At 60.8% G+C, this 48,292-nt stretch carries 38 protein-coding genes; 7 read left to right on the top strand and 31 right to left on the bottom strand.

What is annotated here, in order from left to right:
• Nucleotides 1–90: 90 nt before the first annotated feature.
• On the bottom strand, nt 91–888 hold the full coding sequence (locus tag HMPREF3055_RS00850) for a hypothetical protein (protein ID WP_070737375.1): 798 nt from the start codon (nt 886–888) through the stop codon (nt 91–93).
• Between the two features lie 93 nt (nt 889–981).
• On the opposite strand from HMPREF3055_RS00850, the gene HMPREF3055_RS00845 reads away from it, so the two are divergent.
• On the top strand, nt 982–2,037 hold the full coding sequence (locus HMPREF3055_RS00845; RefSeq protein WP_070737373.1) for an HhH-GPD family protein: 1,056 nt from the start codon (nt 982–984) through the stop codon (nt 2,035–2,037).
• A 145-nt stretch (nt 2,038–2,182) separates the two neighbouring features.
• On the opposite strand, the gene HMPREF3055_RS00840 is transcribed toward HMPREF3055_RS00845, so the two are convergent.
• From HMPREF3055_RS00840 to folP, 11 genes are all read right to left on the bottom strand, one after another.
• Entirely contained in the window at nt 2,183–4,759 is a 2,577-nt protein-coding gene (locus HMPREF3055_RS00840) for an ATP-dependent Clp protease ATP-binding subunit (RefSeq protein WP_070737370.1), read from the bottom strand.
• Between the two features lie 1,092 nt (nt 4,760–5,851).
• Nucleotides 5,852–6,205 carry a histone-like nucleoid-structuring protein Lsr2 gene (locus HMPREF3055_RS00835; RefSeq protein WP_070604962.1) on the bottom strand — a complete coding sequence of 118 codons (354 nt, stop codon included), beginning with the start codon at nt 6,203–6,205 and terminating at the stop codon, nt 5,852–5,854.
• 690 nt (nt 6,206–6,895) lie between these two features.
• Nucleotides 6,896–8,479, bottom strand: coding sequence for a lysine--tRNA ligase (lysS, locus tag HMPREF3055_RS00830; RefSeq protein WP_080975590.1), 1,584 nt, complete (start codon nt 8,477–8,479; stop codon nt 6,896–6,898).
• A 52-nt stretch (nt 8,480–8,531) separates the two neighbouring features.
• A complete protein-coding gene (panC, locus tag HMPREF3055_RS00825; protein ID WP_049340443.1) occupies nt 8,532–9,479 on the bottom strand; it encodes a pantoate--beta-alanine ligase in 948 nt (315 codons plus the stop codon).
• Nucleotides 9,476–10,438, bottom strand: coding sequence for a Rossmann-like and DUF2520 domain-containing protein (locus tag HMPREF3055_RS00820; protein WP_012902776.1), 963 nt, complete (start codon nt 10,436–10,438; stop codon nt 9,476–9,478). Before HMPREF3055_RS00820 ends, panC begins: the two co-directional genes overlap by 4 nt.
• Nucleotides 10,439–10,566: 128 nt before the next feature.
• Nucleotides 10,567–12,372, bottom strand: coding sequence for a PH domain-containing protein (locus HMPREF3055_RS00815; protein ID WP_070737367.1), 1,806 nt, complete (start codon nt 12,370–12,372; stop codon nt 10,567–10,569).
• On the bottom strand, nt 12,372–13,154 hold the full coding sequence (locus HMPREF3055_RS00810) for a PH domain-containing protein (RefSeq protein ID WP_049347528.1): 783 nt from the start codon (nt 13,152–13,154) through the stop codon (nt 12,372–12,374). The genes HMPREF3055_RS00815 and HMPREF3055_RS00810 overlap by 1 nt, the downstream gene beginning before the upstream one ends.
• Nucleotides 13,141–13,659: a DUF3180 domain-containing protein gene (locus HMPREF3055_RS00805; protein WP_005507616.1), complete on the bottom strand. Its 519-nt coding sequence runs from the start codon at nt 13,657–13,659 to the stop codon at nt 13,141–13,143. Before HMPREF3055_RS00805 ends, HMPREF3055_RS00810 begins: the two co-directional genes overlap by 14 nt.
• A gap of 45 nt (nt 13,660–13,704) precedes the next feature.
• A complete protein-coding gene (folK, locus tag HMPREF3055_RS00800) occupies nt 13,705–14,325 on the bottom strand; it encodes a 2-amino-4-hydroxy-6-hydroxymethyldihydropteridine diphosphokinase (protein ID WP_049340449.1) in 621 nt (206 codons plus the stop codon).
• A complete protein-coding gene (gene folB, locus HMPREF3055_RS00795) occupies nt 14,325–14,738 on the bottom strand; it encodes a dihydroneopterin aldolase (protein WP_049340452.1) in 414 nt (137 codons plus the stop codon). Before folB ends, folK begins: the two co-directional genes overlap by 1 nt.
• Before the next feature lie 41 nt (nt 14,739–14,779).
• Nucleotides 14,780–15,730: a dihydropteroate synthase gene (gene folP, locus HMPREF3055_RS00790; RefSeq protein WP_049347524.1), complete on the bottom strand. Its 951-nt coding sequence runs from the start codon at nt 15,728–15,730 to the stop codon at nt 14,780–14,782.
• Nucleotides 15,731–15,887: 157 nt separating this feature from the next.
• On the opposite strand from folP, the gene HMPREF3055_RS00785 reads away from it, so the two are divergent.
• On the top strand, nt 15,888–16,079 hold the full coding sequence (locus tag HMPREF3055_RS00785; protein ID WP_005504350.1) for a hypothetical protein: 192 nt from the start codon (nt 15,888–15,890) through the stop codon (nt 16,077–16,079).
• A gap of 136 nt (nt 16,080–16,215) precedes the next feature.
• Here the strand turns inward: HMPREF3055_RS00785 and HMPREF3055_RS00780 are convergent, their stop codons facing one another.
• The 8 genes from HMPREF3055_RS00780 to ppa all read right to left on the bottom strand — a co-directional run bounded on the left by HMPREF3055_RS00780 (nt 16,216) and on the right by ppa (nt 24,666).
• Nucleotides 16,216–17,181, bottom strand: a complete 966-nt coding sequence (locus tag HMPREF3055_RS00780) for an Abi family protein (RefSeq protein ID WP_005504348.1) — start codon at nt 17,179–17,181, stop codon at nt 16,216–16,218.
• Nucleotides 17,182–17,624: 443 nt separating this feature from the next.
• A complete protein-coding gene (gene folE, locus HMPREF3055_RS00775; RefSeq protein WP_049340467.1) occupies nt 17,625–18,209 on the bottom strand; it encodes a GTP cyclohydrolase I FolE in 585 nt (194 codons plus the stop codon).
• Complete coding sequence (gene ftsH / locus HMPREF3055_RS00770) at nt 18,196–20,424, bottom strand: ATP-dependent zinc metalloprotease FtsH (RefSeq protein WP_070737364.1); 2,229 nt, start codon at nt 20,422–20,424, stop codon at nt 18,196–18,198. Before ftsH ends, folE begins: the two co-directional genes overlap by 14 nt.
• 296 nt (nt 20,425–20,720) lie before the next feature.
• Nucleotides 20,721–21,272, bottom strand: a complete 552-nt coding sequence (gene hpt / locus HMPREF3055_RS00765) for a hypoxanthine phosphoribosyltransferase (protein WP_005504342.1) — start codon at nt 21,270–21,272, stop codon at nt 20,721–20,723.
• 196 nt (nt 21,273–21,468) lie between these two features.
• Nucleotides 21,469–22,602 (bottom strand): tRNA lysidine(34) synthetase TilS, encoded by a 1,134-nt coding sequence (gene tilS, locus HMPREF3055_RS00760; RefSeq protein ID WP_070507317.1) that lies wholly within the window; start codon nt 22,600–22,602, stop codon nt 21,469–21,471.
• 32 nt (nt 22,603–22,634) lie between these two features.
• Nucleotides 22,635–22,859, bottom strand: a complete 225-nt coding sequence (locus tag HMPREF3055_RS00755; protein WP_005504337.1) for a helix-turn-helix domain-containing protein — start codon at nt 22,857–22,859, stop codon at nt 22,635–22,637.
• Nucleotides 22,860–23,119: 260 nt separating this feature from the next.
• The gene (locus HMPREF3055_RS00750) at nt 23,120–23,947 is read right to left on the bottom strand and encodes an S-layer homology domain-containing protein (protein ID WP_049346262.1); all 828 of its coding nucleotides are present in this window, start codon (nt 23,945–23,947) and stop codon (nt 23,120–23,122) included.
• A gap of 233 nt (nt 23,948–24,180) precedes the next feature.
• Complete coding sequence (gene ppa / locus HMPREF3055_RS00745; RefSeq protein ID WP_005504328.1) at nt 24,181–24,666, bottom strand: inorganic diphosphatase; 486 nt, start codon at nt 24,664–24,666, stop codon at nt 24,181–24,183.
• 331 nt (nt 24,667–24,997) lie between these two features.
• On the opposite strand from ppa, the gene dacB reads away from it, so the two are divergent.
• The 5 genes from dacB to HMPREF3055_RS00720 all read left to right on the top strand — a co-directional run bounded on the left by dacB (nt 24,998) and on the right by HMPREF3055_RS00720 (nt 33,374).
• The gene (dacB, locus tag HMPREF3055_RS00740) at nt 24,998–26,533 is read left to right on the top strand and encodes a D-alanyl-D-alanine carboxypeptidase/D-alanyl-D-alanine endopeptidase (protein ID WP_070737361.1); all 1,536 of its coding nucleotides are present in this window, start codon (nt 24,998–25,000) and stop codon (nt 26,531–26,533) included.
• Between the two features lie 175 nt (nt 26,534–26,708).
• A complete protein-coding gene (locus HMPREF3055_RS00735; RefSeq protein ID WP_070737358.1) occupies nt 26,709–29,855 on the top strand; it encodes a DEAD/DEAH box helicase in 3,147 nt (1,048 codons plus the stop codon).
• Nucleotides 29,856–30,320: 465 nt separating this feature from the next.
• Nucleotides 30,321–31,562 (top strand): MFS transporter, encoded by a 1,242-nt coding sequence (locus HMPREF3055_RS00730; RefSeq protein ID WP_070665589.1) that lies wholly within the window; start codon nt 30,321–30,323, stop codon nt 31,560–31,562.
• A 241-nt stretch (nt 31,563–31,803) separates the two neighbouring features.
• A complete protein-coding gene (locus HMPREF3055_RS00725) occupies nt 31,804–32,424 on the top strand; it encodes a hypothetical protein (RefSeq protein ID WP_005507641.1) in 621 nt (206 codons plus the stop codon).
• Between the two features lie 218 nt (nt 32,425–32,642).
• The gene (locus tag HMPREF3055_RS00720; protein ID WP_005504316.1) at nt 32,643–33,374 is read left to right on the top strand and encodes a metal-dependent transcriptional regulator; all 732 of its coding nucleotides are present in this window, start codon (nt 32,643–32,645) and stop codon (nt 33,372–33,374) included.
• A gap of 94 nt (nt 33,375–33,468) precedes the next feature.
• On the opposite strand, the gene HMPREF3055_RS00715 is transcribed toward HMPREF3055_RS00720, so the two are convergent.
• From HMPREF3055_RS00715 to HMPREF3055_RS00665, 11 genes are all read right to left on the bottom strand, one after another.
• On the bottom strand, nt 33,469–34,353 hold the full coding sequence (locus tag HMPREF3055_RS00715; protein ID WP_049346253.1) for a metal ABC transporter permease: 885 nt from the start codon (nt 34,351–34,353) through the stop codon (nt 33,469–33,471).
• Nucleotides 34,354–35,178, bottom strand: a complete 825-nt coding sequence (locus tag HMPREF3055_RS00710; protein WP_049346251.1) for a metal ABC transporter ATP-binding protein — start codon at nt 35,176–35,178, stop codon at nt 34,354–34,356.
• A gap of 222 nt (nt 35,179–35,400) precedes the next feature.
• The gene (locus HMPREF3055_RS00705) at nt 35,401–36,363 is read right to left on the bottom strand and encodes a metal ABC transporter substrate-binding protein (protein ID WP_005507646.1); all 963 of its coding nucleotides are present in this window, start codon (nt 36,361–36,363) and stop codon (nt 35,401–35,403) included.
• A 323-nt stretch (nt 36,364–36,686) separates the two neighbouring features.
• Nucleotides 36,687–37,487, bottom strand: a complete 801-nt coding sequence (locus tag HMPREF3055_RS00700) for an exodeoxyribonuclease III (RefSeq protein ID WP_070737356.1) — start codon at nt 37,485–37,487, stop codon at nt 36,687–36,689.
• Nucleotides 37,488–37,699: 212 nt separating this feature from the next.
• Nucleotides 37,700–38,512 carry an S-layer homology domain-containing protein gene (locus HMPREF3055_RS00695; protein ID WP_044150029.1) on the bottom strand — a complete coding sequence of 271 codons (813 nt, stop codon included), beginning with the start codon at nt 38,510–38,512 and terminating at the stop codon, nt 37,700–37,702.
• A 509-nt stretch (nt 38,513–39,021) separates the two neighbouring features.
• On the bottom strand, nt 39,022–40,335 hold the full coding sequence (locus HMPREF3055_RS00690) for a glycoside hydrolase family 55 protein (protein WP_246824578.1): 1,314 nt from the start codon (nt 40,333–40,335) through the stop codon (nt 39,022–39,024).
• 434 nt (nt 40,336–40,769) lie between these two features.
• Nucleotides 40,770–42,116 carry a glycosyl hydrolase family 28-related protein gene (locus tag HMPREF3055_RS00685; protein WP_049352715.1) on the bottom strand — a complete coding sequence of 449 codons (1,347 nt, stop codon included), beginning with the start codon at nt 42,114–42,116 and terminating at the stop codon, nt 40,770–40,772.
• A 645-nt stretch (nt 42,117–42,761) separates the two neighbouring features.
• A complete protein-coding gene (locus HMPREF3055_RS00680) occupies nt 42,762–43,760 on the bottom strand; it encodes a bile acid:sodium symporter family protein (RefSeq protein ID WP_371260003.1) in 999 nt (332 codons plus the stop codon).
• A gap of 191 nt (nt 43,761–43,951) precedes the next feature.
• Nucleotides 43,952–45,562 carry a M48 family metallopeptidase gene (locus tag HMPREF3055_RS00675; RefSeq protein ID WP_070737353.1) on the bottom strand — a complete coding sequence of 537 codons (1,611 nt, stop codon included), beginning with the start codon at nt 45,560–45,562 and terminating at the stop codon, nt 43,952–43,954.
• A 239-nt stretch (nt 45,563–45,801) separates the two neighbouring features.
• Nucleotides 45,802–46,938, bottom strand: a complete 1,137-nt coding sequence (locus tag HMPREF3055_RS00670; protein ID WP_005507659.1) for an acetate/propionate family kinase — start codon at nt 46,936–46,938, stop codon at nt 45,802–45,804.
• Nucleotides 46,939–47,578: 640 nt separating this feature from the next.
• The coding region (locus HMPREF3055_RS00665; protein ID WP_210399369.1) for a Fic family protein at nt 47,579–48,292 on the bottom strand (714 nt) is incomplete at its 5' end.

The following is a 48,292-nucleotide window of genomic DNA, read 5'->3' as shown; positions in this document are numbered from 1 at the left end:
TCGTTGTCCAAGAAACGGGAGGCAGTTCAGAGAATATCCAGCACGGGGGCTTTTGCGTGCCCATTCACGGGCGAAAACTATAGAAGTGAACTACTGAATCACAAAGTTCACCTGAGCCGAAGTCACACCATTCACCGTGGCAGTCGCCCAGTAAGAGCCCTTCTGAGCGGTCGAAGCGGAGGAGCAACCCAGCACGTTGATCTTACGGTCCCACGCCAGGTCGGTTGCACCCTCGGCACCTGCGGCTACCTCAGCCTTCTGAACGGCGGTCGCCGCGCACAGGCTGCGGGTGTACACCTGAGCCGCACCGGAGGTGATGTTCAGGTCCACGCCGGTGTTCGCACCCTCGCCGCCCACGGCGCAGGGGGTCTTCGAGGAGTTCGTGTAGGTCACGTGGAAGGACACCTGCTCACCGGCCGCGAAGGTACGCTTCGCGGGGGTGACGGTCACCTTCAGGTCGTTCGCGGTACATGCCGCAACAGCAGCCGCAGTGGTCACCGAGGGTGCCGGTGCGGGGGTAGTCGGGGTCGCCGCGGGAGTGGTTGCCGCAGGGGTTGCCGCGGCGGTGGTCACGCTTGCAGTGGGTGCCGCAGAAGCGGTCACCGAGGGGGTTGCCGAAGCAGTAGCCGCCGCGGTTGCAGAGGCAGTCGCGCTAGCGGACGGGGTGACCGAAGCAGTTTCGGAGGGGCGAGCACTGAAGCTCTGGAAGGGTGCACCGGAAGCCGTTGCGGTGGAGGCTACAGTGGCGTCCTTCTTGCCGTTAATCATGCCGACCATGGAGGTCACGCCGGCGACCAGCAACAGAATGACAGCGAGCAGAGCAATGACCGCCACGATACGACGACGACGGTACACTTCGGGAGGCAGAACGGGACCATTTTCAGACATACCCTTAAGGATACCGGGTTTAACCCTGAGAATCACAGTGAACCCCGTTCATGCGGTTTTGGGAATATATGCCCTGTGGCGTAGGCTTTTCGGATGACCTCAGAGCCCAAACGCACCGCACGCACACGCCCCGAACCCACCCTACCCGAAGGCACCAACATCGAGGCGCTTCACCACCGAATCAACGGGTGGTTCCTCGACCATGCACGCGATTTGCCGTGGCGTCGTGACGAGTGCACCCCCTGGGGTGTGATGGTCAGCGAGTTCATGCTGCAGCAAACCCCCGTCAAGCGCGTGCTGCCCGTGTGGGAGGAGTGGATGCGCCGCTGGCCCACCCCTGCCGACCTTGCCGCCGAGCCCGCTTCGGAGGCGGTACGCGCCTGGGGCCGACTGGGTTACCCGCGCCGCGCGCAGCGTCTGCACGGTGCCGCTGTGGCGATTGTGGAGCAGCACGGCGGTAAGGTTCCCGCCGATTACGAGGCACTGCTGGCTCTGCCGGGCGTGGGTTCCTACACGGCGGCTGCGATTAGCGTGTTCGCGTTCGGTCTGCGCGCCACGGTAATTGATACGAATATCCGCCGCGTGCATGCGCGTGCGGTCTCCGGCAAGGCCTTGCCCTCGCGTTCGTTGACGGCGGCTGAGACTCGCTTGGCGGAGGCGCTCATGCCCGCCGATACCCCCACCTCCTGCCTGTGGAACGCAGCGACCATGGAGCTCGGCGCGCTGGTCTGCACGGCAAAGTCCCCGACATGCGAGCTGTGCCCGGTGGAGGATCTGTGCGCCTGGGTTGCGGCAGGCAAGCCGGAGGCGGACTACACCCCCAAGGGTCAGAGCTGGCACGGCACGGACCGCCAGGTGCGCGGCGCGGTCATGGCGGTGCTGCGTGCGGCGCATGAGCCGGTAAATCGTGAGCTGATTTTGAGCGCGGGTGTATCTGCGGCTGGCGATACGACCTCTTCACCCGGTGCTACCTCTTCACCCGATTTAGCGTTCCCGGCAAATGCACCCGCCGCGGTGCACCGCCCGCTCAAGGCGCTGTACGACCTCTCCCCCGCTGCCGAGCAGCTGCAGCGCTGCTATGCGGGGCTGCTGGCGGACTCTCTCGCCCGCGAAGTCGCCCAGGGCGATACTGTGCTCATCTCGCTCTAGTACCCGCCTCAGAAAGGCTCCTGGGGGCTTCTAGAGCCTTTAGAAGCTGGAGCCTTTAGAAGAGAAAACGCCTGTGGGGCGGTACCGAAATGATCCGGTACCGCCCCACAGGCGTTTCGTGCGCTAAAACCTAGCTATCTAGGGCTTAGTCCCCACCCTGGCCCTCTCGAGCCTCGGAAGCAGGTGCCTCAGCTGCGGGAGCCTCTGCGGCATCCTCGTTCAGCTCCTGCACCGAATCCAGAGCCAGCTCCTTCATCGGCTGAGACGAGAAGACGAACTTCGCGGAGTCGCCCTCACCTTCAACGTCCACGGTAATCTTCTCACCGGGCTTGATGTCGCCGAAGAGGATCTTCTCGGACAGGGCGTCCTCGATGTTGCGCTGCATCTCGCGGCGCAGAGGACGGGCACCCATGGACGGGTCGTAACCCTTAGCCGCCATGAGAACCTTCGCAGCATTAGTCAGCTCAATGGACATATCCTGCTCCGCCAGGCGCTTAGCCAGGCGGCCCACGAACAGGTCCACAATCTGCAGAATCTCAGACTCGGAGAGCTGCGGGAAGACGATAATGTCGTCCACACGGTTCAGGAACTCGGGGCGGAAGTGCTCCTTGAGGTTCTCCATCACGCGTGCCTGCATGCGCTCGTAGTCGGCTGCGGTGTCATCCATCGCCTGGAAACCAACCGGGATGCGGCGGTTCACGTCACGCGAACCCAGGTTGGTGGTCATGATGATGACGGTGTTCTTGAAGTCCACCACGCGACCCTGCGAGTCGGTCAGGCGACCGTCTTCCAGAATCTGCAGCAGCGAGTTGAACAGGTCGGCGTGAGCCTTCTCCACCTCGTCGAACAGGACCACGGAGAAGGGCTTGCGGCGGACCTTCTCGGTCAGCTGGCCGCCCTCATCGTAGCCAACGTAGCCGGGAGGCGCACCGAACAGACGCGAGACGGTGTGCTTCTCCTGGTACTCGGACATATCCAGGGTGATGAGCGAATCCTCATCGCCGAACAGGAACTCCGCCAGAGCCTTGGCAAGCTCGGTCTTACCCACACCAGTCGGGCCGGCGAAGATGAACGAACCACCGGGACGGCGCGGATCCTTCAGGCCTGCACGAGTACGGCGGATAGCGCGGGACAGTGCCGCAATAGCGTGCTCCTGGCCGATGACGCGCTTGTGGAGCTCCTGCTCCATGGTCAGCAGGCGGGTCGACTCTTCCTCGGTGATCTTGTAGACCGGAACACCGGTGGAAGCAGCCAGAACCTCAGAAATAACCTCGGGGGTCACGGTGCCGAATGCGTCGCCGCCTTCGCGCCATGCCTTCTCGGCTTCTTCCTTCTCAGCCAGGACCTTCTGCTCCTGATCACGCAGGCCTGCGGCCTTCTCGTAATCCTGGGAGTTGATGGCGTCTTCCTTCTGCTGGCGCAGCTTGGCGGCCTTCTCGTCGAGCAGCTTGATTTCCGGGGGTGCGGTCATGCGCTTGATGCGCAGGCGTGCGCCCGCCTCGTCAATCAGGTCGACAGCCTTATCCGGCAGGAAGCGGTCAGAGATGTAGCGTGCCGCAAGGTTCACGGCAGTCTCGATAGCCTCGTCGGTAATGGTGACGCGGTGGTGTGCCTCGTACTTATCGCGCACGCCCTTGAGGATCTGCACGGCGAGCTCCTGAGAGGGCTCATCAACCTGAATCGGCTGGAAGCGGCGTTCCAGGGCGGCGTCCTTCTCAATGTGCTTGCGGTACTCGTCCAGGGTGGTTGCACCGATGGTCTGCAGTTCGCCTCGAGCCAGCATGGGCTTGAGGATGGAGGCAGCGTCAATTGCGCCCTCTGCGGCACCTGCACCAACGAGGGTGTGGATCTCGTCAATGAACAGGATGATGTCGCCGCGGGAGCGAATCTCCTTCAGAACCTTCTTCAGGCGCTCTTCGAAGTCACCGCGGTAGCGCGAACCTGCGACCAGGGAGCCCAGGTCCAGGGTGTACAGGTGCTTGTCCTTGAGGGTTTCGGGGACGTCACCGTGCACGATAGCCTGTGCCAGGCCCTCCACGACGGCGGTCTTACCGACACCGGGCTCACCAATCAGCACGGGGTTGTTCTTAGTACGGCGGGAGAGGACCTGCATGACGCGTTCCATCTCCTTGTGGCGGCCGATGACCGGGTCCAGCTCGCCCTCACGCGCTGCTGCGGTGAGGTTGCGGCCGAACTGATCCAGGATGGTCGAACCCGCGGGAGTGCCTTCGCGAGAGTTGCCTGCACCCACGCCGGCGGTTTCCTTTTCACCGGAGTTGTTGCCGGGGTAGCCGGAAATCAAGTCCATCACGGCCTGGCGCACGGCAGCGGGCTCAGCGCCCAGCTTGACCAGCACCTGGTTTGCCACGCCCTCGTTTGCACGAACCATGCCCAGCAGGATGTGTTCGGTGCCGATGTAGCCGTGGTTCAGCTGAATAGCCTCGCGCATGGACAGTTCGAGAACCTTCTTCGCGCGCGGGGTGAAGGGGATGTGGCCATTAGGCGCCTGGGGGCCGGGGCCGACGATGTCCTGAACCTGTTCACGTACTGCGTTCAGGGTAACGCCCAATGATTCCAGGGCGCGGGCACCGATGCCTTCGCCCTCGTGAATCAGACCGAGCAGAAGGTGTTCGGTACCGATGTAGTTGTGGTTGAGCATGCGTGCCTCTTCCTGGGCAAGCACCACAACGCGCCGAGCTCGATCGGTAAAGCGTTCAAACATTTACGCACTCCTTGCATTTTCCTATTGATACAAGAGTACGTTGAGCGCGGCTGAAAGGGCGGGCTGATGGGCGTCTGTTCGCCATCAAGAGAACAGATGAGCTGTTCCGGGCGTTCTAGGGGCGGTTTAGGCGCGGTTTCGGGGCTTCTGGCGGGGCTCGGGGGCGGTTTTGAGGGGTCTAGCTCACGCAGGTGAGCCTACCTGAAGGTGGATGGGTGCCGCCAGGTCGGTGCTAGCTGTTTTTGTCGGTGCTGACTGCTTCTCCCGAGGCCAGCTGTTTTTGCCGGGGCTGGCTGTTTTTGCGGAGGCAGTCTGTGCAGAGTGTGCGCATATTGCCGTCGGATGTACCGCGGACAGGTGCTACAAGTGGGTTCCGAGGGTCTACGGTGCCGATACGAGGGTTTGCGGGAGGGGCGAACACACAAGAACCCACATAGACCAACACCTAAACCGCTTGTTTCCTGCACGTGCATGAATATATTGCAGAAATTTTTAAAAATTTATATGTTTAAGTGAGAAATTTCAATAATTCGCAAAAAATATTTGCCGGATAACGCGGCGCTTATTTTCCGGATAATTCCCGCATCATTTCGGCGCCCCATCAAGAGATAATCCGTAAGTTCTGAAAGCCCCACCGAAGATGCAGGGCTCCCAATTATTCGAAAATTTCAGTCAGTACATTCCAGCCCCTTCGATGGAATACCCAACGCAACGATCGCATGAATATCACAGCGCATATCCCCCGCTTTGAAGAGATTAATGCAACATTACCTTTAGTGTTCCTGCCAATGCATGAAACCTAAATGGGGAACCCGCACTCGACACCAGATTGCGCATCCGATTCCCCACTCTTCCTCCTAATAATTCAGAAGCGGGCATCAGCAAAGGATCAATATATTTTACATGTAAATAGTTAATTGGGGTGGGTGATATAAAAACACCCCACCACCCCCAGCAGATATGTAACGCATATCAAGAAATACCGGGGCAAAACTAAAGGCGGACGGTGATAACACCGTCCGCCCTAAGCGCTCGGAGGTTTAGAGCCTTGAAGAACCAACCCCTCCGGTTACGCGTAATAACTTAGAACTTTTAGTCCTGAGCCTTCATTGCTTCGTAGTATGCGTCCTGAACATCCTGGTGGATACGACCGCGGTCAGAAACCTTGTGGCCGTTAGCCTTAGCCCACTCGCGAATTGCTGCGGTCTCGGGGTTGCGCTTAACCGGAGCAGCGGTACCACGGGGGGCACGGGTGCGCTGGGTAGCGGTGCCCTGCACGCGGCGGGACTTCGCTACGAAGGGGCGGATAGCGTCACGCAGGCGAGCTGCGTTTGCGGAGGACAAATCGATTTCGTAGTGAGCGCCGTCCAGACCAAAACGGATAGTTTCGTCTGCGGGGCCGCCATCGAGATCGTCTTCAAGGATGATGCGAACCTTCTGTGCCATTGAGGCACCTCCTCATCTGTTGCATATATCCTGTGGAGTAAACTCAAAAGCCTCTATCGGGATTGAGAAAATAGTGTGCCGGATATATTTATGTACTAATTTTCTTTCATATAGTATCAGAAATATATTAAAGATTCCGAAAATATTCTGAGCTTTGAAACAATACGCCAATCATCCGCAGCGATATATCGCTTCTGTGCATCCCCGTTAAATCTGCACTCGCTACAAGAACATTAAAGTGAAGTTTAGAGTGCAAATACTTTGGATTCTTCCAGGCAGCAGACACAGCCCCCAGAGACAAAGACACCTAATAATGTACCCCGGCGTCCCCGACAATCTGAGTGAAATATAGCGCCCGCACGAGCCTGCACATTAGACCATTCGCACCATACATTTCAGCTCTATTCAAAAGCGAAATTCTGCTATCTCCCAACCCCTCATTATTTTCTATGTAACGCGTTCATGCATAAGAGCAGAAACCCCCGCCAGAGTGAATAGAGCAGCATAAATCAGCACCAGAATAGAGCAAAAAAGCACCTTAAAACGTCCCTGACCTGTGCAAACAAACAGAAAACTCCACCTCAGAAGCTATACACCGTGCAAAAGAGTGCACAGAAAACGGCGGGTGCCGCAGATACAAGCGTATCCGCGGCACCCGCCGCATTATCACCTCATGCAGAAGTCAGAAGCTTAGGCTTCCGGCTTCATCAGGGGGAAGAGAATAGTCTCACGAATACCGGGCTGACGCACCACAGTACCCGGACGCTCCGGATCCTGATCGCCCGCCAGCAGCATAATCAGACGGTCAATACCCAGACCCAGGCCACCCATCGGGGGTGCACCGTGCTCCAGGGCGCGCAGGAAGTCCTCATCCAGCTCCATCGCCTCGTCATCACCGGCAGCAGCCAGCAGCGACTGAGCGGTCAGGCGCTCACGCTGAATAACCGGGTCAATCAGCTCGGAGAACGCAGTACCGCGCTCCATACCGCCAATAATCAGGTCCCACGCCTCAATCAGCGGCTCACCGGAACGGTGCGGACGCGCCAGCGGCTGAGCGCTCGGCGGGTAATCGTACACGAAAGTCGGGTTCACCAGGGTCGGCTCAACAATCTCACCGAAGAGCTCGGTCACCAGCTTCTCAGCGTCCCACTTCGGGTCGATGTCCACCTCATGCTTCTCAGCGATCTCACGCAGAACCGAAGCGTCAGTCTCGGGGGTGATCTCAACGCCCACAGCCTCAGACAGGCCCGGGTACACGCCAACCCACTTCCACTCACCGAACAGGTCAATGGTGCCGTTCTCAGTCTCAATACGCTCGGTACCGACAGCCTTCGCGCAGCTTTGGATAATCTCCTTCATGCGCTCAGCCATCACAAACTGGTCAGCATACGTCTCGTAGCACTCCAGGGTGGTGAACTCGGGGCTGTGGGTCGAGTCCACACCCTCGTTACGGAACACGCGACCAATCTCGTACACGCGGTCAATGCCACCAACCACTGCACGCTTGAGCGGCAGCTCGGTCGCAATACGCATGGTCATCGGCTGGTCAAAAGCGTTCAGGTGGGTGCGGAACGGGCGAGCCGTCGCGCCACCGTGCACCAGCTGCAGAACGGGGGTCTCAACCTCAATGTAGCCGTGATCCTCCAGCACGCGGCGGACGGTGCGGGTAATCAGGGCGCGCTTCTTCACCAGCTCGCGAGCCTCCTCGCGAACCATCAGGTCCAGGTAACGCTGGCGAACGCGGGTTTCCTCGTTCAGGTCCTTGTGCAGAACCGGCATGGGGCGCAGCGCCTTCGACGCCATCTTCCAGTCGGTCACCATAATGGACAGCTCACCGCGGCGAGAAACAATCACGCGACCGGTCACGAACACGTGGTCACCCAGGTCAACCAGGGACTTCCACTCAGACAGGGACTCCTCGCCCACCTCAGCCAGCGACAGCATCGCCTGGATGCGCTTACCCTCGGTACCACCCTGCAGGGTCGCAAAGCACAGCTTACCGGTGTTACGGACGAACACCACGCGGCCACCAACATGCACCACACGGTCAGTCTCGTCGCCAGCCTTCAGCTCCTCAGCAGCCAGCTTCGGATCGTACTCGGCGCGCAGACCCTCAATGTGGTTGGGCTCCACGCGGTTACCCTCAGAATCCAGCAGACCCACCGGGTATGCCTCGCGACCCGACTCGATCAGCTTCGCACGCTTCTCCAGGCGAATCTGCATCTGCTCGGACATATCAGCAATCGCCGGTGCGGCAGTGTGCTCAGTGCTCACAGTGATACCTATCTGTGTAGTGTGTTGGGGACTCTTCTAAACGAACGAACGCTTAGCGCAGGTCCATGTTGTCAATCAGGCGGGTCGGGCCAACGAACGCAGCAACCAGTGCCAGCACTCGCTCCGACTCCTCAGTCGGCTCACCGAAAGTCATCGGGTCGACCAGTTCCAGGTAGTCAAGGCGCACACCCGGAGTGGAGTTGATACGCTCACGCGCACCGTCCAAATCAATCTCGTGGAAGCCACGGTTCAGCGAATTCTCACGCAGCATCGCCAGGGTGCGGGACAGCACCAGGGCAGACTCGCGCTCCTCATCCGACAGGTAGCTATTACGCGAAGACAGCGCCAGGCCGTTATCTTCGCGAACAATCGCCACAGGGCGCATGGTCACGTCGTGGTTGAAATCGCGCACCATACGCTGAATCAGGATGTACTGCTGAGCGTCCTTCTGACCGAAGTACGCATTCACCGGGTGGTTACCGGCTGCGGGGCGAATAATGTTGAAGAACTTATTGACCACGGCCAGCACGCCATCAAAGTGGCCCGGACGGGTCGCACCCTCAAACTTGGTGCCCAGCTCGCCGCTCGAAATGCGGATGAGCGGGTCACCGTCGGGGTACATCTCTTCAACCTCGGGGGCAAAAATAATGTCAACACCGGCGGCACCAGCCAGGGCAGCGTCTGCCTCCAGGGTGCGCGGGTATGCTTCGTAATCCTCGCCGGGGCCAAACTGCAGCGGGTTCACGAAAATGGAGGCGACCACTACATCGTTCTGTTCAGCGGCGCGACGCAACAGGGTTGCGTGGCCGTCGTGCAGGGCGCCCATGGTGGGCACGTAGCCCAGGGATGCGTTCTTGTACTGAACTGCGGTGCCGTTCTGCTCCGCCTCCTGGCGGGCTGCCCGGTCCAGTTCTTCCTGCGCTGCGGCAAGGGATTCGGTGATTGCCGTGCGGAAATCCGCAATGGTGGTCACGACTCGGGGCATCGAAGTCTCAGTCATGACGAGAACTCCTTGTTTTCGGGGGCTGAATCATCAATATCGCCGGGGTGGTTGCGGTCCGAAGACTCACCCAGCAGATTCTCAATTCGTCCCAGTTGTTCATCGTTTAACAAACCTCTATTATGCGCTCTTTTTGCGGTTGCGTGTGCCAGAGCGGCATAAGAGTCTGTAATATCACCTGTTTTCTCATGCTCTGAGTACTCATTCAGAGCCTGAAGGTGAGCCTTCACGGTGCCGGCGTCTCCGCGTGCCACGGGCCCGGTGAGAGCACCCTCACCGCTGGCGAGCGCATTGTCCACGGCGGCTCGCACGAGCGGCCCCATGTAGCGTGCCGGGTCCTCAATACCGATGGAGGCGAGCATCTGCTGGGACTGACCCAGGATGGTCACGAGGTGGTTCGCGGCGTGCGCTAGAGCGGCGTGGTAGAGCGCTCGGTCGGCCTCGGCAACGTGCACGGGTTCACCGCCCATCTCCACCACGAGTGCCTGAGCAATCGGGATGAACGGTGCAGGCCCGGTCACGGCGAAGCAGGTGCCGTTCAGGCGCTGCAGGTCCACGGACATGCCGGTAAACGTCATGGCGGGGTGAATCGCCAAACCGATAGCGCCCAGCGCGGTCGCCGGTGCCAGAACCTCAGTGCCGTGACGGCCGGAGGTGTGCACCAGAATCTGACCGGCGGTAATACTTCCCGAGGACGCCAGGTAGGTGACGAGGCCCGGCAGCTCATCATCGGGAACCGCAAGAATCAGCAATTCGCTACGCTCAGCAATCTGCTCCACCGGCAGCAGCGGCACATCGGGAAGCAGCATCGCGGCGCGCTCCTGAGAAGCCTCAGACACCGCGTGAACGCCCACAATAGTGTGCTCACAGGCGCGCAAAGCCGCACCGAGGACGGATCCGACCCTCCCGGCGGAAATAATTCCAATGCCTAAACGCGCAGGTTTTGAATGCTGTATCACGGCTTTAAGTATATTCTCCCTTTTACGCAGCCCCTGCCGTCGGTGTCACGAAGAACACTGACGGCAGGGCGCGATCTGCAGTTTTGCTGCCCGCTAACCCGGCGGGGAAGCTCAACTGACGGACTGGCTTAGGGACGCCCACTCATCACCGGTACGCGGTAGTAAGGCTCAATACCCTCCAGCCGAACCGTCATCAACCACACCAGGTCCTCGCAGACACGCGGCGGCAAGTGCATCATGAGCGTGCGCACCGGGCCGGGCACCGTACCGAAATGCACACTCGCGCATCCGAAGGCACGCTGCAGCGGACCCTGACCTCGGCTCACGCTCAGCACACGGCTGACCGGAACAATCGACAGCGTGCGGATAAAGTAGCCGCCACGAATCAGCAGCAGGTCGCCCCGCGTATGCTCACCAACGCTCGAACGTGCCGCATCAGAATCAATGCGGGTGCTCGCCTGCACCGAACCGGCAGTGTAACCGACCGTGGTCACGCCGTTACGCTTCCAGGTGAGCAGGTCCATCCAGCGCGCCGAAGAGGGCGTCACAATCATTGCCGGAACCTGCGGCTTCTGACTCTTCAGCGAACCATCAGCGGTATCCAGCAGCACCTGCGCCTGCGCCTCATCCAGGGCGGGCAACAGCAGGCGCAACACCATCAGCGTCTCCTGCTTATTGCCAACCGGCAGGGCAACATTGCGGGTCACAACCTTCTGGTTGTCGTTCTTCTCAATACCAATACCGGCAATGGTCATCTTGATGCGGTACCAGCCGAACGCACGCCACAGGATGGACTGCTCCACGGCGAGTGCCTGAATACGCTCAACCATCACGTTCTGGGTGTGCGTGCCGGTGAAACCGTACCGCAGGGTCACGCCACCCTGACCGCTGGGGGTGATTTTGAAGTTCGCGGCGCCATCAAAACGCGTCCAGAGGGCAACCACGTAACCGACCATGGGCGCGAACATACCGGGCAGCATCGCCATGAAAATCAGGAACGGGCTCTCGCCGGCCATCATCGCGGCGAAGACGGCGGCACCGACCATGAGGGCCACGGCGGGCACCAGCCACACCAGGTGCTCCAGCATGATGGAGGCAATCAGACGCACATTCGAGATGCGGAAAATCGGCGGCTGCGAGGGGTCAGCCGTGACCGGCATCGGCATGCGAGCGCCGCGGCGGGATGCGACGGGCTGCTGAGTACCGGGGTGCTGGGGTGCAGACTGCTCGGGGGCGGGCTGCTGGGCGCCGTCCTGCAGAGGCGCACCATAGGACGCCTCGTAAGATGCCTCAAACGGCTGGTGCAGCTGATTCGCATCCGGCATGCGCTCCGCCGAAATCTGCATGCTATCGGGCAGCACGTCGACCGGGCGGCCAGTCGCCTCCGAACGCAGCAGGTTAATACTCGCCATCGCGGTGCGGCGCAGAACCTCCGCCTTGCGGGCAGAAACGTACTTGATGTGCAACGCCTCCGAAGAACCGTCAGCCACCTCAAAACGCAGCTCCGACAAACCCAGCAGACGTGCCACCAGAGGACGCGAAATGTCCACGCTCTGCACGCTCTCCAGACGGATCGTGCGGTTCTTCTTGAACAGAAAACCGCTACGGCGGTGAATCGCCAAATCGTCCAGGCTATAACGGGTAAACCACCAGTCAATCGAGCCAGCAACCAGAATCAGCACGAGCACGGCGAAGCCGATAAGCTGCGAGTACGTTGCGCTGAAGTAGCTGCTGTTCTCATCAAATGCCTGCGTCAGGCGCGCGCCCCACTCGTTCGGCGGGGTGGTCAAAATATTCAGGATAATGCTCTGGAAGAAACCAAACGCCAACAGAATAATGAACCAGAGGTTCATGATGAACGTGCGAATATCGGCACGCCACCACTTCTGCTCCTGAGAGTTCGGGGCGTTATTATTCGGAACCGGGGTACTCATTAGAGTGCCGCCATTCGCTCATCGGCGCGGCGCACCAGATCCGCGCGCAGCTCCTCCGCCACGTTCAGCGGAATACCGAACAGCACCATCGTGCCGGTGGTCGTACCCGCGGTGCGCACCGTCAGGCGGGCAACACCGCACATGCGCTCCAGAGGGCCCGAATCCACATCAACATACTGGATGCGGCCGTACGGCATGGAGCTCATCGAACGGAACACGATACCGCGGCGAGCCATCAGGTGATTCGACTCCAGCGCGTAGCCGAGCGCGCGAGTACGGCGCGGAGTGGTCAGAATCCACCACAGACCCCACAGACCAAACACCGCGACCACCACCAGGCCGACGATGCGTAGCGCCTCCGGGCCGCCGAAGAACGTGCCCGCACAATACATGGCAACACCCGCAAGGATCGGGAGCGCCAAGGCAGAAATAGTGTGAACAAAACGAACCGTCAGGTAGCCGGAGGCGGCGGGCACCCACTGCGGCTCCGGCACGGGCTGAGAGGCTACCGGCTGGGAGCTTACCGGCTGAGAAGGTGCCGGCTGCGCGGGAACCTGCTGAGGCGCGTTCGGGTACGCGGCAGCGGGCGGAACCTGCTGTCCATACTGCGTCTGCTGGTTATTCTGGGTCTGCTGTCCATACGGGGCACCAGGCTGACCGTAAGCCGCCTGCTGGTACTGCCCGTACTGGTTCTGCTGAACAGGCTGACCATACTGACCCTGCTGGACATCCTGCCCGTACCGACCATTCGGCGAATAACTATTCTGGTTAGGAGCCGACATAGGTTCCTCCCTCTCGCGGCTTTACAGCACCGGAAGAGGAGGCCGCATCCTCATCATCCTCCGGCGGAATACGACAACAATGCTGAGCCCACAGGCCAGCAATCAGCAGGGCAACACTGCCCACACAATTAACAAGAACCTCCCAAAAGACCACCGAAAAACCGCGCACAGACACCATCGCCACATGGTAACCAAGAATCGCAGCGCACCAGCCCGTCAACAGGGCACCGGTCATGATGGAACCCTGCGCATACGCCACCGCACGCGCAGCAAGAATCGGGCCCATATGCGGCACCTTCTCACGCGTCTGAATACGACGATAACGAGCCACCTGCACACCCAGCCACACGGCACCCGCCGCAACCAGCAGGCACACCGCGCCGAGCATCCACGAAAAATTCAGCTCACCAAAACCGGCGCCAATCATCACGGAATTCACCATAAGAGCGGCAGCGGCACCGCACACAGCCGCCACAATAATCGCCCGATAACTCAGGGGCTTCATGGTGTTTCCTTTCGGTAGGTTCCTCTACCTTCCAGAGTGCCACATTTAAGGCTGATCAGGTACCTGCATCTCACGCATATAGCTAATAGCGTCTTCATCCGCCCCAAGCAGCGTGCGGGACAGCTCCGCAACGTTCACGACCTCGCGACTCAGCGGTGTGGGAACCTCATCCGGCCGCTCCCCCGAAGGCTCCGCACGCCGGGTCACCGTCAGGTACGCCTGCGGGTCCATCTGCGCCCACGGCACCAGCACGAAAGCACGCTCCTGCGCCCGCGGATGCGGCAAAGTCAGCACCGGATCCTCAGAGATCACGCCGTCATAGTCAATCACGTCAATATCGAGGGTGCGCGGGCCCCAACGCACCAGGCGCTCACGGTGATGCGCCGCCTCCACCGCATTACACAGCTTCAGCAGCTCGTAGGCGCCCAGGTCAGTGGCCACCTCAATGACCGCGTTCACGAAATCCGGCTGACCCGCCGGGCCACCCACCGGGGCGGTACGGTACAGCCCGGAGGCGCGCACCAGCTGCACGCCGCCCGCCACCAGGTCGGCGACGGCACGTTCCAGGGTGTCTTCGCTTTCGCCCAAGTTCGAGCCCAACGCCAACACCGCGCGGTGTTTCAGGGTGTTGGGCTTCTGCGTATCGGTTGTCTGGGTGCCAGCCACTAGCGGCCGCCCTCTACGACACGCTCCGCGGCACGCTCACGGAACACGCTCACCGCAACGTTACCGAACGGCAACTCAATCGGCGCCTGCGGCTTCGATACGGTAATCTCCGCCGCCTCCACAAGCTCAAACATCGCGAGAATACCCTCGGCAATGTTCACCGCGAGGGTCTCAATCAGGTCCAGCGAACCGTTCGTCACGTGGCGGTGAATCAGGTCAACCACGAGCGCGTAGTTCGTGGTCTTCGTCAGGTCATCCGTGGCGGCTGCGGCGGAAAAATCGCTGTACAGGGTCGCGTCCACGACGAAGGGCTGGCCGTCGCGCTTCTCAAAGTCGAGCACGCCGTGGTAGCCCTTGGCGGTAATGCCGGTGAGGGTGATGCGGTCGTGGCGGGCGTAATCTGCCTGGGTCATTGGGGTCTCCTAAAAGTATTCGAGTAGTCGGCAAGCGAGGTTTAGCTGACAGAACGCAGCGCGGAGGCGACCGTCACCGCATCCACGCTGGCGGGCACGTCGTGCACGCGCACCGCCCACACGCCGCGCGCCGCCACCAGGGCGGTCACCGCCGCGGAGGCTGCCGCACGGTGCTCAGCCGGGCGCGGCTCCGACAGCGACTGCCACAGTTCGCGTTCCGCCTCGCCCGCATCGGTTGCGGTGAAGCCGCTCGCGTTCAGGCGCTCAGCCAGCGCCATATCCGCCGCCGTGAGGGCGTTCGCGATAAAACGCTTGCGGGAACCAGCAATGAGCAGGCGGTGGCCCAAGCCCTGTAGCTCGTCAAGGGCGGCGAGCAGCTCCCAGTCCTGCATGCCGCCCTTCGCAAAGCCCAGACCCGGGTCAAGAATCAGGTTCTGCGGCAGCACACCGGCGGCAAGGAAACGCTCACGCAGATCGGTCAGCTCCTCCACGACCTCGGTGACCACGCCGCACGGGTACTCCGCCAGGCTGTCCATGGTCTGGGAGGTGCCGCGCGCGTGCATGAGGATGTACGGCACCTGCAGCTCCGCGGCGGTCTCAATCATTTCATCGCTCACGTTCAGACCCGACACATCGTTGATGATGTGCGCACCGGCGGCAATGGCGGCGCGGGCGGTCTGCGGGTTCATGGTGTCAACGCTGATGGTGGTGCCCATCTGCGCGACTGCCTCGATGACGGGCAGGATGCGGCGCTGCTCCTCCTCCACGCTGATACGCACGGCACCGGGGCGGGTGGATTCGCCACCGATATCGATAATGGAGGCGCCCTCGGCAATCATGCGGGCGGCGCGGGCGATAGCGTCGGTCGCGGCGTAGTGCTTGCCGCCGTCGCTGAAGGAGTCGGGGGTGACGTTGAGGATGCCCATCACGAGGGTGCGTTCGGCGGCGAGCGCATCGCAGGGCAGGGGTGCTACACGGGTGGATTCGGTCATGGTTTTAATCGTACCGAATCTGCCGGATGACACAGCGCGCCATATTTGCATATGGCATACCGATTTAGGGGTATCCTGGGAGGGTATGCTCTGCCTGCGTCACAGCGGTGTGGGTTGGGCACCTCATACACATACATACTCTAGGAAGTGACTCATCGTGAATATGAAGACCGGCGCTTGGATCCTGTCCCTGGTGGCTCTTGCTGCGCTTGTGACCATTGTGCTTGCTGAAGGCGCCCCCGCGGTCCGCTGGATTGCTTTCGGCACCGCAACCGGTTGCGGCTTTATTGCTGTGGGCCTGATTGTGACTCTTGCGCTGGGTTGGGACGATAAGAATGAAGCCCACTAAGGGTCTTTGAGTCTTCTTCGGGGTCTGTGCGGCACCATTGCCGGTGCCGGCGGCTCCGAGGGACACAACCGCACAGCAAAAGGGGCGGAGGTGAAAACCTCCGCCCCTTTTAGTGTGCTTATAAACTGTGAAAACCTTAGCTCCACAAACGGGTTTCTTCCCACCCTTGCGGTATACCCATTGCCCGGGAGATATCAACTCCAGGAACGGAAATATTAGGACGCTCCTTCAGGATCCGCGTTAGAGATTCCGTGTCTCCGATTCCACCCTGATCCATCAGATATTTGAGGAGGGTGAGCATGCCGAAGGTTTTACACATCTTATGGTTCTCTTCAGCCTGTGGCACACCAAATAGGTCAACAACCTCACGGATTTCAGGGCTCTCAACTCTTCCACCTCTCAACACACGCGGCAAGCGAGGCTCTGGGTGCAGCTTATTGTAGAACCTACTTTGATGCGCACAAATATTGCGCATTACCCGCAGCGAGTTAATCCAGGTTTCCAGTTGGGGGTCAGTACACCCCAGAGCTTTCGCGATATCTCGCCGAATATTTGGCGGGGAGACCAAATACAGATTCTGCAGAGCCCCTAAATCTAGAACTTCCACCACTACCCACACAGGCAACTTCCCGCCGTATTGCTCACGGTGATGCTTCACGAATTCTTCCTCAGAAGTACGAATAAGTTGTTCGCTTTTTCTCGTGAATCTATTCCAAGCAGTGCGCCTTTTACTACCTTGAAGGTCACATCGGGCTTCATCCTCGTATATGAGTGGATCCACTTCCCCCAGTAAATTCCCTAGACGAGACCGCAAATACACCTCAAACTGCGAGAAGTACGAAAACGCAATAGACCGAAGATTACGGTCATATTCATACAGGGCCACAATATCTTCAAAGACCGTTCCGGGCACGAAAGTATCCAAGCGCTGCCCGCTTCCCGACGACCGCCGAAACGAATAGTAGTAACCACTCAGACGGTAGTAACTAACACGCTCGAGGACATGAACAGCACGTTCTTGCGAACCTACGAGCATACCTCGCTGCCGCAAGATTCCAACCTGCTGTTCATATGTTTTAAATGGTTTTACGATTGAAGGCATGCACTATCCATTACTTAATGTCGTTTCATCATTGGAACTCTTTAATAATATCAATATAAGGATATTAAGGGTGTACCTACACGACATGTAAGCCATCTGTATTGCTAAGGCAATCATTTAAAAACGATGACCGGTCCTGGACCCATGAGGGGAGGAACCGGTCGCGGTTGTTTCGTTTCAGATGAGGCGAGGAACAGCCATGCTTGCGCTAACAACGGTACGTAAAGAACGCGATATGTAGCGTTGTTAAAAAGAAGACCGGTCCTGTACTCCCGAAGGAGTGGTGCCGGTACTAGTGGTACTACTCTACAGCTGATGATGCTCTTCACGCAAGGGCTCTCGTCATACAGCCCAACAAATGCGGCTACACAGCGCAGGGGGCAGGATTCCTTAGAATCCTGCCCCCCCTGTCGCACGCATAGCTATATGCTCATTCCATGCGCTTAGCGCTGCGAGAAGATCAGGCTCATCGCCTCCGCACGGGTTGCGCCGTTCATCAGCGCACCGCGCACCGCGCTGGTCACGGTCTTCGCGCCCGGCTTACGCACACCGCGCATCGACATGCACATGTGCTCAGCCTCAATCACCACAATCGCACCGCGCGGGTTCAAGTGCTCCTCCAAAGCCTCCACCACCTGCGTGGTCAGACGCTCCTGCACCTGCGGGCGGCGAGCGTACAGGTCCACCACGCGGGCGAGCTTGCTCAGGCCGGTCACCTTACCGTCCGGGCCGGGAATGTAACCCACATGCGCCACGCCGTGGAACGGCACCAGGTGGTGCTCACAGGTCGAGTAGAAGGGAATGTCCTTCACCAGCACCATCTCAGAGTGGGCGATGTCGAAGGTCGTACCCAGAATCTCGCCGGCGTCCTGGTGCAGGCCCGAGAAGAACTCCGCGTAGGCGCGCGCCACACGTGCAGGGGTCTGCTGCAGACCGTCACGGTCCGGGTCCTCACCAATCGCGAGCAGAATCTCACGGACGGCAGCCTCAATACGCGGCTGGTCAACGGCGTTCTTAACCTCGCTCATTCTCTGCTCCATTCTGGTTCGGGGTGCCGTTCTCCGGGCGCTGCGCCGGAGGGGCGGGGTAGTTCGGGTACTGCTGGGTGGGCATTGCGACGGTCGGGTCGGCGTCCGGGTTGATGAGGGGCACCTGAGGCGGCAACGGCTGCGTAGGTGCTACCGGAACCTGCTGCGCGGGTGCAGCCGGTGCTACCGGAACAGTAGGTGCCGTAGCAGGAGCTGCCGGCGCCTCGGCAGGTGCTTCCTCAGCCTTCTGCGCCTCCTGAGCCAGCTCGCTCGGTGCCTTTACCGGCGGGATGTCGGTACGCTCGCGGGTCGGCTTGGAGTACCAGTGCTCACGCTCGGGGCGCTTGCGAACATCCTTGAAGATTTCGGCAATCTCGTTTTCGAGCAGGGTTTCCTTCTCGAGCAGGGCGAACGCCAGGCGGTCCAGAATATCGCGGTTTTCCAGCAGAATCTGGAACGCCTCATCGTGTGCCTGCTCCAGCAGGGCGCGGATCTCAGCGTCAACCTTTGCCGCGGTCGCGTCGGAGTAGTTGCGTGCCGAAGCGCCGCCGCCACCGAGGAACGGTTCGGTGTCTTCGCCGCCGAGCTTCACGGAACCAATCACAGCGCTCATGCCGTAGTCGGTAACCATCTTGCGGGCGGTGTCGGTTGCCTTCTGAATGTCGTTAGACGCACCGGTGGACGGGTCGTGGAAGACGATTTCCTCAGCCGCACGGCCACCCATCGCGTACGCCATCTGGTCAAGCAGTTCATGGCGGGTCGTGGAGTACTTATCGTCCTGCGGCATGACCATGGTGTAACCCAGGGCGCGACCACGCGGAAGAATCGTAATCTTGGTGACCGGCGCGGAGTTACGCAGTGCCGCCGCGACCAGGGCGTGACCGCCCTCGTGGTATGCGGTGACCTTACGCTCGTGCTCGTTCATGATGCGCGAGGAACGCTGCGGACCAGCCATGACGCGGTCGATTGCCTCGTCGATAGCGCGGTCGTCAATCACGTTGCCGTTATCGCGGGCGGTCAGCAGAGCCGCCTCGTTCATGACGTTCGCCAGGTCAGCACCGGTGAAGCCGGGGGTGCGCTTAGCAACCTGAGCAAGGTCAACGGTGTTAGCAATCGGCTTGCCTGCGGCGTGAACGCGCAGGATGTGTTCGCGGCCCTGCATGTCGGGGGCGTCCACACCAATCTGACGGTCAAAACGGCCGGGACGCAGCAGCGCCGGGTCCAGAACGTCGGGTCGGTTCGTTGCAGCAATGACGATGACGTTCGAGTTGCCGTCGAAGCCGTCCATCTCAACCAGCAGCTGGTTCAGGGTCTGCTCACGCTCGTCATTACCGCCGCCCATGCCGACGCCGCGGCGGCGGCCAACAGCGTCAATCTCGTCGACGAAGACGATGGCGGCGGGGTCGCTCTTCGCTTCCTTGAACAGGTCGCGCACGCGGGACGCACCCACACCCACGAACATTTCAACGAAGTCAGAGCCAGAAATCGAGTAGAACGGCACGCCAGCCTCGCCCGCCACAGCCTTGGCGAGCAGGGTCTTACCGGTGCCGGGAGGACCGTACAGCAGAACGCCCTTGGGGATCTTGGCACCCAGGCGGGTGAACTTTTCGGGTTCAGCCAGGAACTCGCGGACTTCTTCCAGCTCGGCGAGCGCCTCGTCCACACCGGCGACGTCGCTGAAGCGGACTTCTGGCTTGTCCTTGGTGAATTTCTTCGCACGGGACTTGGAGAAGCTCATGACGGAGGAGCCGCCTCCGACTCGTCCCATCAGGAACCAGAAGAGCGCACCAAAGATCAGAATCGGCAGGAGCAGGGACACCAGGGAGCCCAGGAAGCTGTGCTCAACCGGCTGGTCCGTGTAGCTTTCCAGCTCGGCGGATTCCATTGCCTTAGCAACTTCGTCGCCGCGGGGCTGCACGTAGTAGAAGCGCACCGACTTACCGTAGTTGTCGTTGCCCTTCTTGTAGTCGTCCTTAAGCTGCAGCTCGACGCGCTGGTCGCCGTCGTAGATCTTTGCGCTCTTGACCTGGTGGTCGTTGAGCAGCTGAAGACCCACGTTGGTGTCCACCTGACGCGAGGGCTGAGTGAAGAAGGAGGCCATGAGGAAAGCCAGCATGATTACGAGAGCTGCACCCGGCCAGAACCAGGGGCCGTTAATCAGCTTCTTCAGGAAGCCCTCCGAGCCTTTCTGCGGAGTATTGGGGGTTTGCGCCAATGCTTTGTCCTTACGTTGCGGCTGTAACCCGTCGGGGGTTGCGGCATGCCAGCCGGAACACCCAACGATGCAACCTTAAATGTACCCTACCCCGGCGGGCGGCTAGGTACCGGGCTTCTCTATTTCACCTGCGGGCTAAAGGGTTGTAGCACTCGGCGGGGGTGAAAGTGCATCTTCCGCGGCGGGTACATCCGCCTCCACGTACATCCACCGGCGGGTACAGCAACGCCCCGCTCCCCCACAAGCGTGAGGAGGCGGGGCGTAACCACCTACAGCAGGGTTGCTGAGGTGAAGGCTTAGGAGTAAACGTGCGGGTGCAGGGTTGCGACGCAGTCCAGGTTGCGGTACTTCTCAGCGAAGTCCAGGCCGTAACCAACAACGAACTCGGGCTCGATGTCCCAGCCGACGTACTTGACCTCAACGTCAGCCTTGACGACCTTGGGCTTGCGCAGCAGGGTGCAAATCTCAACGGAAGCTGCGCCGCGAGAAATCAGGTTCTGCTGCAGCCATGCGAGGGTCAGGCCGGAGTCAATGATGTCTTCAACGATTAGGACGTTGCGGCCCACCAGGTCGGTGTCCAGGTCCTTGAGGATACGCACAACGCCGGAGGACTTGGTGCCGGAACCGTACGAGGAAACAGCCATCCAGTCCATGGTGTAGTGGCCCTTGAGAGCGCGGGAAAGGTCAGCCATGATCATGATGGCGCCCTTGAGAACACCCACCAACAGCACGTCCTTACCGGCGTAGTCTTCGTCGATGCGCGCCGCCAGTTCGGCGACCTTCGCGTTAATCTCTTCCTTGCTGAAGAGAACGTTCTTGATATCGTCCTGCACGTCGATAGCCTGCACGATGTATTCCTTCGTATTCTTTTAGACGCTCTGCGCCTCCGCCGGGGGCCCCGGGTGCGGGGTTTCATGCCTTCCCACGGCGGATAATGTGGATGGTGTTCGCTTTAAGTATGGCTTAAAACGGCGCCGCGGCGCACCTCACCACGCAGATAGTGTGTGCTGAGGGGGCTCCACAGGCACCTAGCTGGGCACCTAGTTAGGGTCGGGTTGGCACTAATACGAGCACGTCCAGGCGTTCACCGGTTGCCGGATGCACAATTTTGCGGCGGCGGTACGCGCTCACATGGCCGGGCATCTGAACGGGCCCAGCCACCGCGTATTCGGCGGTGAAAGAGTCCAGCGCCTGCAGTCGCTCGAAGCCGGGGTTCTCTCCCCCGGCGGTCTTGCAGGCGGTCGCAAGCACACGCAGGCGCAGCGCCGGGTGTAGCGCCGCCACCTGCGCACGGTCCAGCAGCACGGCATCCTCACGTTCGATGCCGCGCACGGCGGTTCCGGCGGGTAGGAGTGCCTGCTCGTAGGCTACCTGTGCCTGCTCGTCGAGGTATTCGGCGTCGGGGCCAGCTACGGAGGCGGTGCGCGCCAGGGAGCGGGCGACGTCCCCGCCGAGGTGCTCCTCCAGGTAGGGCAGCACGCTGTGGCGGATGCGGGCACGCATGAGGGTTTCGTCGGTGTTGGTCGGGTCGATCCAGGGGGTGAGGGTTTCGGCGTCGCAGATGTCGAGCATGTCGGTGCGGCGCAGGCCGAGGAAGGGACGCAGGTAGGTGACGCCCCCTTCGACGCGCACGGGCGGCATACCGGCAAGGGAGCGTGTGCCGGAGCCGCGGCTTAGGCCGAGTAGCACGGTTTCTGCCTGGTCGTCGAGGGTGTGGCCGAGTAGTACGGCGCGGGCGCCAGTGGCTTCAACGGCTTTGGTGAAGGCGGTGTAGCGGGCGGTACGCGCCGCCATTTCGGGGCCCATGTTGCCGACGGGAACCTGCACTTTTTCGGTGATGACGGGGTGAAGCCCCAGGTCGGTGAGGGTCTGCGCGGTCTGCGCGGCGACCGCGGCGGAGTCTTCTTGCAGGCCGTGGTCGACGATGATGGCGCCTACGCGCACGTCGCCGCGGCGAGCGAAGTGTGCGGCAATGGCTGCCAGCGCGAGGGAGTCGGGGCCGCCGCTGCAGGCGACCAGGAGCAGGGGCAGGTCGGCGGCGTCCGCGGTGGAGGCGGTGCGGGAGCGTCCGGTGGCTTTGATGCTTCCGGCGCCGAGGAGCTTTTCGAGGGCGGCGGCGAGGTGGCGGCGGGCAGTGCCAACGGCGGGGTGCAGGCGTCCTGCGCGTCCATTCTGCATGGTGGTTCCTTTATATAGGTGTGCGGGAGGGGTTAGGTGAGGGGGTTGGTGATAGCCAGCTCGATACCGAGCTCTTGGGCGACTTTGAGGACCGCACCAATTGACGGGCCGGGCAACCCACGCTCAATATCGCGGATTGTTTTATCGCTGAGCCCGACCATCCACGCCAACTCCATTTGGGTGATTTTTTCGTACTTGCGGACGGCGCGAACCTGCGCACCAAATTCCTGTGCGAACCCCGTTGCGTCGAATGCCATGGATGTCCCCTCCTCACCGCTACAGAACCTCAGATTATACGAACTATTCTTCGTAATATGCCCATATTAGCACCCCAAGAAGCCCTCCGAGGCTGTTTTCCGAAGAATAGTTCGGTTACACATGTCCTTCCAAGGAACCTCCGAACACAATCAAGGAGCACAGCAAAAGGGGGCGTGCCCACCGCCTCCAGTACGCACGAAAAATCGCACGAACCAGACACGGGAAACACGCCCCCAGCAAGCCCTCCGCTCACCTGCCACTAGGACAGCGACTGCAGACGAGCCACAATCGGTGCCAGCTCTTCATGGTAATCAAGAACCATGAGAGGGGTGAAAATAGTGCGGTACGAAGCGTAATAGAAATCTGGTGTTTCATTGAAATCCCACGGCGTGTACCCGTTAGTGAGGAAACCAGTGTCATACGCCCGGACTTCTTCCCCCTTCGCCAGCGCATGCTGATACATCCAGCTCATTGCTCGATGCAACTCACTACCCTCCTTAATGGGGGCAGCACCCTTCTCCGCACGCACAGCATTCGCCTTATCCAGAGATTCCAGAGCCACCTTGGGGCTACCCGCAGCACGATAAAGGAAGGTAAAGTAGGCGCCACGGCTCGCCGGAGTGTCATAGTGGAAGGAGCCGTCAGACCAACCGGTGGTCAAACCCACACGGGTCGCCCAAATAGCAACCTTATAACGAGCATCACCCGGAGTCAGGTCGGTGTACGGGGACTTCTCCGGCAGGTTCTTCACCTCGGGTGAACCCGCCAGATGGTACAGGTACTCCAGCAAGCGACCACGCGAAATGGTCATGACCCCGTTCGGCAACTTATCTTCACGGGTTCGGGCCAGCCCAACAACCTGCTTCTTCGTAATCAGGCCGGTACACTCCGCCCAGTGCAAATTGGTCATCATGTTTGCGCCGTAATAGAAGTGCATGCCAAAACAATTAACATCAAACTCTAGCTCTTCAACAGGCTGTGCAGATTTCGGCTGAATGTATGCCGCCTGGGCTACGCCCTGACCCATATACCCCATAGTCAGCGCCAACAGTGCCGCCGCACCACGGGTCGAAAGGTTTTTCTTCATTTTCTATCCTCGGTGAAAGGTGTGAGAGTAGAAGAAGAGTGAATCCCTTTGACCATACCCGGAATCTGCACCTCGCGCAATCAACTACGCCCGGCGTGCAGGCAGATGCGGCGAAAGACACAACAAAAAGGGGGCGTGCCCACCGCCTCCAGCACGCACGAAAACTCGCACAAACCAGACACGGGGAACACGCCCCCCTGATAAAAACCGGGTGCACCTAACGGTGCGGCAGCTTAGTGACCCTCAGCTGCGAAACGGTCGATAGCCTCCTGGACCATCTTCTCAGCAGCAGCCAGGTCTTCCCAGCCCTCGCCCTTAACCCACTTGCCGGGCTCCAGGTCCTTGTAACGCTCGAAGAAGTGCTGAATCTCAGCCTTCAGCTGCTCCGGAACATCAGCCAGGGACTTGATGTGGTCGTAGCGCTTGTCGGTGGGAACGCACAGAACCTTAGCGTCGCCGCCAGCCTCGTCGGTCATGTTGAACACTGCGACCGGGCGGGACTCAACCAGCACGCCGGGAACAACGTCAACGTCCAGGATCAGCATTGCGTCCAGCGGGTCGCCGTCCTCACCGAGGGTGTTCTCGAAGTAGCCGTAAGCGGTGGGGTACTGCATGGAGGTGAACAGCACACGGTCCAGGCGCAGGCGGCCGGTCTCGTGGTCCACTTCGTACTTCACGCGGGAGCCGCGGGGAATTTCAATAGTGACGTCGAGTTCCATCGGAACCTTCTTTCTCGTGAGTTAGAGTCACTTTCGCGGCGACTTCGGCGCGCAAGGTGCGAAAGTTAGGTGTTGAACTCACCCATTGTAACCCGTTCACGCACACCGAAACCGCGTATTTGGCGCCAAAACCAGCGTAATTTACCACGCTCACACCACAGTTAACATTCCGCCTAGTCCCGCGCCCGCCAGCACACCCCGCCGCCGCACCCCGCCACCATGCCGGACAGGTCAGATAGGGGTTATAAGGGGCAGCAGGAGCACGGCATGAGCATCCCAGCACCGGCGCGTAAATTCGATAGGCACCCCATCCGCCCGCTATGCTCAAAAGATGCCTTCCAACAAGCACAACACCCAGACCACCACCCTCACCCGCCGCGCCGCCCTCACCCTCGGTGGCATGTTCCTCCTCACCGCCTGCGGATCCGCCGCAACCGAACAGAAACGCCCCGAAGGTTCCGCAAGCCCCACCGGCAGCGCAACCGGCAGCCCCACCGGCACCGCCGAGGCGACCGCCTCCGCAACCCCGAGCGCCACCCCGACCCTCGCACCCGCACTGACCGAAGCGGAACAGGAGCAACTACGTGCCGCCCTTACCGCGCTCTTCGCTGACGACACCTACCCGCAGTACAGCCTGCTCGTCACCGGCATGGACGGGAACCTGCCCAGCATCAAGGCGGCCACCGCACCCGCCGACCTCTACGCCGCCAACGCCGACACCGCACGCGTACCCGCCTCCACTTTTAAGGTGCTGACCCTGTTCGCACTCAACCACTACGCGAACCTGCAGGCGCGCCTGCGCACACGCGTCACCCGCGACTCCGCCGGACTGTACCTCATGGCAGGCGGCGACACCCTGCTCGGCGCGGGCGCCTCTGACCCGAAGCAGATTGTCGGACGCGCAGGCCTAACCACCCTCGCCGAGCTGACCGTGAAGGCGCTGAACGAGGGCGAGAAGCCGACCGCGGCGCTACCCGTCTACCTTGACGGCACCTTCTTCAGCGGCCCCGGCGTGAACCCCGGCTGGGATGCCGCCGACGTGGCGTCCGGCCAGATCACGCCCATTCACCCGATTGCGCTCGAATCGCACACGGTGCCAGGCAAGTCCACCGCAAGCAACCCGGTGCGCCCGGATGATGCGGCGGTTGCCGCCCAGCAGGCGTTCGTGGATGCGCTCAACACCGCCGGCAAGGAATCCGGCATGAGCTTCACCCTCGCGGAGCGCCGCACCGCCCCCGCGGAAGCAGTTGAAATCGCCGCGGTCGAATCGGCAACCCTGCTGGAGCAGGCACAACACATGATGCTCGAATCCGACAACGCCCTCGCCGAGGTGCTCGGCCGTTGCGCCGCCATTGCCGCAGGTAAGGAAGGCAGCGGCGAAGCGGCACAGCAGACCGTGCGCCAGGCACTCGTGGATGCCGGCGTGAACATTGAAAACCTGGTGCAGGCAGACGTGTGCGGCATGTCCTTAACGGACCGCGTGACCGCCCGAACCCTCGTGCAGGTTGTGGCTCTGCTGAATGCTGATGAGCATGCGGAGCAGCTGATGAGCACGTTCCCGGTCGCGGGCGTGAGCGGCACCCTATCCGGTCGTTTTGGTGCGGCGAACGCCGTGCACGCACGCACTTTTGTGCAGGCGAAGACCGGCACCCTGTACACGGTATCTTCGCTGTGCGGTGTGGCGACCCGACCCGACGGCACCCGCCTGATTTTCGCGATTATTCTGAACAATCTGGGCGGTGCGGATGCGCTACCCGCCGCGAAGGAACGCGTGGACGCTGCCGCGGCGGCGATTGCGAACCGTTCGACCGCGCCGAGTGCTTCTAGTGCGCCGGAAGCTACTGCGGAAGCACTAAAGACCCCCTAAATCATCCCGTGCAGGTTGATTTTCTGTAGTGTTTCACGTGAAACCTGAAAATCAACCTCTCGGGGCGAGGGGTGGCGTAGGGTACTCACACCTCTCTCCACCGGGGCTCGCGCCCGCTCACCCGGCAGGGTTTCACACCCGCCCTATTTCTCTCTCCTCCAGCAGAAAAGTCGCCATGAACCTCACCTTCACCCTCGCTGATTTGACCGCCACCTCCGCCTGCGAGTTGCGGCTCTACACCGAGCTTCGAGAGCGTGCGCAGAAGCAGTCTGCACGCCCAGCCCCCGAGAAGTCCGAGCGCGCCCGCGAAGCGTACCGCGAGTGCCTGCGAGCGCTGACCGCCGGAGGAATGATCGGCAGTGCAGTAGTTGGCAGTGGAGTAGTCAGCAGTGAGCATGCGGGTGGTACGGCGCGCCCGGTGCCCCTGGTGGCGACCTCCGCGGCGGGGCTGACCTACACGGTGGAGCTCGACCGCCTCGACTGCCCGGTTGCGGACAGCACCGCCGAGAGCAATACCGCCCTAATCGTTTGCACCCCGCACCTGGGTGAGGCGGCGTATCGGGCGCTATTGCGCGGTGCCCTGGCGGCGCACCTGCTGACCGCTAGTGCAACCGAGAGCGCCGAGAACACCAAGAATGCCGCGCGCCTCGACCTTCATCTGGAGCACGGCGTGGATGAGTACAGCGCGGGGTCCGAATCGGAACCCACTGAGTACGCTGAGCACCACTCCCCCGTTCCTCAACCTCACCGGGTTGATTCGGCACGTATTCTGCCGCTGATTCGCCTGCAGGAGCAGCGCCTCCTGCTGCTCACCGAGGCGCTGAACGAGGGCGTAGAACCGGCGGAACTTGCCGAGCGCATCCCGTATTTTCTGACCTGCGACGAGTGCCCGGCGTGTCTGAACGCGGCGGCATCTCTTGCCCTCGCGACCGACGCCCCGGAGCTCGTCACCGAAGACACTGCCGAAGATACCGCCGAAGACCCCGCAACTGAGGAGCACCCGGTCATGTACAGGGTGCCCGCCGCGGTGGAGAACGACAGCGAACAGTACCGCCTGCAGTGCCTGCTAGATGCCCAGCTCGCATCCCTGGAGGAGCACGCGGCGGAGCACGGCTGGGGTACCGGTGAGCTTGAGGCGGCGATGTTGCTGTCCATGACGAATTATCACCGCCGCGAGCGTGCCCCGTTCTGGCGTGAGCACATTCGCCGTCTGGAGGACGGCCCGACGGCGTGGGTGGCGAGCCGCGATTATGCGTACCTTGATCGGGTGCAGGTGCTTTCGGTGGAGCATGCGCATGCTCTTCTGAATACCCCCGCAGACCTGGAGGCGCTTGCCGCCGCCATGAAGGAGCCCGCCGAGGTCGAAGATGCCCCCGGCTGGTATCGTGTGCGCGGCGCGCAGGTGCGCCTGTTGCGTGCGCGAATTGAGGCTGACCCGAGCCTGGTGATTGCGCCCTCTGACCGTGCGGTTTTTTGTGCGTATGAGGCGGGGTTGAGCCCGCAGATTGCGCTGGACCGTATGGAGTCGCAGGTGAATTATTTCCGTGCGTCGAATCCGGGTGAGCGTGTGCCCGCTGAGTTGGCGGCGACGGGTTTCTTTGGCATGCGTGTGCTGGCGGTGGCGCAGGGCGGTTTCCGTGCCGGATCTGAGGGTTCTGCGGATCCCGAAGAGGCTGCCCCAGAGTCCGGCAAGTCGACCGGCGAGTCGGCTGGCGCAGAGTCGGCTGGCGAGTTCTTGGAGGTGCTTCTGCAGGAGCGCATCCGCGTGAAGGATGAGCCGCACCGTGCCCTGCCTTCGGGTATTGGTCCTGGCGATCCGGTGTCTACGGCGACGATTGAGGCGGCTCTGCAGGCTGATGTGCACGGGCTGCTTTTCGATGGCGCGCTCATGCCGAGCGACCCCGTGCTTAATGGCCCCGTGCCCGGCGAAGATTCTGAGCCGTCCGAGGCTCCCTCATCGTCCCGCGCCCTGCCGAGCGTGCTCGATGCGGCGGCTTCCCTGACGGGGGTGGAGAGCGCCTCCGCGGATTTGCTGTTCCGCCGCGCGCCGCGCCTGAAGAAGGGCGCCTCAAACGCCAAAAATGCAGAAAATCTACCCCGTGAGGTTGATTTTTCCGGCTCTGACCTGCCCACGATGGATGCCGTGCACGCGGCGGTTCGCGCTCTCGACCATTCCTATGTGGCGGTTCAGGGCCCTCCGGGTGCGGGTAAGACCTTCCTCGCCTCGCATGTGATTGCGCGTCTGGTGGCTGAGGGTGCGAAGGTGGGTGTGGTGGCTCAGTCGCATGCGGTGATTGAGAATCTTATGTTGGCGTGCTGTGCCCGTGATGGTTTTGATGTTTCGCGTGCGGTGCGTCTGCGCGGCAAGTCGGTGATTCCGGACGCCCCGTGGTCTGAGGTGTCTGATTCTGAGCTGGTGGAGCTGATTTCTGGTGCGGGCGGCCTGCTGTTTGGCGGCACGGTGTGGGATTACGTGAGTGAGCGTCGCGTGCCTGCCGGGTCGCTGGATGTTCTGGTGGTTGATGAGGCGGGCCAGTTCTCTCTGACAAATACGGTGGCGGCGGCTCGTGCGGCGCGTTCGGTGCTTCTGCTGGGCGATCCGCAGCAGTTGCCGCAGGTCTCGACGGGTGTGCACCCGTACCCGGTGGATGTTTCGGCGTTGGGCTGGTTGTCTGACGGGGCGGCGGCGCTGGATCCTCGTTTTGGCTATTTCTTGGGCGAGTCGTGGCGTATGGATTCGGCGTTGTGCGAGCGGGTTTCGTGGCTGTCCTATGATGGCGCGTTGGCGAGCGCGGCGGCTACGGCTGGTCGCGCCCTGCAGGGTGTTGCGCCGGGTGTGGTGTCGTATCCGGTGGAGCATGCGGGTTGTTCGGTGCGTTCTGTGCAGGAGGCGCAGGCGGTGGTGGATTGCGTGCGCGAGTTGTTGGGTCGTGAGTGGGTTCCGGCGGCTGATGCTGAGCCGCGCCCGTTGACGGCGGAGGATTGCATTGTGGTGGCGGCGTATAACGCGCAGGTTGATTGTGTGCGTGAGGCGCTGATTGCTGCTGGTTTGGCGGATTCTTCGGGTGCTGGCGTGCGTGTGGGCACGGTGGATAAGTTCCAGGGTCAGGAGGCTGCGGTGGTGCTGGTGTCGTTGGCATCGTCGCGGGTTGATTCTGGGCGCGGTGCCGGGTTTGTGCTGTCGCCGAATCGTTTGAATGTGGCGGTGTCGCGCGGTCAGTGGCAGGCGGTGTTGGTGCATTCGCCGTGGGTGGCGCGTTCGGTGCCGCAGGATGTTGAGGAGGTGCTGGCTCTGTCGGGCTTCGCGGGCCTGGTGGAGTAGCACCTAGTGCAGCCCTTATTCTGCGCTCTTCTACACTCCCCTGCCCGCTGCGTTGCGGGCGTCTTTGGCGTGCCCGGAATCGGGTTCAATCGGGTTATTTCAGGGTTCGGTTGGGCGGAAGCACCAAGACTGAATTGTAGTCACCCTAACCCTAATGTCAATGCTCAAAATGAGGAAAGTTTTTCAACTAGCGTTCATGTATATGATTCACATCTCTTATAGAATCTAAAGTATCGCGCGACACACTTCTTGTGCGGGGGTTCCCGATGAGCCGCCCCGTGCATCCTCAACCACCCCGTGATGATCGGCGGGCCCGTCATGATCGGCGAGCACAGGCGAAAACAGACGAATACAGGCAGGCACAGCCGACTGTCGGGATATTCACTCATACAATTGCGCACAACGAACTACGCACGACGGATTGCACGCCGCGCGACACCATAAACCCCATCGTGGAGGTCCCCCATGAGTGTCAACACCGAGCTACTCAAGAATAGAGATTTTCGAAATACTCTCTTCGCCATTGGAGCCAACCAGCTCTCAGACTCGATGAGCTATATCACCACGCCCATCATTATCCTGGCGCTGACCGGTTCCCCCGAAGCTGCGAGTATCACCCTCTTCGTCGCAGGTGTTCTCGCCACCTGCGCCGGAGCAGTATCTGGAACATGGGTCGACAGAATCGGCCCCTCAAAGTGCCTGGCGCTGTCCTGTATCGGTCAGTCACTGTCCTGGATAGCGATTCTTCTCTACCTCGTTTTCAACGTCACCAACATTTACGTTTTGGTGATCACGATTTCTCTCGCCGCCATCATTTCCACCTTCGACTACCCGAGTGAACAGTCCATCATCACCCGCGTAGTCCCCAAGGAACATCTGGGGTACGCCTCCGGTATGGGTGAGACGCGCGAGTCCACCGCTAACCTGTTGGGCGGCCCGGTCGCAGGCATCATTATCGGCTTCTCGACTGTACTCATGACCGCAGTTCACGCGGTCGTCAACCTGCTGGCATTCATCGTCGCACCCAAGAGTTACGGCGCTAGTCGGCACCCCGCAGAAGAGGAGGAAGGCGAGAAAACCAGCTTCTGGCAGGACTCAAAAGCCGGTTTCGAGTACATCCTGAAGAACAAGGTGCTGGTGTCCATTGCATTCGTTTCAACACTTGCGAACTTTGGAACGGTCGGCATTCCGCTCACCTTCATCTACTACTACACCCTGGAGGGCGCACACCCGCTCTTCATCGGCATCTTCGCGAGCGCCTTCGGTGTGGGTGTGCTGCTTGGCTCGTTCCTGGTCGGCCCGCTGACCGAGAAGTTTGCACTCGGCCCGCTCGGTATCACCTCCCTGGCCATCATGTCGGCCTGCTACCTGTTGCTGCCGGTGGTTCACTCGATGCTGTGGGCGGTGTGCCTGCTGATTGTGCTGGCGGGTATTGTGCTTCCCTCCTTCAACTCGAGCATCATTGCGTACATTAACGCATCCACCCCGGAGCACATGATCGGTCGCGTGCACTCGGTGCAGGGCATCCCGAACATGGCGCTCACCCCGCTGGCTGTTCTGCTGGCAGGGTTCCTCATTGTTGATTGGGGTATTACGTACACGGCGCTGTTCTACGCGGTGTTCATTTTCCTGTCGCTGGTGGTGATGGTATTCCAGAAGCCGCTGCGTCAGCTGCCCCATATCTCGCAGGTAACGAACGCACAGTAGTTCCGCGGTAGCCCCGTCTATCAACCCCACTCAACGCCCCCGAAAGCGAATAATTCAACGTGCACTTGCATGAAAATTATTTTCCTTTCGGGGGTGTTCTACGTCCTTTCGAGGATTTCTGCACACAGTGCACGCTCACGATAATTCCCCTTATCAATGCGCATTTTTAGGGGTTTAAATGTTGCCGGTATTACGGCGAACCTTACGCCGCTTGTTGAAGGTTTTACGGCATAATAGGAAGGTGTTCGTTCTAACCTTTATTCAACGTTCCGCACAGCACTCACTCACTGCACTGTCGGACGAACTCGCAAAGCTCAACCCGCGTGTTGCCTTCGCCCAGACATACCCTGACGAAATTCAGGGCGCCTTCGACCGCGCCAGCGACGCACTCCACGCGGCGCTCATTGCCGCGCGCGATAACGGCTTCTGGGTCGGCATCGGAATCGGCGAGCTCAACATCCCCCGATTCGCAGGCGCACTCGGCGCCGTCAGCACCACCGACTGCACCGGCGACGCCCTCGAATTCTCACGTCTCGCCGTCGAAGAAGCACAAGGAGGCGCACCCGTACGCTGCATCAGCGTCAGCGCCGACAACCGCCACCTCGCCGACCTCGCCGCAGGCTCCGCACGCCTGCTCTACCGCGTATGCGCCGACCGCACCGACGCCGAATGGCGCGTAGTAAACCTGCTCGTACCCGGCGTACGCGGCCAGCAGAAGGCCGCCGCAACCGCACTCGGCATCACCACCCAGGCGGTCAGCCGCACCCTCGTCCGCTCCCTCTGGCATGAGGAGCAGGCGGCACGCGGTGCGCTCATCGAGCTGCTGACCCGTATTGACCGTTCGCGCCGCCGCGCCACCTAACCGCCGCCGCGCCCCCCTCATTCTTTCGCGCCTGTCAGCCTTCGTACCTGGTACCTGCCAGCCTTTAGTGCCTGCCAGCGCGGAACCGAACACCTGATCCCGCCCGTGATGGTCGCCCCCTGCCAGGGGTGAACTATCCGGGCGGGACGCTTTTTAAACCCGCGCTGAATACCCTGCAGCTCGACGGGCAAAACCAGAGAAAAGGTAGACTTATCTTTATGCCTCTCTCAGAACTTTCCGTCAGCACCCAGAACTACCTCAAGGAAATCTGGAGCCTCGAAGAATGGACCAAAACCCCTGCCACCGCATCCGCCCTGGCAGAACGCATGGGCCTGCGCATTTCTTCGGTATCTGACGGCCTCAAGCGCCTCGCCGCCGCCGACCTGATTGAGCATCAGCCCTACGGCGCTATTGAGCTCACTGAAACCGGCCGCTCCTACGCGCTGGCGATGATTCGCCGCCACCGCCTCATTGAGACGTTCCTCGTGGAGACCCTCGGCTACACCTGGGACCGTGTGCACGACGAGGCGGAGGTTCTGGAGCACGCGGTATCCGACTTCATGGTGGACCGCATCGACACCCTGCTGGGGCACCCGACCCGCGACCCGCACGGCGACCCGATCCCGGACTCTTCGGGGCATATTAGTTTTCCGCAGACCGTGCCGCTGAGCCAGTGCGAACCCGGCGAAACAGTCGTGCTCGAACGCATCAACGATGACGACCCGCGCCTGCTGCGCTACCTGCAGGGCCACGGTTTTGTGCCCGGCGTGCGCCTGCACATTGAGGAGGGTGCGCCCTTCTCGGAGGCGGTGAACGTGAGCGTGGTCGGTGCCGGTTCCGGCAACCTGCACGAGACGGACGCGGCCGGTGCGGTGAAGCCCGGCGGTACCATTATTCCGTTGGGTGCGGAGGCGACCGCCTCCCTGTTCGTGTCCCGCACGGTGCGCTAGATACAGGGCGGTAGCGGCACCCTAGAATTTCAGAAAATAGCGCTAGGCGGAGGTCCCATGAAGGGCCTCCGCCTAGCGCTGTATTGAGTTAGTTTTAGGAAGCTGAGGGCTCAGTTTTCGTTGCGGCAGTGCTGAGTCGGCGGGCGCGCATCCTGCCCAGCAGACCGTAGCGCGGGGCGAATACGTACGCCAGGGCGAACAGTATGCCCTGCGTGACGACCACGGCACCACCGGGGGATACGTCCGCGTAGTAGCTGGCGTACAAGCCGGTCAGCGTGCCCACCAGGGAGACTCCCACGCTCACCGCGAGCATCGGCACGAACCGGTCCGTGATGAGGCGCGCGGTGGAGCCGGGGATGACGAGCATCGCCACGACCAGCACCACACCCACGATCTGCAGTGCCACCACGGAGGTTAGCGCCAGCATAATGAGCAGCAGCGCGCCGAGCAGACGCGGACGCAACCCCACCGCCTGCGCAAAGCCCGGGTCGAAGGCGTACAGCACGAAGTCGCGGCGCTTGACCAGCAGCACGGCGGCAACAATCACCGCGAGGATGGCGACCTGCCAGACGTCCGACCAGGACACGCCCAGCACGTTACCGAAGAGAATATGGTTCAGGTCGGTATTCGACGGCGTAACCGAAATCAGCACCAGACCGAACGCAAACATGGTCGTGAACACGATGCCGATCGCGGCGTCCTCGCGCACGCGGCCGCTGCGCCGCACCCCGCCGATAAGAGTTACCGCCACGAGGGCGGCAACCACCGCACCCACTGCGAAGGGCGCACCAAAAATATAGGCGAGCACCACACCGGGTAGCACCGCGTGCGAAATGGCATCCCCCATAAGTGACCAGCCGAGCAGCACGAGCCAGCAGGAGAGCAGAGCGCAGACGGCGGCGGCAAGCACGGTGACCACGAATGCGCGGAGCATGAAGGGCAGGGTCAGCGGCTCCACCAGAAAGTTGAGGATGTCCATTTAGTTCTTCCCTTCCACAGAGCTGATCGTAGTAGTGCCGGAGGTAGCAGCGCCGGTAGCGACCGACGCGCCGGCGTCCACTTCCATGCCGAAGGCACGCACCAGGTTCTCGGGGGCGAGCACCTTCTCGGGGGTGTCGTGCATCAGAATATCGCCGCGTAGCAGTAGCGCCTCGTCGGCGAACTGGCGCAGGCTCGCCAAGTCGTGCGTGGAAACCAGCACGGTCGCGCCCTCGTCACGCAGCTGTTCGATGACCTGAATGAGCATCGCTTCGCTACGCTTGTCCACGCCGGCGAAAGGCTCATCCAGCAGCAGCAGCTGGGCGCCCTGAGCGATAGCGCGTGCCACGAAGGCGCGCTTACGCTGACCGCCCGAAAGCGCCCCAATCTGACGGTCGGCAAGGTCGGTCAGTTCCACGCGGGCGAGCGCCTCATCCACGGCGGCACGGTCTGCGGCACGCAGGCGGCGGGTGATGCCGAGGTTGCGGTAGCGTCCCATGCTGACCACCTCGCGCACGGAGATGGGGAAGGTCCAGTCGATTTCTTCGCTCTGCGGCACGTAGCTGACGAGCCCGGCGCGGTGATGGTGCGCGTTCTTGCCGCGGCTGCCACGGTTACCGCCGACGGGCTGCCCGTCGAGGGTGATGCTGCCGGCGTGCATGGGTACGACCCCCATGATGGCTTTGAAAAGGGTGGATTTGCCGGAGCCGTTCATGCCGATCAGGCCGCAGATACGCCCGGTGTCCAGGGTGAAGGATGCGCCAGTGAGGGCGCGGACTGGCCCGTAGTTCACGTGCACATTTTCGCAGCTGAGAAGAGTGCTCATTCCTTGTGTTCTTTCTGGTGGTCACCGTATGCGTGGGGCGGGTGTACTTGCTTGCGTGTTGCTGAGTGGGTGCTGTGTGAGCGAGTGTTAACGGCGTGGGAGGAGCGGAGCCAAGAAGGCGACGCCCCTCCTATCCTATCGGGGGTTTGGGGTTTACCCAGGGTTTTCGATGCCGGGGTTGGCCCGGGTTTATGCCGGGTTTATTCGGGGTTTATGCCGGGTTTAGGAGTTGCCCTTGAGGCCCGCAACGATGGTACGTGCGTCGTAGCGGATCATGTCCAGGTAGGTGGGCACGGGGCCGTTCGCCTCGGAGAGCGAGTCCACGTAGAGCACGCCGCCGAATCGTGCGCCGGTGGCGTCTGCGACCTGGCGCATCGGGTTGTCAGAGACGGTGGATTCGCAGAACACGGCGGGAACCTGGTTCTCGCGCACGTAATCGATCGCGGAGGAAATCTGCGAGGGGGTCGCCTGCTGTTCGGAGTTGACCGCCCAAATGTACTTTTCCTTCAGGCCCGCGTCTGCCGCCAGGTAGGAGAAGGCACCTTCACAGGTGACCAGTGCGCGCTGGTTCTCGGGCAGGGTGGAGATTTCCTTGACGAGCTCGTCACGCACGCCCTGCAGCTGCTTCTTGTAGGCTTCACCGCGGGTCTTGTAGTCGGCGGCGTGGGCCGGGTCGAGAGCACTAAATTCGCGAATCATCACGTCCACGTACTTTTGCACGTTGCTGGGGCTCATCCAGGCGTGGGGGTTGGGCTTGCCCGCGTAGGCGTCCTCGGTAATGGAGATGGGCGTGACCCCCTCGGAGACGGTCACGTGCTTAGCATGGGATTCTTCAACGAACTTCGCGAACCAGGATTCCAGGTTCAGGCCGTTGTCGAGCACCAGGTCGGCGGCGTGTGCCTTCTTCAGGTCGGAGGGGGTGGGCTCGTACTCGTGAATCTCTGCGCCGGGCTTGGTGAGGGATTCGACGTTCAGGTCGTCGCCTGCCACGTTGCGGGCGATGTCTGCGAGCACGGTGAAGGTGGTGAGCACGGTCTTCTTGCCGCTGCTGCTCTTAGCGCCTTCGGTGGTGCTGGAGGTGCTACCGCAGCCGGTGAGCACGAGTAGCAGGGTGAGTGCGAGGGCGGCGCAGAGCGCCTGGACGAGGCGGCGTGCGTTGCTGCCTGCGGGGGTGAAAGCGTTCATGAGGCATCCTTCATTGGAAGTCACGGGTTTGAGTATGTGGTTGATGTATGGGATTTGCCGCGCCGGGACGCTAGGGACACGGTTGTGTCTGCGCAGGCATCATAATGCGCTTTTGCCTGTCGTCCCGGGCGGAATTTAACAATAGTTCGGCTAGCCGAACTTTTCAACTAAGCCACACAGAAAACCTTGAAATATTGGCAGAAACCCAGGAGCAGGCGCGCAGAAACACAGGACAGAAGCACCAGCAGATACAGCAAGGAGGCGAGGGACCCCTCCCCCGCCTCCTTACTACACGCGGTTCTACGGCAAGCTATACGCTCGGATTAGTCGGCAATCTCAACCACGACCGGCGTGTGGTCGCTTGCGCCTTCACCGGCGCGTTCCACCTTATCGATCCAGGCACGTTCCACGCGTGCGGCGAGCGCGGGCGAGAACAGCTGAAAGTCAATGCGCATGCCCTCATCCTTGGTGAAGCGGCCCGCCTGGTAGTCCCAGTAGGTGTACTCGCCCGGAGTGTGCGGGCGTACTACGTCCACCATGCCCTCTTCGAGTAGGGCGGCGAAGGCGCAGCGTTCGGGTTCGGAAACGTGGGTCATTTCGTTGCGCAGGAAGTAGTCTATATCCCACACGTCGGCATCCTCGGGGGCGACGTTCCAGTCACCGACCAGGGCAAGCTGCGACTGCGGGTTAGCAGCCAGTTCGTTGTGCACGTTCTGGCACAGCGCCTCCATCCAGTGGAGCTTGTAGTCCATGTGCGGGTCGGTCAGGCCGCGGCCGTTGGGCACATAGAGGCTCCAGACGCGCACGCCGCCGCAGGTCGCACCGATCGCGCGCGCCTCCAGCACCTCGGGCTCGCCGGGCTTACCGAAGTGCGGCTGATTATCGAAGCCGCGCTGCACGTCCTCAAGGCCCACGCGGGAGGCGATTGCCACGCCATTCCACTGATTCAGGCCAAAGTGCGCAACCTCGTAACCCATGAATTCGAAGAGGTCGAAGGGGAAAGTTTCGTCCTTGGTTTTGGTTTCTTGCAGGGCGAGCACGTCAACGTCGTGTTCGTCGAGCCAGTCTTCGACGCGGTTCTCACGGGCGCGGATTGAGTTGATGTTCCAGGTGGCAATCTTCATGCCTTCTAGCTTAGCGGGTGCAGAGCAGGCGCCTTTCATTGCACGGAGGCGATTACGCGGCGAGCACGGACGCTCGCAACCTGCCAGAACAGCACAGCACCCGGAACAGAGCACCGCCCGCCTGCGCAACCTTCGGGTCGCACCGGCGGGCGGTGAATATATGCGCTAGTCAGCACTGAATCTGGTCGGTATTACTCCTAGTCAACGGCCTCCTAGTCAACGGTGGGAGTGCCCACAACCTTCAGGCCCTTATCGCCGTACGCCTTGAGCATGTACAGGGCGTCAGAGAAGTACAGGGGGCTGGCGGGGTCCACCACGTCTGCTACACCATCGCCATTGCGGTCAACCTCAGGGTATGCACCCAGGGTGCGGGCTGCCCAGCGGTTTTCAGCCTTGAACTGCTCAGTCTTCTTGACTTCGGCACGTAGCGGACGGCGAATCTGGCGCAGGCGTGCGGCACCATCGGGGCTACCTGCGGCACGATACAGGAACGCGGCGAGGGTGTGGCGGGTGGCGTAATCGTCCGGGTGGAAGAGCCCGTCATCCCAGCCGGAGGTGATGCCCGCATCCGCTGCCCAAATGTACGCAGCATAGTTGGGGTCGGTGGTGGGCACGTCCTTGTAGGGCGAGGTTTTCGGGAGGTCCTTGACGGTCGGGGATCCTGCCATACGGTAGAGCATGCGTACGAGCTGGCCGCGGGTGACAGTTGCGCTGCTGTGGCGGCGGGTGACGGTGTATTCTTCGCTGTCGAGGTAGCCGTGGCAGACCGCCCACACGCCGGGGGTGGCGCTCATGGTGCCGAGGAAGTTGGCGACGCATTCGGCGTAGCTGGGGTCGTTCTTGGGCTGGTGAAGTTTGATGAGGCCGTTGGCTGCGGCAGGTTCGGCGGCGTGAGCTACAGCCTGGTGGGAGGCGATGGCGGAGGTGCCTGCGGGTACGGCACCGAGGGCGAGTGCGAGAGTGAGTGCGAAAGTGCGGCGTGCGCGAGTGGTGGGTGTGAGTGCTCGGGAGATAACCGGAAGCATGGATTTTTCCTTATGTAATTGTGGTTGGGAACCGGCCGGAAGGAACCGATTTTTGGGTCGACCGCGGGGTCGCCAAATGGAGCGAATAAGAAAAGGGGAAAGGAGTGCGTTGAGGAATAGTGAGAAGCGGCAATGAATAGGGGCTGACGTACGGCGATACGCGGTTTTGGTGTGTACCAATGATGTGTGTGTTCCGCATGCTGTCGCACGGCTATGGTGGTGCACAGTGAATGGACTGTTTTACACCGCCATAGAAAGTTTAAAGTACATATTAATATTTTATTCAATATTTAATTGAGACTTTTATCAACTAAAAATTAAACATTGTTCTAAACGACAAAGCAGCTGCGAATGGCATGTATTCCATTCGCAGCTGCCCTGATTCTTAGCCGACATGTGGCGGTATAACGCGCCCACTAGGGCACACGCGCCTCCCTCACGATTCACAGGAAAGTCCTGGACCGGTTCGGGCGTGTCTACTAGCTGCCGTCAGTTGCCGTCAGTCTCTACTAACCGCGCATCACGTTATAGGCTTCCTTGGTGAGCTGACCGGCGGGCGAGGTGGAGTGGCGCAGCTCCTCAACCTCAATGACCACGTTCGCGCCGATTGCGCCGGTAACGTACACGCGGCGGCCGAGCATATTACCCTCACCGATGCGGTCGTCCTTGGCGGTGCCTTCAGTGATGCGCAGGTCGTAAATCTTGTTTTCAATGTAGAAGCCGTACAGGGAGGCGGGCTTCTCCGGCGGGTTGTAGGAGACGGGCGCGACCATGCGGGTACCGCGCGCGTTACGGCTGATGTACCAGTTAGCGGCCTCGTCGGCACCGGCGGCACCGCTGACGGTGCCAGCCCAGCTGGAGCCTTCCGCTTCGCATCCGATAAAGATGTTGTGCGCCCACTCAACAATCCAGCCGTGGCCCGCGTTGGAGCGTGCGGTGCAGCCGATGAACATGTTGCGTTCACCCTGCACGATCCAGCCTGCGCCGGCGTGGCGGGTGGCGGGCTCGTAGAGGGCGTTCTTGTTGCTGGTGCGGTGGTTGCTGTTGCTGGAGCAGTTCTCGAACTTAGCCTGCGCCGCGTACACCTCGATACCGGCGTAGGAGCCGCCGCTGAGATTCGCCTCGGCAACGTCGATACCGCGCAGCTTGTTGTCTGCCGCGCCGGAGTTCTGTCCTTCATTGGGGCGGCGGGGGTGGCCGGCGGGTTTGCCGAGCAGCAGGCCCTGGTTGAGGGTGCGGCGGATGGTCACGTCGTCAATTTTCATGCCCTGGTCATCCAGACCGAGTACGGCGACGCCGATGGCGGTGTCCCAGACTTCCACGCCGGCGATAACGGGCACGATGTCCGGTTCGTTGAGCATGTCGCCGGTCAGGTGGGTGTGGAAGATGACGCCGGCGACGTTATTCAGCGGGGCAGTGTGCGCATCGAGCGGGTAGCTACTGATGGGGGTATTTGCGGCATTAGTGCGGATGTGCAGGTTGCGTACGCCCATACGCATGGGCTTGTTGGCGTTGTAGTTGCCGTAGACGGGGGTGGTGTAGCTGCCGACGTGGAACACGCCGGTGTATTCGGTGTGGCCGTTGGCGGTGGTGGGGATGGCGCGGTCGGAGTGCGCGATGACGACGGTTGAGGAGCCGTAGCCGAAGATTTCGACGCGGTGCTTGATGTCGATGAAGGGGTAGGAGACGCGGTAGATGCCGCGGGGTAGTTCTACGGATCCGCCGCCGCGTGCGGCGACAGCGTCGACGGCACGCTGGATGGCTACGGTGGAGTCTTTGGCACCGGTGGGGTCTGCGCCGTAGTTGATGGCATTGATGCTCATGGGCGTATCGGGCATGAGGGGCTCAATTCTTTCGATGGATACCGCGTTCGGTGCTGAAGGCGGCGTGGTGAGTGAATTGAGTGAATACGGCAGTATGCGGTGAATACGGTGCTGAGTGAGTACGGTGCTGCGTGGGTGCAGTGTTGAGTTTGTGTGGTGCGGTGTGTTGGGCGCATTTCTGCGGGTGTTTTGGCGTGTGCGGGTCTGTGCACCGGCAGACCTGCCTCCTGCTCAAGGGTACCGCATTGGGCGTGTGGAGGCGACGACCGGGCACTGTGATGCATGCTCCCCTGCCCTGTTTTTCTACGGTTTTTCGGCTGTTTTGTGGGCGGGTTAAACGCCGAGGGGCGGGGATTACTCCCCGCCCCTCAAGCGTATGGGTTTTAAGATTTTGTGATCACGAGCCTCAGCTCGCAGAGTCTAACCCTTGAGGGTTAGCCCATGAACACGCCGTTGCCGCGCTTCTCCAGCTGCTTCGGCGCGAAAGTCGCGTGGCGGATGTGGTCCACCTCGATGAGCACGTTATCGCCCATAGCACCGGTCACGTGAACACGGCGGCCGATCATATTGTTCTCACCAATACGGTCATCCTTCGCGGACGCAGTCGTAATGTGCATATCGCGAATGTTGTTCTCAATGTAGAAACCGTACAGGGAAGCCTTCGCCCAGCTGTAAGGGTTGTGCGAACGAGGAGCCACGAAGCGGCTACCGCGTGCGTTACGGCCAATGTACCAGTTCGCCGCCTCGTCACCTCGAGCAGCGCCAGTAACAGCGTCCTGGAAGCTCGAAGACTCACCCAGGCAGCCAATGAACTGGTTGTTGCCCCACTCCACGAGCCAGCCGTGACCGGCGTTCTCCTGGGCGGTGCAGCCAATGAACATGTTACGGGTGCCCTGAATGAACCAGCCTGCACCCACGTGGCGGGTCTTCACCTCGTACAGGGCGTTCTTACCCTGGTTGCGCTTGTTGAACCAGCTGGTGGACGCCTCGAACTTGGACTGAGAAGTGTAAATCTCGATGCCCGCGTAGGTGCCGAAGCTCATGTTTGCGTCAGAAACGTCAATCATGGAGAACTTGTTATCTGCCGCACCGGGGGTGTCACCCTCACGGGGGCGCAGCGGGTGGCCGACGGGCTTACCGACCAGCAGGCCCTGACGCAGGGTCTGACGGATGCGCAGCTTGTCAATCTTCATGCCCTGGTCGTCCAGGCCCAGGATTGCAACGCCGATGGCGGTGTCCCAGATTTCGATGTTGGACAGGGTGGGCACTGCGTCCGGCTCACCGGGGTTAGCGTCCGCAATGCGGGTGTGGAAGATGACGCCTGCAACGTTGTCGACGGGCTGGGTGTGCTTCTCCAGGAAAATCTGGTTGCTCTTAGAATCCAGCGGCAGGTTGTACTTGTTGGTGCGGATGAACAGGTCACGCACGCCCATACGCATGGGCTTGTTCTGGTTGGTGCCACCGCTCATGGGGGTGGTGTAGCTACCGGTGTGGAAAACGCCGGTGCATTCGTAGCTACCGTTCTTGGTGGAGGGAATACCCTTGTCGGTGAAAGCGACGATTCGGGTTGCCTGACCGTGGCCGAAGATCTCGACGCGGTGCTTCATTTCGATGAAGGGGTAGGAGACGCGGTACATGCCGCCGGGAATCTCCACGGAGCCGCCGCCCTGCGCAGCAACATCATCGATAGCCTTCTGGATAGCACTAGTGGAGTCTCGTACGCCGGTGGGGTCAGCGTTGTACTTGGAATCGCATACGTTCACGCTCATGATGGTAGCCATGGAGTGTCCTCTTTCTTGGCGGATACAGACAGCGATTAGCGCATAGATGGAATCTAAGCGCGTCATTAAGCTGAGTGTATCCAGTTGTGTTTGAGTGAATAAATGGTTTTGAGCTTCCTTCCGGTTGAGTGAGTGAGTCTCTTCCGGTGCGGGATGCGGGCGGGGAGTGAATCCGCTGCATCAATGCTCGTGGGCGGTGTGAGGGAGTGAATCTCAACCATTCCCACATGAGTCATAAATTCTTGCATACAGGATGCAAATCTGTCTAACCCATCGACAAAATATTCTAGGGCAAAATTGGGGCTTTTTCGCCGCTCAACACCCGATAGTGTTGATTGTCTCGCCGGTCACTTTGATGCAATAGAGTGCACATAACCCACAGAAAACCAACTGACCAGTACAAATACCACATTTTGCACACAAATGCACTAGTCAGAGAGTTTTTCGATGAATGCGCGCTATATCACTTCGCAGGCAGGTCATCCAGACTCAAAGAACCCATTAAAACTCCTCATCAGAGGCTTATCTCACAGGCTCAAAGGTCCCCAATAGCACCCGGCGAGGCCCACCAGAGAACCGCAGAGCACCCGCCAGAGAGCCCACTAGGCACCCTGGCGAGCACCCCAGCAGATAGGGTTCAAGCCCCTACTGAACTTCCTTCGCGGAGGCGGCACCCACCACATCCAGGCGCGCATAGCGGCCCGCAAGCCAGGTACAAATCATCAACTGAACCTGATGGAAAATCATGATCGGCAGCATCATCAGACCCAGCGAGCCCGCACCAAAAATAATGATCGCCATCGGCAGACCAGCCGCCAGCGACTTCTTCGAACCGCAGAACTGAATCGTAATACGGTCGGCACGGTTGAAACCCAGACGCTTAGCCAGCTGGTCAGTCAGCCACAGCATGAACACCACAATAATCGCCATGAGCACGACCAGCAGCACGATCTGCCACCACGCCACACGCGTCCACACACCCTGCACCACCGAGGCGGAAAACGCCGAATACACAATCATCATGACCGAGAACTTATCCAGCCACTTGGTCGTCGGCTTCTTGGCGAACTCCCCCACCCAGCGGCGCGTCAACTGACCGAGCACGAACGGCAGGAACAGCTGAATGGCGATGTCCAGGAAGACCGTTCCAGAGAACTCAATATGCCCCGTGTTCATCAGCAGCATGGCGAGCAGCGGGGTCGCCACCACGCCCACAATCGAAGAGAGCGAAGCACTCACAATCGCCGCCGCCACGTTACCGCCCGCAATCGAGGTAAACGCGATAGAAGCCTGCACGGTCGAGGGCACAAAGGTCAAGAACAGAATGCCCATGTACAGCCCATCACCGAGCACAAAACGCAGCGGGGAGAGCGCCAAACCGACCAGGGGGAACAGCACGAACGTGCAGCTCAAAATCATCAGGTGCAGACGCCAGTGGGTCAGGCCGCGAATAGCCTCCGCGGTGGAGAGGCGGGCGCCGTACAGGTAGAACAGCAGGGCGACCGCGAACTTCGTTCCGGTACTGAACCATTCGGCGAAGTCGCCGCGCGCAGGCACGATAATGGCGAGGATGACCGCGGTAATGAGCATGGTCAGTAGCGGGTCGAGTTTGATGGAGCGAAGTGATGAAAGCATGGTTTCCATTCTATGACCGCACCCCGCGGCGGATGCTGGGGCGGGCGCATCTTCTCACCTGGGGGTCACACGGGATGCTCAGGAGTGCGCAGGAGGCGGTTAACAGCCGAACCCGCCGGAGTGCCTTAGCACCCCGACGGGTTCGTGAAAGGTTATTGAGCTGTGCGGCTCAGATGAGGCGGTCAGAGGAGGCTCAGCGGCTACTTCTTGTCGCCGTCGAAGCCGTAACCGTACGAGCCGCCCTCAGAGGAGTTGTTGCCGTACTGGCCGTAACCATACTGCTCGGGCTGGCCATTAGGCTGACCGGCAGAGGGCTGCTCAGGTGCGGGCTGGCCTGCACCATTCTGGCCTGCACCGTTCTGGCCAGCGGCAGGCTGACCGAAGCCGGGCTGCTGACCGTAAGACGGCTGACCCGGTGCGGGCGCCTGCGGGCCACCGGGAGCACCCGGTGCCGGCATGCCACCGGCGGCTGCGTACGCATCCCAACGCTGGCCGTGGAAGGCACGAGCCTGCTCGGTGAGCCAGCCAGCAAACAGGGTCGAGTTCGCGTCGAACTCGGGGGCGTTCTCGGGCTTGGGGTACACGTCCACGGTCTCCAGGGTGTGGTCAGCCCACGCGTCCTGGTGCTCACGCATGAACTCGGTGGACTGAATCGGGTCAGGCCACATGTGTACCGGCTCAGACGCCGGAATCAGAACCGGAACGCGCGGTGCGGTCTCCTTGACCGGGTTCTCCGTCGGACGCCAGAACAGGCGGCCGGGCTGGGTGCGGTCACGCAGCGCGTGCGCACGCCAGGTGAGAATGGGGTGGCTTGCCAGCAGGTTCACGTACCAGACGGCAAGGCCGCGGTCGGTCACCGCACGGTCGGCAAGCTCATCGAAGTTGACCTGCTTGTTCAGGTACTTACCCGCCGCAAGCACCTTGACAGCACCCTCAGCGCCCTCGGGGCAGAAGCGGTAGCCGAAGTTGTCGGCGGTGTACTCCTGCGAGCGGGACAGCGCACTCGACAGCACCGGAATCTGGTTGAACAGCGTAGTGAAAATCAGACGGAAATAGCCGACGTGACCTGCGGCGATGTGGCCAACCTCGTGGCCAATAATGAAGCGCAGCGCCTGCGGGTCACGGGACTTACCACCGATTTCGAACAGGTCGGAGTACAGGCAGATGTAGCGGCGGAAACCGTGACCTGCCGCGAAAGCGTTCATGGTGCCGTTACCGAGGATGACGTACGCATCCGGCACACGGCGCAGGCCCGCAGCCTCAGCTGCTTCGGCGAGCATCTGGTACGCCTCGGGGAACTGGGTCGGGGTGATGCGCACACCGTGAACACGCTGCTGTGCGTAGTAGATTGCACGAACGATGAAGACGGCAATCGGGCCCAGGATGAGCAGACCAACCGTCTGGAAAATCAGGTCTTCCAGGCTCGCGGAGGTGCTACCGGAAGAAGGTACTCGAACCGAACCTTCACCGGTAGAGCTGAAGACGTAACGCATCATCGAGCTGAACAGGTCGGCAAGCGCCATGAACAGCACAATGTAGCCGACCGCGGTGACCGCGTAGGCGGCGACCAGCCACGGAATTTCGGAGGGGTGACGCAGCGCGTGCAGCACCTTCGGCGGCAGCATCGACTGGTAGGCGAAGAGCTTCGGCTGGGGCAGGGGGCTGACCGGCTTCTGGCGCTCGTCTTCGGGGAGCCAGCCGGCGGAGAGGTCCTGCGGGAGGGGCTCACCGGGGGCACGGAATGCCTGCTGGCCGGGCTGGGCGTTGAACTGCCCGCCGGGCTGCTGGTGGTTTTCAGGAGGTTGAGTCATGTCTCGTCCGCTTCGTATCGAGTGTTATCTGATTCCACTCTATCGTTTTTGGGCACTTACTAGTGAATGTGAATGCGCTTTTTCTCATAGAATGCCCATTCGCGACGCTACAGTACGCCACAGTGTAAGGGGCGCACCGCCTCGCGGGCATAAAGTAATCCGCCGCGGCACCCATACAGAATGGGCGCCACGGCGGATAACTTTACGCTCAGCCGCCTACACGGCGGGGTGCGTGGGGCTTAGAGGCTCTTGACGAGTTCCTCGGTAGCCTCAGCGATAGCCTTCTCCTCGTTGGTGGGGATGACCAGCACCTTGATAGCGGAATCCTCGGTGGAAATCACGCGCGGCTCGGGGGAACGCTTAGCGTTCTCTTCCTCGTTGTACTTGATACCGAGAGCGCCGAGGCGGTCCAGGACCAGCTTGCGGAAGTCGCCGGAGTTCTCACCGATACCAGCGGTGAAGATCAGTGCCTGCGCGCCGCCAACAACCAGGTTGTAGCCGCCAATGTACTTCATCAGGCGGTAGGAGGTCATGTCCAGTGCGAGCTGTGCACGCTCGTCGCCGGACTGTGCGGCCTCAACGACCTTACGCATGTCGTTGGAGCCAGCCAGTGCGAGCAGACCGGACTCCTTGTTCAGGATGGTGTCCAGGCGTGCACCGTCAATGCCCTCACGAATCAGGATGGTGGTCAGTGCCGAGGGGTCGATGTCGCCGGAGCGGGTACCCATGATCAGGCCAGCCAGCGGGGTGTAGCCCATGGAGGTGTCGACGGACTTGCCGCCCTTCACAGCGGTTACGGACGCGCCGTTACCGAGGTGAGCAACGATGCCGTTGAACTCGTCGCGTGCAATGCCGAGCATGTCAGCTGCAACGTGGGAGACGTACTCGTGGCTGGTGCCGTGGAAGCCGTAGCGGCGGATGCTGTACTTGTCAGCCAGGTCGTAGGGGATCGCGTAGCGCCATGCTTCTTCGGGCATGGTGGAGTGGAACGCGGTGTCGAAGATAGCAACCTGCGGCAGGGAGGGCCACTTGTGCATTGCTGCGCGCATGCCCTGAGCGTGTGCGGGGTTGTGCAGCGGTGCCAGCGGGGAGAGGTCGTCGATCTGCTGGACAACTTCCTCGGTGAGCAGGGCGGGGTGGGTGAACTTCTCTGCACCCTGCACCACGCGGTGGCCGACTGCCTGCAGCTCACGGCCTGCCAGGACGGGCTCAAGCTTCTCGGACATGATGTCGAATGCGACTTCGTGGTTGGGCACGTCGGTGCCGATGTTTTCGACGAGGCCGGAGGTCAGCATCTGCTCTGCCTCGGGCAGGGAGGTGTCACGCACCTGGTACTTCAGGGAGGAAGAACCGGCGTTCACAACGAGAATAAGCATGAAAGTATCTTCTTTCGTAGTTTTCTTTTCTGCTCCATTCTCGCACTTTTCGAGCCTGCGTGCGAGACGGCCCCGGCTGTGTTTTTAACGGGGGTTTTTACTGGGGGCAGCGTCAGGGGTAGGAGGCGCGGGGTTGGTGGAGTAGAGAGAACGCCTGGAGGATAGGTTTAAGGTATGACCTAATCACTGGTCGTGTTTTCAGAGCTTAGGTATAGTTAGAACCAGTAAGGTAAACCAAGAACTCTGAGGTAACTGCCACTTCGTGGCAGGGAAGTATACTGGGTGAGCCGTAGCGGGGTGTACTGGTGGATTCTGGTCGAAGCTCGGACCTTGCGCATAAGGCACCCGTTCAGGGTGCCTTTTTTGTGCGCCGAACCTAGACCCCACCCGCGCATGACTGAAACGGTTGCGGGGATAGGTATAACCTCCGTATAGTGGGAGTTGTCAGGATAAAACGATGGATTACCGCCTCCGGGCCGAGGGATGAAGGCGTCAAGGTATGAAAGCTGGAGGACTCTGGCCGTTCTTGGCGATCCTGACACATAAAGGCACCTTACGAGGTGCCTTTTCTGTTTAACCGCAACTCAGGGGAGGGGATGCATTCCGGTGCGACCCCTCCCCTGTTTCTTATGCTCGTGAACTAGTCTTCGTCATCATCAACGGCAGGCAGGCCCAGCAGGGCGGTACCCGCCTCGGTGAGCGACCAGCGCCTCGTGCGGCCAACCTTCACACCCTCAACAAACCCAAGCCCCTGCAACAGCTTGAGCCTATCGCGCAGAGTCGGCGCCGTAACGTCCAGCGCATCCTCCAGATTACTTGAGGTGGGGGCGACCGGCGCACGAAAAATACACGTTTGGCCCAGCAGATGCAGAAGCTTAAGCATATCGGTTACTTGTTTCTGAGTTTTCGGGTCTTCACCTTGCAACCATTCACGGTCCTGCTCTAGCTCACGAACTCGTTCTCGTAGAGATTTTAATGCTTCATAGCGGGTCTTCAGTTCCTTTTCCAGATACTCCTGCGCTTTCTCAGTCATTTGTAAAAAGGTATGCAAGAAACTGGTTGCTTCACCGTAGTTGTAAGGCTCCTCCACAACAGAAAATGCCTTATAGTATTGCTTCTTATGAAGGTTAAGCGTACTTGGCAAAGTGAGCGCTGTCAGATGACTCAGAACCTGGGCCATATGGTTAGCAAGAAGGTAGCGGTCAAATCGCCCATTACCGTCGTAGAAGGGATGTGTGTACTCCACCATAAAATGTGCAATGATTGCTGAGAAGAGCGCTGAAGCTTGCGGATCAAGGGCATGAGCAAGCGCTACCTCGATGTTAGCAATGATGTTCTTCTCACCAACCGGGGG

This window comes from Rothia sp. HMSC061C12 (assembly GCF_001815755.1).
GTDB classification, from domain to species: Bacteria; Actinomycetota; Actinomycetes; order Actinomycetales; family Micrococcaceae; genus Rothia; species Rothia mucilaginosa.
This window is presented reverse-complemented; position numbering and strand designations above follow the sequence as displayed.

Bases quoted from the DNA above. Each gene is read 5' to 3' on its own strand.
- HMPREF3055_RS00850 (WP_070737375.1), bottom strand. From the start codon at position 888: ATGTCTGAAAATGGTCCCGTTCTGCCTCCCGAAGTGTACCGTCGTCGT.
- HMPREF3055_RS00845 (WP_070737373.1), top strand. From the start codon at position 982: ATGACCTCAGAGCCCAAACGCACCGCACGCACACGCCCCGAACCCACC.
- HMPREF3055_RS00840 (WP_070737370.1), bottom strand. From the start codon at position 4,759: ATGTTTGAACGCTTTACCGATCGAGCTCGGCGCGTTGTGGTGCTTGCC.
- HMPREF3055_RS00835 (WP_070604962.1), bottom strand. From the start codon at position 6,205: ATGGCACAGAAGGTTCGCATCATCCTTGAAGACGATCTCGATGGCGGC.
- panC (WP_049340443.1), bottom strand. From the start codon at position 9,479: ATGACTGAGACTTCGATGCCCCGAGTCGTGACCACCATTGCGGATTTC.
- HMPREF3055_RS00815 (WP_070737367.1), bottom strand. From the start codon at position 12,372: ATGAGTACCCCGGTTCCGAATAATAACGCCCCGAACTCTCAGGAGCAG.
- HMPREF3055_RS00810 (WP_049347528.1), bottom strand. From the start codon at position 13,154: ATGTCGGCTCCTAACCAGAATAGTTATTCGCCGAATGGTCGGTACGGG.
- HMPREF3055_RS00805 (WP_005507616.1), bottom strand. From the start codon at position 13,659: ATGAAGCCCCTGAGTTATCGGGCGATTATTGTGGCGGCTGTGTGCGGT.
- folB (WP_049340452.1), bottom strand. From the start codon at position 14,738: ATGACCCAGGCAGATTACGCCCGCCACGACCGCATCACCCTCACCGGC.
- folP (WP_049347524.1), bottom strand. From the start codon at position 15,730: ATGACCGAATCCACCCGTGTAGCACCCCTGCCCTGCGATGCGCTCGCC.
- HMPREF3055_RS00780 (WP_005504348.1), bottom strand. From the start codon at position 17,181: ATGCCTTCAATCGTAAAACCATTTAAAACATATGAACAGCAGGTTGGA.
- folE (WP_049340467.1), bottom strand. From the start codon at position 18,209: ATGAGCGAGGTTAAGAACGCCGTTGACCAGCCGCGTATTGAGGCTGCC.
- tilS (WP_070507317.1), bottom strand. From the start codon at position 22,602: ATGCAGAATGGACGCGCAGGACGCCTGCACCCCGCCGTTGGCACTGCC.
- HMPREF3055_RS00755 (WP_005504337.1), bottom strand. From the start codon at position 22,859: ATGGCATTCGACGCAACGGGGTTCGCACAGGAATTTGGTGCGCAGGTT.
- HMPREF3055_RS00750 (WP_049346262.1), bottom strand. From the start codon at position 23,947: ATGAAGAAAAACCTTTCGACCCGTGGTGCGGCGGCACTGTTGGCGCTG.
- ppa (WP_005504328.1), bottom strand. From the start codon at position 24,666: ATGGAACTCGACGTCACTATTGAAATTCCCCGCGGCTCCCGCGTGAAG.
- dacB (WP_070737361.1), top strand. From the start codon at position 24,998: ATGCCTTCCAACAAGCACAACACCCAGACCACCACCCTCACCCGCCGC.
- HMPREF3055_RS00735 (WP_070737358.1), top strand. From the start codon at position 26,709: ATGAACCTCACCTTCACCCTCGCTGATTTGACCGCCACCTCCGCCTGC.
- HMPREF3055_RS00730 (WP_070665589.1), top strand. From the start codon at position 30,321: ATGAGTGTCAACACCGAGCTACTCAAGAATAGAGATTTTCGAAATACT.
- HMPREF3055_RS00720 (WP_005504316.1), top strand. From the start codon at position 32,643: ATGCCTCTCTCAGAACTTTCCGTCAGCACCCAGAACTACCTCAAGGAA.
- HMPREF3055_RS00715 (WP_049346253.1), bottom strand. From the start codon at position 34,353: ATGGACATCCTCAACTTTCTGGTGGAGCCGCTGACCCTGCCCTTCATG.
- HMPREF3055_RS00710 (WP_049346251.1), bottom strand. From the start codon at position 35,178: ATGAGCACTCTTCTCAGCTGCGAAAATGTGCACGTGAACTACGGGCCA.
- HMPREF3055_RS00705 (WP_005507646.1), bottom strand. From the start codon at position 36,363: ATGAACGCTTTCACCCCCGCAGGCAGCAACGCACGCCGCCTCGTCCAG.
- HMPREF3055_RS00700 (WP_070737356.1), bottom strand. From the start codon at position 37,487: ATGAAGATTGCCACCTGGAACATCAACTCAATCCGCGCCCGTGAGAAC.
- HMPREF3055_RS00695 (WP_044150029.1), bottom strand. From the start codon at position 38,512: ATGCTTCCGGTTATCTCCCGAGCACTCACACCCACCACTCGCGCACGC.
- HMPREF3055_RS00690 (WP_246824578.1), bottom strand. From the start codon at position 40,335: ATGAGCATCAATGCCATCAACTACGGCGCAGACCCCACCGGTGCCAAA.
- HMPREF3055_RS00685 (WP_049352715.1), bottom strand. From the start codon at position 42,116: ATGGCTACCATCATGAGCGTGAACGTATGCGATTCCAAGTACAACGCT.
- HMPREF3055_RS00680 (WP_371260003.1), bottom strand. From the start codon at position 43,760: ATGGAAACCATGCTTTCATCACTTCGCTCCATCAAACTCGACCCGCTA.
- HMPREF3055_RS00675 (WP_070737353.1), bottom strand. From the start codon at position 45,562: ATGACTCAACCTCCTGAAAACCACCAGCAGCCCGGCGGGCAGTTCAAC.
- HMPREF3055_RS00670 (WP_005507659.1), bottom strand. From the start codon at position 46,938: ATGCTTATTCTCGTTGTGAACGCCGGTTCTTCCTCCCTGAAGTACCAG.